The 57,671-nt window shown below is 35.0% G+C and carries 38 protein-coding genes and 1 pseudogene (1 of these 39 running past the window's edge); 23 read left to right on the top strand and 16 right to left on the bottom strand.

What is annotated here, in order from left to right; genetic code table 11:
• On the bottom strand, positions 1–505 hold the beginning of the coding sequence (locus ABEB23_RS15430; protein ID WP_348813518.1) for a DUF3810 domain-containing protein. 557 nt of this gene lie to the left of the window's left edge; 505 of the gene's 1,062 nt are visible here — the first part of the coding sequence; it begins with the start codon at positions 503–505; the stop codon falls past the left edge of the window.
• A 109-nt stretch (positions 506–614) separates the two neighbouring features.
• Between ABEB23_RS15430 and ABEB23_RS15425 the strand changes: the two genes are divergently transcribed.
• A complete protein-coding gene (locus ABEB23_RS15425) occupies positions 615–2,078 on the top strand; it encodes an aminoacyl-histidine dipeptidase (RefSeq protein ID WP_348813517.1) in 1,464 nt (487 codons plus the stop codon).
• Between the two features lie 360 nt (positions 2,079–2,438).
• Here ABEB23_RS15425 and ABEB23_RS15420 read toward each other — a convergent pair whose 3' ends face one another.
• From ABEB23_RS15420 to ABEB23_RS15410, 3 genes are all read right to left on the bottom strand, one after another.
• A complete protein-coding gene (locus tag ABEB23_RS15420) occupies positions 2,439–3,209 on the bottom strand; it encodes a carboxypeptidase-like regulatory domain-containing protein (protein WP_348813516.1) in 771 nt (256 codons plus the stop codon).
• An 88-nt stretch (positions 3,210–3,297) separates the two neighbouring features.
• On the bottom strand, positions 3,298–5,223 hold the full coding sequence (locus tag ABEB23_RS15415; protein ID WP_348813515.1) for a DEAD/DEAH box helicase: 1,926 nt from the start codon (positions 5,221–5,223) through the stop codon (positions 3,298–3,300).
• Positions 5,224–5,427: 204 nt separating this feature from the next.
• On the bottom strand, positions 5,428–6,006 hold the full coding sequence (locus ABEB23_RS15410; RefSeq protein ID WP_348813514.1) for a non-canonical purine NTP diphosphatase: 579 nt from the start codon (positions 6,004–6,006) through the stop codon (positions 5,428–5,430).
• Positions 6,007–6,227: 221 nt separating this feature from the next.
• On the opposite strand from ABEB23_RS15410, the gene ABEB23_RS15405 reads away from it, so the two are divergent.
• Positions 6,228–6,677, top strand: a complete 450-nt coding sequence (locus tag ABEB23_RS15405; RefSeq protein ID WP_348813513.1) for a lipocalin family protein — start codon at positions 6,228–6,230, stop codon at positions 6,675–6,677.
• A 720-nt stretch (positions 6,678–7,397) separates the two neighbouring features.
• Here the strand turns inward: ABEB23_RS15405 and ABEB23_RS15400 are convergent.
• A complete protein-coding gene (locus ABEB23_RS15400; protein ID WP_348813512.1) occupies positions 7,398–8,171 on the bottom strand; it encodes an NYN domain-containing protein in 774 nt (257 codons plus the stop codon).
• A 353-nt stretch (positions 8,172–8,524) separates the two neighbouring features.
• Between ABEB23_RS15400 and capB the strand changes: the two genes are divergently transcribed.
• A complete protein-coding gene (capB, locus tag ABEB23_RS15395; RefSeq protein ID WP_348813510.1) occupies positions 8,525–9,787 on the top strand; it encodes a cysteate-C-fatty acyltransferase in 1,263 nt (420 codons plus the stop codon).
• Positions 9,788–9,868: 81 nt separating this feature from the next.
• Here capB and ABEB23_RS15390 read toward each other — a convergent pair whose 3' ends face one another.
• Together ABEB23_RS15390 and ABEB23_RS15385 are read right to left on the bottom strand one after the other, a co-directional pair.
• Positions 9,869–10,987: a GTP cyclohydrolase gene (locus ABEB23_RS15390; RefSeq protein WP_348813509.1), complete on the bottom strand. Its 1,119-nt coding sequence runs from the start codon at positions 10,985–10,987 to the stop codon at positions 9,869–9,871.
• A gap of 157 nt (positions 10,988–11,144) precedes the next feature.
• Complete coding sequence (locus ABEB23_RS15385; protein WP_348813508.1) at positions 11,145–12,092, bottom strand: transporter; 948 nt, start codon at positions 12,090–12,092, stop codon at positions 11,145–11,147.
• 121 nt (positions 12,093–12,213) lie between these two features.
• Here ABEB23_RS15385 and ABEB23_RS15380 point away from each other — a divergent pair, with 121 nt between their 5' ends.
• The 5 genes from ABEB23_RS15380 to ABEB23_RS15360 all read left to right on the top strand — a co-directional run bounded on the left by ABEB23_RS15380 (position 12,214) and on the right by ABEB23_RS15360 (position 18,521).
• Entirely contained in the window at positions 12,214–12,498 is a 285-nt protein-coding gene (locus ABEB23_RS15380) for a DUF4834 family protein (protein ID WP_348813507.1), read from the top strand.
• Between the two features lie 50 nt (positions 12,499–12,548).
• A complete protein-coding gene (locus ABEB23_RS15375) occupies positions 12,549–14,969 on the top strand; it encodes a YfhO family protein (protein ID WP_348813506.1) in 2,421 nt (806 codons plus the stop codon).
• A 67-nt stretch (positions 14,970–15,036) separates the two neighbouring features.
• On the top strand, positions 15,037–16,323 hold the full coding sequence (locus tag ABEB23_RS15370) for a glycosyltransferase family 4 protein (protein ID WP_348813505.1): 1,287 nt from the start codon (positions 15,037–15,039) through the stop codon (positions 16,321–16,323).
• Between the two features lie 48 nt (positions 16,324–16,371).
• Positions 16,372–17,841, top strand: coding sequence for an oligosaccharide flippase family protein (locus tag ABEB23_RS15365; RefSeq protein WP_348813504.1), 1,470 nt, complete (start codon positions 16,372–16,374; stop codon positions 17,839–17,841).
• Positions 17,842–18,224: 383 nt separating this feature from the next.
• Positions 18,225–18,521 (top strand): hypothetical protein, encoded by a 297-nt coding sequence (locus ABEB23_RS15360; protein WP_348813502.1) that lies wholly within the window; start codon positions 18,225–18,227, stop codon positions 18,519–18,521.
• A 4-nt stretch (positions 18,522–18,525) separates the two neighbouring features.
• On the opposite strand, the gene uvrA is transcribed toward ABEB23_RS15360, so the two are convergent.
• Positions 18,526–21,312 (bottom strand): excinuclease ABC subunit UvrA, encoded by a 2,787-nt coding sequence (gene uvrA, locus ABEB23_RS15355; RefSeq protein ID WP_348813501.1) that lies wholly within the window; start codon positions 21,310–21,312, stop codon positions 18,526–18,528.
• Between the two features lie 809 nt (positions 21,313–22,121).
• On the opposite strand from uvrA, the gene ABEB23_RS15350 reads away from it, so the two are divergent.
• From ABEB23_RS15350 to ABEB23_RS15300, 11 genes are all read left to right on the top strand, one after another.
• Positions 22,122–28,496: a putative Ig domain-containing protein gene (locus ABEB23_RS15350; RefSeq protein WP_348813500.1), complete on the top strand. Its 6,375-nt coding sequence runs from the start codon at positions 22,122–22,124 to the stop codon at positions 28,494–28,496.
• Between the two features lie 2 nt (positions 28,497–28,498).
• Positions 28,499–29,185: a glycoside hydrolase family 78 protein gene (locus ABEB23_RS15345; protein WP_348813499.1), complete on the top strand. Its 687-nt coding sequence runs from the start codon at positions 28,499–28,501 to the stop codon at positions 29,183–29,185.
• Between the two features lie 247 nt (positions 29,186–29,432).
• The gene (locus ABEB23_RS15340) at positions 29,433–32,234 is read left to right on the top strand and encodes a helix-turn-helix and ligand-binding sensor domain-containing protein (protein WP_348813498.1); all 2,802 of its coding nucleotides are present in this window, start codon (positions 29,433–29,435) and stop codon (positions 32,232–32,234) included.
• Positions 32,235–32,484: 250 nt separating this feature from the next.
• Positions 32,485–35,529, top strand: coding sequence for a SusC/RagA family TonB-linked outer membrane protein (locus ABEB23_RS15335; protein WP_348813497.1), 3,045 nt, complete (start codon positions 32,485–32,487; stop codon positions 35,527–35,529).
• A gap of 10 nt (positions 35,530–35,539) precedes the next feature.
• Complete coding sequence (locus tag ABEB23_RS15330) at positions 35,540–37,018, top strand: RagB/SusD family nutrient uptake outer membrane protein (protein WP_348813496.1); 1,479 nt, start codon at positions 35,540–35,542, stop codon at positions 37,016–37,018.
• 10 nt (positions 37,019–37,028) lie between these two features.
• On the top strand, positions 37,029–38,654 hold the full coding sequence (locus ABEB23_RS15325; protein WP_348813495.1) for a hypothetical protein: 1,626 nt from the start codon (positions 37,029–37,031) through the stop codon (positions 38,652–38,654).
• Positions 38,655–38,665: 11 nt separating this feature from the next.
• On the top strand, positions 38,666–40,309 hold the full coding sequence (locus ABEB23_RS15320) for a family 16 glycosylhydrolase (RefSeq protein WP_348813494.1): 1,644 nt from the start codon (positions 38,666–38,668) through the stop codon (positions 40,307–40,309).
• Positions 40,310–40,389: 80 nt separating this feature from the next.
• Positions 40,390–42,690: a beta-glucosidase BglX gene (gene bglX / locus ABEB23_RS15315; protein WP_348813492.1), complete on the top strand. Its 2,301-nt coding sequence runs from the start codon at positions 40,390–40,392 to the stop codon at positions 42,688–42,690.
• 6 nt (positions 42,691–42,696) lie between these two features.
• Entirely contained in the window at positions 42,697–43,455 is a 759-nt protein-coding gene (locus ABEB23_RS15310; protein ID WP_348813491.1) for a glycoside hydrolase family 16 protein, read from the top strand.
• A gap of 351 nt (positions 43,456–43,806) precedes the next feature.
• The gene (locus tag ABEB23_RS15305; RefSeq protein WP_348813490.1) at positions 43,807–44,391 is read left to right on the top strand and encodes an RNA polymerase sigma factor; all 585 of its coding nucleotides are present in this window, start codon (positions 43,807–43,809) and stop codon (positions 44,389–44,391) included.
• 51 nt (positions 44,392–44,442) lie between these two features.
• A complete protein-coding gene (locus ABEB23_RS15300; RefSeq protein WP_348813488.1) occupies positions 44,443–44,586 on the top strand; it encodes a hypothetical protein in 144 nt (47 codons plus the stop codon).
• A gap of 124 nt (positions 44,587–44,710) precedes the next feature.
• Here ABEB23_RS15300 and ABEB23_RS15295 read toward each other — a convergent pair whose 3' ends face one another.
• Positions 44,711–45,361: an endonuclease III domain-containing protein gene (locus tag ABEB23_RS15295; protein ID WP_348813487.1), complete on the bottom strand. Its 651-nt coding sequence runs from the start codon at positions 45,359–45,361 to the stop codon at positions 44,711–44,713.
• A 237-nt stretch (positions 45,362–45,598) separates the two neighbouring features.
• Between ABEB23_RS15295 and bcp the strand changes: the two genes are divergently transcribed.
• Positions 45,599–46,051 carry a thioredoxin-dependent thiol peroxidase gene (gene bcp / locus ABEB23_RS15290; protein WP_348813486.1) on the top strand — a complete coding sequence of 151 codons (453 nt, stop codon included), beginning with the start codon at positions 45,599–45,601 and terminating at the stop codon, positions 46,049–46,051.
• A gap of 258 nt (positions 46,052–46,309) precedes the next feature.
• On the opposite strand, the pseudogene ABEB23_RS15285 reads toward bcp, so the two are convergent.
• Positions 46,310–47,769 (bottom strand): annotated as a pseudogene (locus ABEB23_RS15285) (TonB-dependent receptor).
• A 96-nt stretch (positions 47,770–47,865) separates the two neighbouring features.
• On the opposite strand from ABEB23_RS15285, the gene ABEB23_RS15280 reads away from it, so the two are divergent.
• On the top strand, positions 47,866–48,630 hold the full coding sequence (locus tag ABEB23_RS15280) for an MBL fold metallo-hydrolase (protein ID WP_348813485.1): 765 nt from the start codon (positions 47,866–47,868) through the stop codon (positions 48,628–48,630).
• Positions 48,631–48,640: 10 nt separating this feature from the next.
• Complete coding sequence (locus tag ABEB23_RS15275; RefSeq protein ID WP_348813484.1) at positions 48,641–49,141, top strand: hypothetical protein; 501 nt, start codon at positions 48,641–48,643, stop codon at positions 49,139–49,141.
• Positions 49,142–49,208: 67 nt separating this feature from the next.
• Here the strand turns inward: ABEB23_RS15275 and ABEB23_RS15270 are convergent, their stop codons facing one another.
• From ABEB23_RS15270 to ABEB23_RS15255, 4 genes are read right to left on the bottom strand one after another with little or no spacing between them, the layout of a single operon-like run.
• Entirely contained in the window at positions 49,209–49,856 is a 648-nt protein-coding gene (locus ABEB23_RS15270) for an alpha/beta hydrolase (protein ID WP_348813483.1), read from the bottom strand.
• An 8-nt stretch (positions 49,857–49,864) separates the two neighbouring features.
• Positions 49,865–50,188, bottom strand: a complete 324-nt coding sequence (locus ABEB23_RS15265; protein WP_348813482.1) for a DUF4870 domain-containing protein — start codon at positions 50,186–50,188, stop codon at positions 49,865–49,867.
• 3 nt (positions 50,189–50,191) lie between these two features.
• Positions 50,192–51,448, bottom strand: coding sequence for a dihydroorotase (locus ABEB23_RS15260; RefSeq protein WP_348813481.1), 1,257 nt, complete (start codon positions 51,446–51,448; stop codon positions 50,192–50,194).
• A gap of 29 nt (positions 51,449–51,477) precedes the next feature.
• Positions 51,478–53,406 carry a vWA domain-containing protein gene (locus ABEB23_RS15255; protein ID WP_348813480.1) on the bottom strand — a complete coding sequence of 643 codons (1,929 nt, stop codon included), beginning with the start codon at positions 53,404–53,406 and terminating at the stop codon, positions 51,478–51,480.
• A 183-nt stretch (positions 53,407–53,589) separates the two neighbouring features.
• On the opposite strand from ABEB23_RS15255, the gene ABEB23_RS15250 reads away from it, so the two are divergent.
• A complete protein-coding gene (locus ABEB23_RS15250) occupies positions 53,590–54,705 on the top strand; it encodes a lactonase family protein (protein ID WP_348813479.1) in 1,116 nt (371 codons plus the stop codon).
• Between the two features lie 94 nt (positions 54,706–54,799).
• On the opposite strand, the gene ABEB23_RS15245 is transcribed toward ABEB23_RS15250, so the two are convergent.
• A complete protein-coding gene (locus tag ABEB23_RS15245; protein WP_348813478.1) occupies positions 54,800–56,152 on the bottom strand; it encodes a DEAD/DEAH box helicase in 1,353 nt (450 codons plus the stop codon).
• A gap of 236 nt (positions 56,153–56,388) precedes the next feature.
• Entirely contained in the window at positions 56,389–57,603 is a 1,215-nt protein-coding gene (locus tag ABEB23_RS15240) for an efflux RND transporter periplasmic adaptor subunit (protein WP_348813476.1), read from the bottom strand.
• Positions 57,604–57,671: the final 68 nt, after the last annotated feature.

Here is a 57,671-nt window from a genome sequence, read left to right as displayed (position 1 = left end):
TCAAATTCATCTCAAAAACTTGTTCCTGCGAGTAGGGAAATACTATTTTTAAACTGTCATTTTGTGTAATCTGATATTGTATAGCATTGGTTTTTGCAATTAGTCTTTTGGTAAAAATCAATAAATCGGCATCTGTATAGTCTCTTTGAATTTCCATTTTCTCAAAAAGCGGTTGACGGTAATAATTGAATCCCCAAAGAAGGTGAAACAAAAAATAAAAAACGGAAACAAAACTCATAATGCTCAGTACATTATTTTTCCATTCCAGCTTCCAGGATTTTCGTTTGTTCCAAAACCAAATCAAAACAGCAATGATGACAATGAAATAAATGCAATCTCCGACAGAAAAAGGAATTTTACCCAATACAATCCTTGAAAATCGGGAAATGATCGGATATAGACCGTTACTATACATCTGTTCTGTAAATTCTGGAAAAAACGGAATAATCTGCAGAACAAGTATTTGGACTATTAGAAAGGAAGGAAGAAAATATTTTGATTGCACTTGATAAATTTTGATACTGTAAATATAATTACAATATCAATTAGTGCCGAAAAGAATATAAACTTTGTAACTTTGAAGCTTAGAAATGTTAAACTTCAAACAAATATAAATGAGCCAAGAAATAAGAAATCTGGAGCCTAAAGCACTTTGGAATAAGTTCGCCGATTTAAATGCAGTACCTCGTCCTTCAAAAAAAGAAGAACGTGTAATTGAGTTTATGAAAAATTTTGGAAACAGTCTGGGATTGGAAACTTTTGAAGATGAAATTCGCAACGTAATTATCCGTAAGCCGGCAACTGTAGGAATGGAGAACCGTAAAGCGATTGTGCTTCAAGGGCATTTGGATATGGTGCATCAAAAAAATGCGGATACTGTATTTGATTTTGATACGCAAGGAATCGAAATGTATGTTGATGGAGATTGGGTACGTGCCAGAGGAACTACACTTGGTGCTGATAATGGACTTGGCGTCGCTGCTATTATGGCTATTCTGGAAAGTACAGAGATACCGCATCCAGCTATTGAAGCTTTATTTACTATCGATGAAGAGACTGGTATGACTGGTGCTTTGAATTTAAAAGGAGGGATTCTTCAAGGTCAGATTCTTTTGAATTTAGATACTGAGGAAGATGATGAAATTGATATTGGTTGCGCCGGAGGAATTGATGTTACCGCAACTGCCGAGTATGATGAAGAGGAAACTCCTGAAGGTTCGGTAGGATATACTATTACCGTAAAAGGATTGAAAGGTGGGCATTCGGGAATGGATATTCATAAAGGTTTGGGTAATGCCAATAAAATCATGAACCGATTATTGTTTGATGGTTTTGATAATTTTGGTTTGCAGATTGCCGAAATAAAAGGAGGAAGTTTGCGAAATGCGATTCCTAGAGAAAGTGTTGCAAAAGTAATCATTGCAGAAGTATATGATGAAGCTTTCGTTTTTGATATGCAACAGATTGTAAATGAAATCAAAACCGAGTTTAAAACGACAGAGCCTAGTTTAGAGGTTATTTTTGAAAAAATGGATGTAACTCCAGCAAAAGTAATGCCTTCTATCGCTCAGTTTTATTTCGTTAGAGCCATGTATACCGCTCATAATGGAGTGTACAGAATGAGTGCTGATTTTGATAATTTGGTAGAAACCTCTAATAATATTGCTAAAGTAGTATTGGGTGAAGGGCAACTTTCTGTTCAATGTTTAACACGTTCTTCTGTTGAAACATCCAAATTTGATTTGGCTAACGCTTTACGTTCTGCTTTTGAATTAATGGGTTGTGAAGTGGAATTTTCAGGATCATATCCTGGATGGACACCCAATTCAAAATCAGAGATATTGGATGTTTTAGTTGGGATTTATGAAAAACAACATAATGAGAAGCCTAAAGTTGTGGCTTGTCATGCCGGACTGGAATGTGGGATTCTGGGAACAAACTATCCGGATATGGATATGATTTCTTTTGGACCAACCATTCACGGAGCACATTCACCAGACGAAAGAGCAAGTATTTCTTCTGCTCAGAAATTCTGGAAATTTGTAGTGGAAATTTTAGCGAACATTCCTGCTAAATAGAATTCAGTTTATAGTTACAGTTTTCAGTCGCAACTTTATTAAAGGTACGACTGGAAACTGAGACTGAAACTGATTTTTTTTAATCCCTTTTTGGACTATTTTTCTTTTCTCTTTTTTCTTCTTTCTTTTCCTTAGCGGTTTTAAGGGGTTCTTTTTTTACGGTTTTTTTTGCGTCTTGACTTTTTGCCATGGTGGTATGTTTTAAATGTTAATCTTCAATTATTTAAGTAAATATAGATGATTTCTTTGTGCAAAACAGATTTTTCTTCCAAATAAAAAATCCTCAATTACGAACTAACATAATCAAGGATTGATTTATTTTTTAATTAAAAGAGTAACAGAACAGCGAAGGCAAAAATCTTATTTTTTCTTCAAAATCTTATATTCTTCATAACAGGAACTGATTGCATCCATTATTTGTAAATCGTTTGCTGTTTGTATAAAGGATTCTGAGTAGTTGCAACGTTGCAATATTTCGGATATTTCCTTTACTTCAATTCCCAGAAGAACAGCAATAGTTTCTCTGTCGTATTTTGATTCCAGAAGCTTTCGGACCGTGTCGTCTTTCTTCATTTCTTTAAGTTTCTTGAGTTCTTTTGGATTTTTACCAAAGAAATTATAGAGGACATCGGCGGGATTAAATATGGAACCCAAAACTTTTCCGAATGCATCGGGCGAATATTCACCTGCTTCATATCCTTGTGTTAAACCAGAAATACTGTATCGGTAATTTTCTTTTGTGGGGATTAATTTAGAATCGACTTCCAGATAACCAGTTAAGTTAAAAGGCCTGATGACAACTTCTTCGAGTGCAATTGCTTTTTCGGTAAGACGAATTCGTGTTGTTTTATTTTTTATCCAGTCGTTTGTAACTCTGACTCTCAATGATTGAAAACCTAAAATGGTAAAATGTAAAGTATCACCTTGTTGAACGTTTATTTCAAAGTATCCATTTATGTCAGAAGTAGCTCCTCTAACTTTATTGATGTTGATGACGTTTACATTAGGTAAAGGAAGGTTTGTGTCGTCGTTTATTATCGTTCCGGATACTCTTTGAGAAAGTTCAATTTCTTGCGCAATAGTGGTGGTTGCAGATAATAGTAGAAAAAAGAAAACTACAAAATATTTCATAAGCTAATTTAAAACTTTAAAAGTAGTAAATCAGGATTAAATATTTTGTAGTTTCCGAATATAATTATAAGAAAATTAACAGTAAATGTTAGTCTCTTCTTGGTCTTCTTGGTCTTGGTGAATCACCAAAGCTTTCAGAACGTCTTGGGGCTCTTTCAGAAGAACCTTCTCTTGGAGCTCTTTCAGAAAAACCACCTTCTCTTCTTGGAGCAGATCCTCTGTCGCTTCTGAAACCACCTTCTCTTGGAGCAGCGTTTCTGTCGCTTCTAAAACCACCACCAGAACCTTCTCTTCTTGGAGCGAAATTACCTTCTCTTCTTGGAGCTGAACTTCTTCCGCCGAAACCACCACCAGAATTTCTTCCGTTATGGTCACGTCTTCCACCACCGTCATTTTTAGAAATTTCAACATTGATTCTACGTCCTTCTAATTGTACGTTGTTCAATACTTCCATTACTTTATCAGTGTGTTCCGGATCAGTGTTAAAGAAAGAGAAACCTTCTTTTACATCTACTTTGAAAACGTCATCACGACCTAGGTCTAATGTTTCTTTCAAGTAATCTTTTAATGACATCCAGTCAAAATTATCTCTCGAACCAATGTTCACGAAATATCTGGTAGCACCACCATTATTATTTTCTCTTGGAGCACCCTCTCTACCATCACGTTCACGTCTGTCTGAACCTGAAGATTGAGCAGAAATGTCTCTGTTTTTCTTGTAATAATTGATAAAACGGTTGAACTCTACAGAAACCATTTTCTTGATTAATTCTTCTTTCGTTAATCCTTCAAGAACATTGTTGATTGCAGGAAGGTAGTTGTCAATTTCGTGATCAACTTCAGTATCTTTAATCTTATTGGCTAAGTGCAATAATTGGATTTCGCAGATTTCAATTCCAGAAGGGATTGTTTTTTCTTCGAATTTTTGTTTGATGATTCTTTCGATAGAAGAAATCTTGCGCAATTCACTTTTAGTTACAATCACAATAGAAGTACCTAATTTACCTGCACGACCTGTACGACCAGAACGGTGGTTATAGGTTTCGATTTCGTCAGGTAATTGGTAATTTACTACGTGAGTTACATTGTCAACGTCAATTCCACGAGCAGCAACATCAGTAGCTACAAGCATTTGGATTTGTCTTCCTCTAAAAGATTTCATTACACCATCACGTTGTGCTTGAGATAAATCTCCGTGCAAAGCGGCAGCGCTGTAACCATCTTCAATTAATTTTTCGGCAACAGCTTGTGTATCACGTTTTGTTCTACAGAAAACTACTGAGAAAATGTCTGGATTAGCATCGGCTAAACGTTTCAAAGCTTCGTAACGGTCACGTGCATTTACAAGGTAAAATTCGTGAGAAACCGTTGCTGAACCTGAGTTTTTAGCACCAACTGTAATTTCTAAAGGCTCATGCATGAATTGTTTTGCAATTCTTGCAACCTCTTGTGGCATTGTTGCAGAGAACAACCATGTGCTTTTTTCGTCTGGAGATGTAGAAAGGATGTTTACGATGTCTTCGTAGAATCCCATGTTCAACATTTCATCAGCTTCATCAAGAACACAATAGTTGATTTGAGAAATGTTTACCAATCCTCTGTTAATCATATCTTGCATTCTACCCGGAGTAGCCACAATAATTTGTGCTCCTCTCTTAATGTCTCTAGCTTGCTCTGTAATACTTGCTCCACCGTAAACTGCTACTACATTAATACCTTTTTCGTATTTAGAGTAGTTTTTAATTTCGTTGGTAATCTGCAAACAAAGTTCGCGAGTTGGAGATAAAATTAATGCTTGTGTATTTCTGTTGTTGGCATCAATTTTCTGAATTAGCGGAAAACCAAAAGCTGCCGTTTTCCCTGTCCCTGTCTGAGCCAACGCAACCATATCTGTGTCTTTTTCCAATAATAGGGGAATCGCTTTCTCCTGTACTTCGGTCGGATTTTCAAATCCTAGATCTAAAATCGCCTTCAGTAACGATTCACTTAATCCTAATTGTTCAAATTTATTCATATGTATTTTTAAAATAGGGTGCAAAATTACTGTTAATAATTCATATAAACTAATGCTATTTTAAGATTTAGTGTTTTATTATGATTTGATTATCAGAAAGTTATATTTTTGTTGCCCGATTTGCAATTTCGAAAATAAGAATTTGGCTTAAAATAATACCTATAAATTTAAAATTTAGAATAAAATATGTTGTATTTTAAACAATTAATTCTGTTCTTTTAAAAAGTGGATTAATTGCTGTGTGGCTTTGCCTCTGTGACTTATTTTATTTTTAATTTCTAATGCTAATTGGGCAAAGGTTTCCTCGTACTCTTCGGGTTGAAAAATAGGGTCGTAACCAAAGCCTTGGTTTCCTGCTTTTTCTAAAGTGATTGTACCAGATGCAATACCTGTAAAAAGATGTTGTTTACCATTAATGTTCAATGCTATAACGGTTTTGAATTGTGCTTTTCGGTTTGTTTGGTCAGATAATGCCTCCAGTAATTTATTCATATTATCCTCAGCATTACGTTGTTCTCCTGCGTATCGTGCGGAATAAACTCCTGGCTCCCCGTTCAAAGATTCTACTTCAAGGCCAGTATCATCTGCAAAACAGTCATAACCATACTTGTCGGTTACGTAATTGGCTTTTAAAATAGCATTTCCTTCTAAAGTTGCTGCAGTTTCCGGAATGTCTTCTATGCAGCCAATATCTTCTAAACTTAGAATTTTGATGGTTTCAGGTAGCATACTTTGTATTTCCAAGATTTTATTCTTGTTATTGGAAGCGAAGACGAGTTGCATGTTTGTTTTTATTTGTGATTTTGTGCAAAGGTAGCAAATTTTTAAGCTGGAATGAGTCGAATGAAAAGATGTAATTGGATTGATAATTTGAGATCGATTCTTTTTGAAAGACTGAAAATCCTTAGAGAGTATTTTTGTTAATCTATTTATCTATAGGTATTTATGTTGTAAATTAGATGGGGTTTTTCAAAATGGCAGTTTTAACTTAAAACAATAAGATTATGAAAAAAGTAAGTGTTTTATTCGTGTTGGTTTTAGCTTTTGCTATGACTTTTGTTTCTTCCTGCGGTAATGATGACAATGATTCTCCAAATCCTGTGACAGCTACTGTTGAAGGGAAATGGAATTTCTCTAAAATGTCTACTGTACTTAATGGAGTGCCCTCTGCGGAAGAAGATTATGATGATAATGAACCAGGATGCCCAAAAGATTTTATAGAACTAAAATCTGGAGGTGTTTATAATGACGGTGATTACTATAATTCGGAGTGTCAATTGGAAACTTCTACTGGTACATGGTCAAAAAGTGGTTCTATTATAACCATTACGGGAGATGGGATTTCAATTCCTTTAGAAGTGGTAAGTGTGTCAAGTACTGTTTTAAAAGTAAAATATTCAGAAACATTTGAAGGGGATACTTATGTGGTATTTATAACTTTAACGAAAGCATAATTTCAGATGTAGGGTTTGTTCTGATTTTGAGCTTATAGGGCGCAACCTCGGAAAATGTTATTTTTGAACATAGAATTGTGAATGTAAATTGTATTATAAAATTGCGTGAAAGGAAAAATTAACTCTTTTTTAAAGATTGCAAAGTAGCAAGTTAATTGTGAGTTAAAGTGTTTATTTTTAATTAATTAGTTGTTATTTGTCGTATCTTTGAGTGTGGTTTTGATTAATTACTTGAGTTGTCTGTATTATAGTGATATATGATAATTCATAATCGACCCTACTAGTAACAGTATGAGTTAATATTGGTAAATCAAAACCACAACAATCGGAGGCCCTTCAAAAAGGCCTCCTTTTTTTGTGTCATATCTTGACCTATTATAGTTTTATTTGTAAAGTTTGGGGGTCATCAGACTACCATAAATGGAGTAAAAAGCTATTCAGAAATCGGTGTGGTCAGTATTGGAAATCAAGGTGTTAAATGTTGGTTAAAACCTTGTTTTACAATTGTTTTGGCGAAAGTAAATCGTATCTTTGAGTGTGATTTTGATTAATTACTTGAGTATATCGATCTTACAATAAGATATGATAATTCAATAGTCAGCTATACAATTATAGTATGAGTTGATAATGGTAAATCAGAATCAACAACTGGAGGACTCAAAAGGTCCTCCTTTTTTGTTGTCAATTTTGGGATGTTAACTAATTGTATTTTTGATGGTTCTAACTAAAGCGTAATCGCACATATACATGTTTAATTCCTTTTTTATCAGATTCTCTTTCGTCTATTTCAAGAATATCAGTTAGGGATTTCAGCATTGGGGTTAGTTTTGAAAAACCATAATTTCGGGGATCAAATTCCGGTTTTTTCTTTACAATAAGATTACCCACATCTCCAAGGAATGCCCAGCCATCATCATCACATATGTCTTCTATTGTTGCTTCAATCAGTTCGATGGTATGTAAATCTATTTTACTAAGGGATTTTTCAACGGGTTTCTCAACGGGTTTTTTAGTGTCGGTAGATCGTTTTGGTAATTTCTTTTTAATGGCTCCATCCAAGACTTCAATGTAAACGAATCGGTCACAGGCCACAATAAATGAATTTGGGGTTTTTTGTTCACCAATACCAATGACTTTCATGCCCGATTCTCTGAGTCGGATGGCTAAACGTGTAAAATCGGAATCACTGGAAACAATACAAAAACCATCGACTTTATCCGAATATAATAAATCCATGGCGTCGATGATCATGGCAGAATCCGAAGAATTTTTTCCTACCGTATAACTGTATTGTTGAATAGGTGTAATGGCATGTTCTAATAAAACACTTTTCCAGCCTCCGGCATTGGGCTTTGTCCAATCGGCATAAATACGTTTGGTGGTTGGAGTTCCGAACTTGGCGATTTCCTCCATCATCCCTTTTACATTGCTGTAAGGAACATTGTCAGCATCAATGAGTACGGCAAGTTTTAATTCTTTTTCGTCTTGTGACATAATTTATTGTATTGATTTTTTACAATTGACATAAGGTTTGCAATTGCGTCTCAAATATACGAAGTTTCTCGTTTGTAAGCTCCTGAAGTTTCGTGATTAGCCCTGATCGGAATAAAAAGCCTTGACGCAAGAAAACCTATTTTTTCTTGTGCTGTCTGAGCGACCATAGGAAGCTCCTGACAGCGCATTAGAAAAAAAGGTTTTTCAAGGAGAGCTTGTCATGGAGAGCAGGAAAAAGCTCCTGATAGTCATTAGAATAAACCTCTGAAAATAATTTTGCTTTCGACACCGTAATAAATTATAAATAATTATTTTTGCAACTTCTTAAAAAAATATAATACTTCAAATATATTATGGTAAAAGATTTATTCGAAAGAATTCAAAACAATAAAGGACCATTAGGAAAATGGGCCTCGCAAGCAGAGGGTTATTTTGTTTTTCCAAAATTGGAAGGAGAATTGGGACCGAGAATGAAATTTCAAGGAAAAGAGGTTTTGAACTGGAGTTTGAATGACTATTTGGGTCTTGCAAATCATCCAGAAGTTCGTAAAGCAGATGCGGATGCAGCTATTGAATATGGTGCTGCTGCCCCAATGGGTGCGCGTATGATGAGTGGACATACTAAATATCATGAGCAATTAGAGAATGAATTGGCTGCTTTTGTAATGAAAGAATCAGCTTATTTATTGAATTTTGGTTACCAAGGAATGGTGTCCATCATTGATGCCTTAGTTACCAGAAATGACGTAATTGTTTACGATGTTGATGGTCACGCTTGTATTATTGACGGTGTTCGTTTACACAGTGGAAAACGTTTTACTTACAAGCACAACGACATTGAAAGTATGGAGAAAAACCTGCAACGTGCCACGAAATTAGCCGAAGAAACTGGAGGAGGAATTCTTTTTATTACCGAAGGTGTTTTTGGAATGCGTGGTCAGCAAGGAAAGTTGAAAGAGATTGTTGAAATGAAAAAGAAATACAATTTCCGTCTTTTAGTAGATGATGCACACGGTTTTGGAACACTTGGTAAAACAGGTGCCGGAGCAGGCGAGGAGCAAGGCTGTCAAGATGGAATTGATGTTTACTTCTCTACATTTGCCAAATCAATGGCTAACATTGGTGCTTTTGTGGCCGCCGATAAAGATATTATCGATTACTTGAAATACAATTTGCGTTCTCAAATGTTTGCCAAAGCTTTACCAATGATCCAAACGATTGGTTCTTTGAAACGTTTGCAATTGTTGCGTGAGAACCCAGGATTGAAAAACAAATTATGGGAAAATGTAAATGCTTTGCAAAATGGTTTGAGAAGCAAAGGATTTAATATTGGCGATACCAATACTTGCGTGACACCAGTTTACTTGGAAGGAAGTGTGCCGGAAGCGATGGTAATGGTGAATGACTTAAGAGAAAATTACGGTATTTTCTTGTCGATAGTAATTTATCCGGTTATTCCAAAAGGAATGATTTTATTGCGTGTAATTCCTACTGCTTCGCATACATTGGAAGATATTGATGAAACACTTACTGCTTTTGAAGCTATCCGTGAAAAATTAGAAAACGGTACATATAAAGAAATTGCAAGTAGAACTACAGTTGATTTGGACGCGTAGTTTAATCCCAAAAGGACAAACTGTTTTAGTTTTAAAAAAAAATCCTGAGTATTAACTCAGGATTTTTTTATGTTTGAAAATTTACAAATTCTTTATAAAAGTACATCTGCGTTTGTTTACAACCGGATCAAAATGTTTCCACAAATTAATACTGGCAGCGTTATCCGCTAATTCAGGAGTTCTGAAACAATTTACAATACCCTTTTCTTTAAAAGTTTCGTAGTATTCCTTGAAAATGATAGCTGTTACTGCCTTATTTTGGTATTCAGGAAGAACGCCAATAAGATAAAAGAGTACATCCTTACTTTGTTTTTTTGCTTTAAGCAAATGAAGGAATCCAAAAGGGAATAATTTTCCCTTTGTTTTTTGAAGCGCTTCAGAAAATGAAGGCATTACAATACTGAAAGCAACAATATTGTGATCTTTGTCTTCTACGAATTTGATAAATTCCGGATTGATGAAACTGATGTATTTTTTCTTGAAATATTCTTTTTGCGTATCAGAAATGGCTACAAATGAAGACAAGGAAGCATAGGACGCGTTGAATAAATCGAACATTTTGTCCACATGGGGCATCACTTCTTTGGTGCTTTTGAAATTAAGAGGAGATAATTGGTACCTTTTCTTAACCAGCTCGTTTGCCTTTTCGAAAAATTCAGGTCTAACATTTGAAAAAGGGAATTTACTTTCGATGTATTCTTTCTCTTTAACATAACCTAATTGCTCGAAGTGAGTCGCATAATAAGGATGATTGTACCAGGTAACCATAGTTCCCATTTCATTAAAACCTTCGGTGAGAACACCTACTTTATCCAGATTGGAGAATCCCATTGGGCCTTCTACATGTTCTAAATTATTTTTTCGGCCTAATTCGTAGACTTTTTCTAAAAGTGCCTTTGTTACTTCAATGTCGTCAATTACTTCAAACCAGCCAAATCGTACTTTCTTTTTTTGTTGGTCATTCACCTCGCTCCAATTGATAATAGCTGCAATTCGACCCACCATTTGATTGTTTTTGTGAGCGGTATAAAAATAGGCTTCCGCATTTTCAAAAGAAGGATTTTTTGTTTTATCAAAGCTTTCCAGTTCATCAGCGATGATTGGCGGAACCCAGTATTTATTGTCTTTGTATAGAGAAAAAGGGAATTTTATAAATTCGGTTAATTCTTTTTTTGTTTTAGCTTCTTGTATGGTAATCATTGAGAAAATGTTTTATTTTGAGCAAGGCCACGAATATAACTAACTTATTGCTGAATAAAAAAAAATCTAACTAAAAAGCCCTATTTTAAAGCTTTTTAGTTAGATTTTTAAAAGGGAATTCCTCTAAAATAGTTAGCGATCGAATCTTCTATAGAGATTAATCAAAATTTGTTTTTCGTTTTCTTTCTTGCTCTTGGTAATTTTTCTCTTTGGATGATTTTTCTTTTGGTTTGTCAATTCGGACTTCCTTGTATTTGGCATCATAGCGCCAAGAAAAACCGAATCCGCCATAAATCATCGATGGTGTATCTTTCAGACTGGTGCTTATGGATGCATCTATTTGTATGTTCTTGTTTATCAGGTAAGCTGCCCCGCCTCTAAGAATGGCGTCGCTGTAAAAATCACTGCTGAAGCCTTGGTTTTCAATAAAACTAGACCATTTATCATTGATTCCTTTGGTTAAGGTTAGTATATAGCCATAACTCGGATAGTCAGTTGTGATGTAATCGCCGATAATGTTGGTTACAAAAACCCAGCTTCCGTCACCAAAATGATTTTGTGTAATCAACATGATTTTTGGAGAAATACTGGATTCAGGAGAAAATGAATATGGATTGTCGTCGAATACAAAATTAGCTCCCGCAAACACAGAAACGGCAGGAATTAATTGATGCCAGTCGAAAGCATGATTCCCTTTCCAACTGTAGATATTAACCTCTCTTTTATAGTTTTTAAAGGGATCGTAAATCAAATATTTTGCTCCTAAATTGGTTTGCTTGAAATCGTTTTTATCGACTTTGCTGTACAAAGTGGTTACTTCTTCGTTTTGGTATTGTATGTCGGCAATCAATTCTAATTTTTCCTTAAACAAGCCCCATCTTAGAGTAGCATCCAGTCCAAAACCATTGGCATCATAATTCAATAAACTATGATTTTCAGTAATGGCATAAACCCCAGTCTCTACTTGAATAACGGATTTTCCCACTGCAAATGCCGACATGGTTTCACCAGGTCTGTTGGAGTTAATTTGGTCGGTGTACTGTCCGTAATGAATAAACGGAATCATGAAAAGAGCGATAAAAAGTATTTTTTTTATTTTGAACATATAAAATTTTATTTGAAAAAGAATAACGCATTTCAAATGTACTTTATTTTATTATTTATTTAAGAATGATATTTTAATTTTGAACGTTTGATTTATTAATTTTGGAAAAAATTATTTGATTATGCAAACAGCGTCTTTTACTGGTTTTATAAAAGCATTATTTTGGATGCTTGCTTTCTATTACATTTTTAAATTTTTGGCTAAATTATTTTTGCCTCTATTAGTTAAAAAAGTAGTGGAAAAAGCCGGGCAAAATTTTCAACAGCAACAGCAACAATATTCACAGGATAATTCATGGCAGACAACTGCAAGTAAAGATGAAATTATCTATAATACCACTAATGCTAAAAATCCTCGTGAAACCAAAAAAGTGGGAGATTACGTTGATTACGAAGAAATAGATTAAATTTGCCGTAAAATAGCAAGCTTTATACTATTAATCCAAATCTTTTTAAATTGAAAATACTTAATAAGTTCTACCCACACGCTTTAGCCATACTTGGTTTTGTTCTCATTTCTCTTATTTATTTTTATCCTGTATTGCAAGGAAAACAAATTTCCCAATCGGATATTGCCCAATATACCGGGATGGCCAAAGAGCAAAACGATTTTAGAGCCACAGAGCATGTAGAACCTTATTGGACCAATTCTGCTTTTGGAGGAATGCCAACCTATCAATTAGGAGCTAAATACCCTCACGATTATATCGGTGCTGTTGATGATGTTTTACGATTTTTACCTCGTCCGGCTGACTATTTATTTTTGTACTTTATTGGGTTTTACGGACTTCTATTGGTTTTAAAAATTGATCCTCTCAAAGCCTTTTTCGGAGCTATAGCCTTTGGATTCTCAACATATTTAATTATAATTTTGGGTGTTGGCCATAATGCCAAAGCGCATGCTATTGCTTATATGCCACTGGTTATCGCCGGTTTTATTTTGGTCTTTCAGAAGAAATATATTTTGGGTGGATTAATTACCTTATTTGCTACTGCATTGGAAATTAATGCCAATCACTTTCAAATGACGTATTACCTTTTGATTTTCTTATTGATACTTACCGCTTATTTTATTTATAAAGCTGTAAAGGATAAGGAATACAAATCGCTGTTGTATTCGTTTGGAGTTCTGGCGGTAGCCGGAATTTTTGCTGTTGGTGCCAATGCCACTAATTTATTGGCAACAGCCGAATATGCGAATTTCAGTACACGTGGAAAAAGCGAATTGACTTTTAATCCTGACGGTTCTAAAATAGAAGGGAACAGTGCTTTGTCCAGAGAATATATTACAGAATACAGTTACGGAATCACCGAAAGTTTTAATTTGATTGCTCCAAGACTTTTTGGAGGTTCTAATAATGAAGCTGTAGGGACAGACAGTAAAATGTATGAATTCATGATTGGACAAGGAGTGCCGGAAGCACAAGCAGCTGATTTTGTTTCGGGAATGCCTACGTATTGGGGAGATCAACCAATCGTTGCGGCACCGGCTTATATTGGAGTTGTCGTTTTCTTTTTGGCAATCTTGGCTTTATTTATCGATAAGAGAAAAATTAAATATGTTTTTTTCGGGGGAGCAATGGTTGCATTGGTACTGTCCTGGGGAAAAAATTTCGCGCTACTGACAGACTTTTTTATTGATTATGTTCCCATGTACAATAAGTTTAGAGCGGTTTCCTCAATTCAGGTAATTCTGGAATTGTGTTTTCCTGTTCTGGCCATTATGGGATTACAATCCTTTTTTAAATTAGAAAAAGAGCAACAAACAAAAGGTTTGTTACAAGCAGGAACCTTCGGTTTAGGAGTTATCGTGATTCTGTTTTTGAGCAAAAGTATGTTCAGTTTTGCAGGAAGCAGTGACAGTTATTTTCTGGAAAGTTACGGTCCTGGATTTGTAGATGCACTTAAGGCAGACAGAATGAGTTTGTACAGTGCCGACTTGTTACGTTCTGCTTTCTTTATTGTTATTGCTGTTGGTGTTTTATGGCTATTTACAAAAAACAGACTGGCCCAAAACACTACAATAATTTTAGTGGGGCTTTTGATGATTTTTGACTTGTTTTTTGTGGATAAAAAGTATGTTTCGGGTAAAGATTTTGTGAGTGGAAGGGAAGTTGAAGTTCCTTTTCAGGAATCTCCTTCGGATGTAGAAATATTGAAAGATAAGTCACACTATAGAGTTTTTGAAGTAAACGGTAATTTAACAAGTGCCAGAGCATCCTATTTTCATAAATCATTAGGAGGCTATCATGCGGCAAAACCTAGACGAGTACAACAATTGTTTGATTACCAAATTTCTAAAAATAATATGGAAATTCTAAACATGCTTAATGTCAAGTATGTGATTCAAACTGATAAAGAAGGTAACGAATTTCCAACCTCGAATCCAAATGTAAACGGAAATGCATGGTTTGTTAGTCAAATAAAATTTGTTCAAACAGCAGATGAAGAAATGAAAGCTTTGGATAGTTTAGATTCTAAAAATGTTGCGGTATTAAATCAGTCTGAATTTGGTTCTATTTTTAAAAATGATGATACGGCTTTCGCCAAAGACAGTTCGGCTACGATAAAACTAGATGTTTATAAACCTAATTATTTAAAATATACCTCAGTAAATTCAAATAAAGGTTTAGCTGTTTTTTCTGAAATATATTATGAAAAAGGATGGAATGCCTTCATTGACGGAAAGGAAGTTTCTCATTTTAGAGTGGATTATGTTTTAAGAGCCTTGACTATTCCAGCTGGAAAACACACTATTGAATTCAAGTTTGAACCTCAAGTGGTAAAAACAGGAAGTACCATAACCTTGATTAGTTCAATTGGAATGTTGTTACTTTTAGCAGGTGGAATTTATTTCGAAAGAAAAAAAAATCTGTAGAGACGCACGTTAGAGACGCACTGCAGTAGAGATGTACTGCAGTGCGTCTTTACATAAAAATAAAAAATTGGCAGAACAAAAGAAACTTTTAATAATAACCTATTATTGGCCGCCGGCAGGAGGACCGGGCGTACAACGGTGGCTGAAATTTGTCAAATATTTACCTGATTTTGGTATTCAGCCGATTGTTTATATTCCGGAGAACCCGACTTATCCAATCGTTGATGAAAAATTGGTTAAAGATGTTTCAGAAAGTGCTATTATATTGAAGCAAAAGATTTTTGAACCCTACCAATTGGCTTCGTTTCTTTCGAAAAATAAAACAAAAAAGATCAGTTCAGGAATTATTCCGAATCAAAAAAAACAATCTTTTTTAGATAAAACCTTTCTTTGGATTCGGGGTAATCTTTTTATTCCGGATGCACGTGTGTTCTGGGTAAAACCTTCGGTTGCTTATTTGGAGAAATACATTCGGGAACATAATATTGATACCATTGTTACTTCGGGACCACCGCATAGTTTGCACCTGATTGGATTAGAATTAAAAGAAAAATTAAATGTAAAATGGTTCGCTGATTTTCGTGATCCATGGACAACCATTGGATATCATAAATCATTGCGACTGTCTGATTATGCAGCTAAGAAACACAAAGCATTAGAGCATCAGGTTTTGAATACTGCCGATACGATTATCGTAACCAGTAAAACTACCAAAACAGAATTTCAAGCAATTACAAAGAAACCTATTGCTGTTATAACCAATGGTTATGATACTGAAAATGTAGAGAAACAGACTTTGGATACAAAATTCAGTTTGGCACATATTGGTTCTTTTCTTTCTGAAAGAAATCCTTTGATTCTATGGGAAAGTCTGGTAGAATTGATCAATGAGGTTCCTAACTTCGGATCAAATTTAGAGATAAAGTTGATAGGAGCAGTGAGTCAGGAAGTACTGGAAACCATCTCGCAGTTTGGGTTGAATCCGCACTTGAATAATTTGGGCTATGTATCCCATAAGGAAGCGATCGCACATCAAAGAAAATCGCAGGTTTTGCTGCTTATCGAAATCAATTCAGAAGATACCAAAAGTATAATTCCAGGAAAATTATTTGAATATATGGTTTCCGGGAGACCGATTATTGCTATTGGACCTAAAGATTCTGATTTTGCAGAAATTATAACGACTACCAATACGGGCGTATTCTTTGAATATTCGGAGAAAATGAAACTAAAAAGTGTAATTTTGGACTTTTATAATCAGTTTTTGGAAGGGAAATTACAATCAAATGGAGTAGGTTTGCAGCATTATTCCAGAAAAAATCTAACCAAAGAGTTGGCTCAATTGATCCAATAGATAGTCTGAGTTCTTGCAACCTTAAACCTTAAAATTCAAAGTCCTAAAATGGGAATAGTATTAAATCAATCTTTAAAGAATACAATAATAACCTATTTTGGTTTTGGAATTGGAGCAATCAATACCATTTATTTATACCCTGTTTTTTTAGGTGCTACATATTATGCCCTGACCAATTATATTGTTTCTTCCGCTAATGTAATCATGCCTTTGTTTGCTATCGGTATGCAAAATACCTTAGTGAAATACTATTCACAATACGAATCCGAACAGGAACGTTCTCAGTTTTTATCCTTTACGGTTTTGTTTCCATTACTGCTATGTATCCCGTTACTGTTGATTTCGTTGTTTTTTTATGACGATATTAGAGTCTTTTTATCTAAAGAAAATCCGGTTGTAAAGGAGTTTATCTGGTTGATACCTTTCATAGGATTGTGTATGGCTTATTTTGAAATTTTCTATGCCTGGGCGAGAGTTCACATGCATTCTGTTTTTGGGAATTTCATCAAAGAAGTGCTCTTGCGATTGTTTAGCCTATTTGCTTTGATAGCGGTATATTATAAATTGTTGACAGTAGTACAGTTTGTGTACGTTACGGCTGGGATTTATTTTTTAGCTTTTGTGGTTACTATGGGGTATGCATTTTATATAAAGAAACCCAATTTTCAGTTTAATATTCCGGACAATGTAAAAAGTATAATGGAGTATTCTTTTTATATTATTTTATCTGGTAGCGTGGCTAATTTATTGTTAGACGGGGATAAAATGATTTTGAATCAATACATGAAAATTGAAAATATTGCCTACTATTCGGTGGCAACTTATATTGCTTTGGTGATTTCTGTTCCGAGTCGTGCGATGCACCAAATTGTGTATCCCATTACTGCTAAATTGATGCATGAAAATAAGCACGATGAATTAAATGATTTGTATAAAAAGACCTCTATCAATCTTCAGATGGTGGGTGGTTATGTGATGTTATGTATTTTTGTGAATATAAATCAGTTGTATGAATTGGTTCCAAAAGAATATGCTGGCGGAATTATGGTCGTTTTTATGATTGGACTTTCTAAGTATTTCGATCTGATTTTAGGAAATAATAATGCCATTATATTTAACTCCAAATATTACAGAATGGTTTTGTTCCTGGGGTTAATGTTGGTGTTTTTGACCGTAGTTTTAAACATGATTTTCATTCCAATTTATGGGATTATAGGTTCTGCATTTGCCACATTACTATCGATAACTTTATATAGTATTGCAAAATTGCTTTTTGTAGTGAAACGAATGCATTTGTATCCTTTTACAAATCAAACGCTGTATTCTTTGGGGATTACTTTGGTTTTGTTTCTGTTGTTTTATTTTTGGGAATTTCCTTTTCATCCCATTATTGCTATGGGAGTAAAGTCGGTTGTGATTACTATTTTGTATGTATATATCAATTATAAATTTGTTATTTCTCCCGAAATTAACCAAGCTTTAGATACTGTACTTAAAAAGCTGAAGATTAAATTGTAACAAAGTTTTTTTTCGAATTAAAATCATGTCTCTACATTATAAAGTAATCCGTGACTGAGATAGAACCACTATTCCAGAAAATTATTTAGGTAAGGATTATGAAGTACCTGTTTTTAATATTAAAAATAAAGAATAGTTGGTTTTTAGAATCGGTTTTTTTGGTAATATGCAATTATTCAGTAGTTTATGAATATTTGTGACTTCTGAGAATTAATTTGGATATATTTGAGGGCTTTTTGAATAAGAATTAAGTATTATTTATGATGAAAAATCACTAAAAGTGGGTATAGGGTTAATGTTTCTTATAGTATATTTTTGTAAACGGATTTATAAATAGTATTTTAAAAATCTAAGCCCCCCAAAAAATCTAAATTTTAGTGATTATGAAAGGAAGCCAATTAATAAATGATGAGAATTTTCAAAATTTCTCAAATTCAATTGCCAATAAACTTCATAGTGGTTTTGTTCTTGTTGAAAGGAATGATAAATTGCCTTTTGCTATTTTATCAAAAGAAGGAAAAGAAGTCGATCACAGTTTTAATTTTTTAATTTGTTGCATTACCCTCGGACTTTGGTCGGTTGCTTGGATTTACTTAAGTTACGTTTCTAAATCAAAAAAAATATTAGTGGCTTTAGACGAGGACGGTAACGTTTTTCAAGAAAATTGCTATGCAGGATAAATTTTTATAGTTTATCCCTTAAATATTTTCCAGTGATTGACTGTTTTATTTTTACAATTTCTTCTGGTGTTCCTTTCGCTAATAATTGACCTCCATTTTCTCCGCCTTCCGGACCAAGGTCAATAATCCAATCAGCACATTTTATAAGATCAAGGTTGTGTTCAATTACTATTATCGAATGCCCTTTTTCGATCAAGGCATCGAATGAAGTCAGTAATTTGTTGATATCGTGAAAATGTAAACCTGTGGTAGGCTCGTCAAATACAAAGAGCGCTTTTTCTTTTGTGGCTCCTTTTACTAAAAAAGAAGCTAATTTAATACGTTGCGCTTCTCCGCCAGATAAGGTTGAAGAAGATTGTCCTAATTGAACATAACCCAATCCAACATCTTGTAGCGGCTGTAATTTTTGGGTAACCTTATGCTGTTTATTGTTTGCAAAAAATACAATAGCATCATCAATGGTCATGGTAAGGATATCGTTTATGTTTTTGTTGTCAAACGTGATTTCGAGAACTTCTTTTTTAAATCGTTTTCCATTACAGGTTTCGCAAGGCAATTGCACATCCGCCATGAAAACCATTTCGACATTTATAGATCCTTCGCCTTTACAGGTCTCGCATCTCCCTCCATCTACATTAAAAGAAAAATGTTTGGCCTGATAGCCTCTTATTTTTGATAGTTTTTCTTTGGCATACAATTCCCGAATATCATCATAAGCCTTGATGTAGGTTACCGGATTCGAACGGGAGCTTCTGCCAATAGGGTTTTGGTCAACGTACTCAATATGCTTTATCTGCGAGAAAGAGCCTGTAAGCTCGTTAAATTGACCCGCTTTTTCTCCAACGTTTTCCAGCTTTTTCTGCATAGCAGGAAATAAAATTTTCTTGACAAGCGTACTTTTTCCACTTCCCGAAACACCAGTGATTACTGTTAATACATCCAATGGAAAAACAACATCTATATTTTGGAGATTGTTTTCTCGGGCTCCTTTTATTTCGATAAAATTCTTGAAAGGTCTACGTTTTTTTGGAACTGAAATTTCTAAATCGCCATTCAGATATCTTGCTGTTAATGAAGTCGATTTTAAGATTTCTTCAAATGTCCCCTGAGCTACCAGATTACCTCCAAATGTTCCCGCTTCCGGACCGATATCGATAATCATATCAGCAGCTTTCATAATATCCTCATCGTGCTCTACTACAATAACAGTATTACCCAAATCTCTTAGTGACAGCAATACTTTTATCAAACGTTCGGTGTCTTTTGGGTGTAGACCAATACTGGGCTCGTCCAGAATATACATTGATCCCACTAAACTGCTTCCTAATGAGGTTGCTAAATTGATACGTTGCGATTCACCTCCTGAAAGGGTTGATGAATTTCGGTTTAAAGTAAGATAATCCAATCCCACTTCTGTCAAAAAGGATAATCGGTTGTTGATTTCAATCAATAATCGTTTGGCGATTTGTTTTTCATATATGTCTAAATCGATGTTTTTGAAAAATTCTACCAAATGTTTGATTGGTAAATCAACTAAATCTGAAACGGTTTTAGAATTAATTTTGACGTATGAGGCTTCTACCCGTAAGCGTTTGCCTTTACAGGAATGGCATTTGGTTTTTCCTCTGTAACGGGAAAGCATCACTCGGTTTTGGATTTTATAATTCTTTTCTTCTAATTCTTTGAAAAAATCATTTAATCCCTGAAAATATTTATTTCCTTTCCAAATCAATTCTTTTTGTTCATCTGTTAATTGATAGAAAGGTTTGTGGATTGGGAAATCAAATTTGTAGGCATTGTTGACCAATTCGTCACGATACCAGCTCATGCTTTCGCCACGCCAAGGAAAGATAGCGTTTTCAAAAACAGATAAAGTGGTGTTAGGGACAACCAGTTCGGCATCAATTCCGATGATATTTCCATAGCCTTCACAAACGGGACAAGCACCATAAGGATTGTTGAAACTAAATAAATGGACATTTGGTTCTAAAAAAGTAATACCATCCAATTCAAAATTATTGGAATAAGAATATGTTGTATCCGAATTCAATTCCTGTAGGTAGCAAATTCCTTTTCCTTCAAAGAAAGCAGTTTGTACTGCATCGGCAAGTCGATTGTAAAATTCGTCTTCTTCTTTGACTACAATTCGGTCAATAATTAGTTTGATGTCTTTATTCTCTAAAGAATGTTGATCAGTTTCGTCTAAACGGACCATTTCCTTACCAACTAAAATTCTGGCGAAACCTTGTTGTAAAAGAACTTTTAATTTGTCTTCCAGTTTTCTGCCTTCTTCCAGATGAATAGGAGCAAGGAGCAGCCATTTGCTGTCTGTTTTAAAACTTTTTACATCGTTGACAACATCAGTAACCGTATTCTTTTTAACTTCTTGCCCGGAAATTGGTGAAAATGTTCTTCCGATTCGGGCATATAATAATTTTATATAATCGTAAATTTCAGTTGAAGTCCCTACTGTAGAACGGGCATTGGTAGTGTTTACTTTTTGTTCAATCGCAATCGCGGGAGCAATACCTTTGATGTATTCTACTTTTGGTTTATCCAGTCTTCCAAGAAATTGTCGGGCATAAGAGGATAGACTTTCGACGTAACGTCGTTGCCCTTCGGCATATAAAGTATCGAAAGCCAGACTTGATTTTCCGGAACCCGAAAGGCCTGTGATAACCACAAGTCTATTTCTTGGGATAGCAACATCCACATTTTTTAAGTTGTGTACTTGTGCACCCTTAATAATGATGTTTTTCTTAGGATCTAGCTTGGAAATGTCAACTTGCATACGATAATTAATTTTCACAAAAGTAATTAATTTTACTATGGGAATGGCTAAAGAATGGAATGCAATTATTGGTTTTTAGAATGATTTTGTTATGTGATTTTTACGTTGAACACCGTACTGTTTTTATTAATATTAAAATAGTATTATTCACTTCTTATTTCTAGATTTTCACTGCATTTGATTTTACGTTTAACGCTTTATTTAAAACCATTTTGTTTGCGAGAAAGCCTCTTTGAGAGACAAAGTTTTATGAAATATTTAATTTTATTGGTATTCAAGTCGGGTTTTGCTCTCCCATTTTTTATTTGGCTAAAAAAAGCTAAAAAAAGTGGTGCTCTATGTTATATTGGTGAGATTCTATACAAATTATGTAATCCTGATGTCATGTAGCAGACGACGAACAAAATTCATCTATAGCTTATGTTTTGAAATTCTTGTAGTAAGCATGATTTATTATCTAATTCTTATTAAAAATAAATTGTAAACTATTATATGTTTTTTTCGATTCTATAGTTTAATGTTGGATTTATTGCTTTTACTGTTTTAATTATGGTGTAATTGTACATAATTGGTAATACAACGTTTTCGTAATTACCTATATATTACCACAACATTTGTCAATTATTTACTAAATACTTCATTTTAAGATCTTTCTAAATAGGTGCTTTATAATCGCTTTAATCGTTTGATTATATGGTGTTTTTCCCTTTATCACATTTTTTATAAGTTGGTATAGTTTTTACATACCAGCTTTTTGGAAGGGTTTTTCATTTCAGACCTAAATTTGAGAAACTTAAAAACTAAACCATATGAAAAAATTTACCTTGTTGATTTTCTTAATGTTTTGTGCATTTGGATTTTCACAAAATTCGCCTATAACCTTCGAATCGGGAGGGTATGGATCTAGCTGGACTTTTTCCAGTTTTGAAAATTCTACCGGAATTGGATATGAAAAAGCAGCAAATCCGTTTGTTACAGGAATTAATACCTCTGCTACCGTAGGTAAATATACCGCAGTTGTTGCGGGACAGCCATGGGCAGGATGCGAAACCGCACACGCTTCAGGTGCTAACGGTATAGGAGCTTTTACTTTTAGTCTTAGCAATTGCATCGTGAAAGTAATGGTCTATAAATCGGTCATAAGCGATGTGGGATTAAAATTCGCAGAAGCAAATGGTGAAGCGCAGCCAGAAGTAAAAGTGGCAAATACCAAGATAAATGAGTGGGAAGAATTAACATTTGATATGTCTGGTTCTATTGGTAAAGGAGCAACTGGAATTATTGATCAAATGATAATCTTTCCGGATTTCCAAGCAAGAAGCACTGAAAATGTTTGTTATTTTGATAATATTACATTTTCTGCGAAAACGACAACGATACCGCCGGGTACTGGTCCAACTGCTGCTGCACAAGCACCTCCTGCAAGGAGCGCTGTAGATGTGAAATCAGTTTTTAGTAATGCTTATAGTGATATTGCAGGGACAAGCTGGACGCCTAATTGGGGACAATCTACTATTTCTGAAGAGGTTTCTGTTTCAGGTGATGCTGTAAAAAAATTATTGAATCTTAATTACCAAGGAGTTGTACCTGCTGCGGCTATTGATGCTTCGGCTATGACCAAATTGCATCTTGATGTTTGGACAGCAGATTGTACAGCATTAGATGTTTATTTGATTAATCCAGGGCCTACCGAGCAAAAAGTAACGTTAACACCTACATTGTCAGGTTGGAACAGTTTTGATATTAACTTGTCTGATTACACAAACATTGCTTTGAATAACGTTTTTCAATTTAAGTTTGTATCTCCTAATCAAAACAGTACAGTTTATCTTGATAATATGTATTTTTATAAGTCAGGTTCTGTTACTCCTCCTACTCCAACAGGACCAAATGCTCCTGTTACTTTCGAAACTGGAGAACAAGGATCTACTTGGGCTTTTACCAATTTTGAAAACGGTACAGACCTTTCAGTAGGTTACGAAAAAGTGGCAAATCCAAGCGCTACGGGTCCTAATTCTTCAGCAACGGTTGGTAAGTTTACTGCTAAAGTGGCTGGTGCTACTTGGGCAGGATGTCAATCTGATGGTATTGGAAAGTTTACTCTTGACCCTACAAATAGTACCGTAAAAATGATGGTATATAAAACTGTTATTAGTGATGTTGCACTTAAGTTTGCTGTAGCAGGTGGTGGATCTCTAGGAGAGATTAAAGTTCCAAACACCAAAGTTAACGAATGGGAAGAATTGACTTTTGATTTCTATAATCAAATAGGAAAACTTGAATCTACTGATATTGTGACTATGATGGTTTCACCAGACTATCGTGTAAGAACGACTGATAATATTTCTTATTTTGATAATTTAACATTTTCAAAAACTTCGGTTGCATCACCAGTATTGGTTTGTGATGCGGTTTTAACAGAGGCACAGCAAGGTACTTTTGATATTGGATACAAAACGAGTTTTGTAACTACAGGTACTGATGTTTTAGTGACTTTTGAATTATTGGATGCTAAAGACGGTACGGTTGCTTACTTATGGAAAGAATCTCCTTTTGGAGAAACTGCAATGACCAATGTTCCTGGTACTAAAAAATTCACTTATAATCTTACTGGACAAACAGCTGGAAATATAATCACTTATGCTTGTAAATTCGGTTATGCTGGAGGACAGACTGTAACTAAATATATAAAATATGAGGTAGGAAGTAATTGTAGTGGTGTGACTCCACCACCAGTTGTTGGTACAGGACCAACGCTTCCATTAGATTTTGAATCAGGAACGTTTGCTTTTGTTGATTTTGATGGAGGTGTTGCTACTACAATTGCTAATCCAGATAAAACGGGTATCAACACTACTGCTACGGTTGCCAAAATGGTAAAAGGAGCAGGAGCACAATGGGCTGGAAGTAAATTAAAAATGGCTTCACCAGTTGATTTTTCGACTAAAAAAATGATCAAAGTAAAAGTTTGGTCACCAGTTGTAGGTAAAAAACTTTTATTAAAGTTTGAAGGAGCTGGAGCAGCATTCGAAAAAGAAGTAGCTACTACAGTTGCCAATACTTGGGAAGAATTAACTTTTGATTATACAGGAGTTGCAGGAGTAAACGACTTAAACGATAATATGGTTTTCATATTTGATTTAGGAACTGTAGGAGACGGAAGTGTCAATTCAACTTATTATTTTGACGAAATTACACAACCAGGAACTACGCCACCAGTGGTAACAGGACCAACGCTTCCATTAGATTTTGAAACAGGAACGTTTGCTTTTGTAGATTTTGACGGAGGTGCAGTTACTACAATTGCTAATCCAGATAAAACGGGTATCAACACTACTGCTACAGTTGCCAAAATGGTAAAAGGAGCAGGAGCACAATGGGCTGGAAGTAAATTAAAAATGGCTTCACCAGTTGATTTTTCGACTAAAAAAATGATCAAAGTGAAAGTTTGGTCGCCAGTTGTAGGTAAAAAACTTTTATTAAAGTTTGAAGGAGCTGGAGCAGCATTCGAAAAAGAAGTAGCTACTACAGTTGCCAATACTTGGGAAGAATTAACTTTTGATTATACAGGAGTTGCAGGAGTAAACGACTTAAACGATAATATGGTTTTCATATTTGATTTAGGAACTGCAGGAGACGGAAGTGTCAATTCAACTTATTATTTTGACGAAATTACACAACCAGGAACTACGCCACCAGTGGTAACAGGACCAACGCTTCCATTAGATTTTGAATCAGGAACGTTTGCTTTTGTAGATTTTGACGGAGGTGCAGTTACTACAATTGCTAATCCAGATAAAACGGGTATCAATACTACTGCTACAGTTGCCAAAATGGTAAAAGGAACGGGTCAACCATGGGGAGGAAGTAAACTTACGTTGGCTTCTCCAGTTGATTTTTCGGCTAAAAAAATATTCAAAGTAAAAGTTTGGTCACCAGTTGCTGGTAAAAAACTATTATTAAAGTTTGAAAGTCCAGATGGTAATTTTGAAAAAGAGTCTGTTGGAGTAACAGTTGCCAATACTTGGGAAGAACTTACGTTTGATTTTACGAATGTGAGCACAACTAATACGGCTTCTGATATGGTTTTCATCTTTGATTTGGGAACTGCAGGAGATGGAAGCGGCAATTCAACGTATCTTTTCGACGAAATCACACAATCAGCTGGTTCGGTTGCGGTAACGGGAGCAACTCTTCCGTTAGATTTTGAAGCCGCTACTTATACTTTTGTAGATTTTGATGGTGGTGTAAGTACTAAAATTGCTAACCCACAAATTAATGGTATCAATACGAGTGCCAATGTAGCCAAAATGGTGAAAGGGGCAGGAGCAATGTGGGCTGGCAGCAAAATTAAAATGGCTGCGCCAGTAGATTTTACAACAAACAAATTGTTTAAAGTAAAAGTTTGGTCGCCAGTTGCAGGTAAAAAGCTTCTATTAAAATTTGAAGGTACTGCTGGGAATTTTGAACAAGAATCCACAGGGGTTACTGCTGCAAATACTTGGGAAGAATTGACTTTTGATTTTACAAATGTTGCTACCAATAATGTTGCCGATTTTATGGTTTTTATATTTGATTTTGGAACAGTAGGAGACGGAAGTGCCAATTCTACTTATTTATTTGATGATGTTAAACAAGCTTCGATTCCTGTAGAGCCTTCTACAAATTATTTGGTTTCTTTTGAGACAGCTAGTGTAATTGGAACTTGGGATTCATTTGAAAATCCGGGTCAAACTGGATTTGAATTTGTAAACAATCCTTCAAAAACAGGAATTAATACTTCAGACAAAGTGGGTAAATTTACTGCAGTACCAACAGGACAGCGTTGGGCTGGATGTGAAACTGCTGGTGGAAGTATAGGGACATGGGAACTAGATGCTACATCTACAACGGTAACCATGATGGTGTACAAGTCAGTTATTAGCCCAGTGGGGATTAAAATGGCTACGAAGTACAACGGTACAACTTTTGAAATCAAAAAGAATAATACGAAAATTAATGAATGGGAGTTAATGACTTTTGATATTTCTCCATTTATTAAAAGTGGTGATGCAACAATGATTAACAAGTTTGTTGTTTTTCCAGATTTTAGGTCAGATACAGATCCAGTTAGAAACTCTGATGTAGTTTTGTATTTTGACGATATTAAGTTTTCGGCCAAAAAACTATTTGAGCCTGACTATGTTGCTCCTCCAGTAGAAAATCCTATTGTTGCAGCTACAAAACCTCCTGTACGCAATGCTGCAGATGTAAAATCTATTTTCAGTGATGCTTATGCTGTTTACAAAGCAGGAAACTGGTGCCAATGTTGGGGACAATCGACTGTTGTTTCGGATGTAGTCATTGTTACAGACGATAATGCACGATTGTTAAAGGACTTTACTTATCAAGGGGTAACACTTCCTGATGGAGAGGTTTTTGATGTATCGGATATGAATAAAGTACATATTGATTTATGGTTTAATGATGCAAAATCAGTTAGTCTTGCTCTTGTACAACAAACGCCTGGTGGAAGTGTAGAAGCAGCACTCAAATTTACTCCTACAACAATAGGATGGAATAGTTTTGATCTGGATTTAAATTCAACTATTATACCGGGTGTTGATTTGTCTAAAGTGTTTCAAATGAAGTTAACTTCTGAAGAACAAGGATCGAATGTATTCTTAGATAATTTTTACTTCTGGAAAGATGCGTCTACTGTGTTAGCACAAATGGATTTACCAGTTACTTTTGATGATGCTACTGTGGATTATTCATTAATTGGATTTGGTGGTGCAGAAGGATCTACAATTGTAACAGATCCAACATTGGTAACAAATAAAGTTGCCAAAATATTGAAACCTGCTGTATCAGAGACTTGGGCTGGAACAACTATTACTGCTGCTTCTGGTTTAGGATTTAAAAATAAAATTCCTTTTTCTTCAAGTGTAACCAAAATGAGTGTTCGTATTTGGTCTCCAGATGCTGGAACAATAGTAAGATTAAAAGTAGAAGATCATGCTGATAAAAACCATACTGTAGAAACTGAAAGTTCTGTTACTGCTGCAAAAGGCTGGGAAACAGTAGAGTTTGATTTTGCAAAACCGGTGTCGGGGACTGCAGCTTTGAATTTAGCTTACAATTATGATAAAGCTACTATTTTCTTTGGATTTGGTACTACTGGTGCAGAAAAAACATATTATTTTGATGATGTTAAAATGGTTGAAGTGGCTTTGGAACCTGTATTAAGTTATGGTGTAGCGAGCCAAACCTATCTACTAGGGAAAGCAATCTATCCATTGACTATCAATAATAGTGGAGGATTAGTACCAGCAAGTGGGTATAGCATAAGCCCAGCTTTACCAACCGGACTAAGTTTTAATACTGCAACTGCAGTTATTAGTGGTACTCCATCGGCATTGAGTCAAGCGACTATGTATACAGTAACTGGTACAAATAGTTCTGGAAGTGCCAATACAACAATAAGTATAGATGTTGTCCGTGAGTTGAAGTCAAATAATTTTACCATTAAAACAATTGGTGAAACGTGTTTGGGTGAAAACAATGGAGAAATTAGAATTGCTGCTTCAGAAACGAATATTTATGTTGCTGTTATAAATAATAAAAGCTATGAGTTTACTACTAACAGTTTGAGAGTGTTTAATTTAACTCCAGGAACATACACGATTTCAATTTCGGTTAAAGGAGAAACAACTTCACAAAGCTTTATAGTCGTAATCCCTAAGGGGTCAACTACAACTGGACAAACGAGCAAACATTCTTATAATAAATTTACGGTTGTTATGACAGAAGGTACAGCTCCTTACAAAGTGTATTTGGATGGAGTAGAACAATTTGAAACTCCTTTTTCTACTTTTACAGTAGATGTGAACAAGGATAGTCTTTTAGAAGTAGTATCAGCCAAAAATTGTGAGGGTACATATACCAAAAACATCGATGGTTTATTAGATGCCTCGGCTGCATTCCCAAATCCAACTTCAGGAAGTTTTGAAATTGCAATTCCAAGCAACAGAAAAGAGGTTGTTATAGATTTATACTCTTTGAATTCTATGTTTATTTCAAGTAAATCATATCCTTTAGAAAATGGAACTGTAAAATTGAGTCTTGAAGGTCAAAGGGATGGAATTTATATTGCAAAAGTGTATTTAGACACTCCATCATATTTAAAAATCATAAAAAAATAAAGATGAAAAAGTTTTTATATCTATCTATCGTTAGCGCCTTTCTAATCTCTTGTGGAAATGACGATGCGCCTGCAGAGTCTACAAATGTAGCGCCTACAACGCCAACATTAGTTTCTCCAGTAAACAATAAATTGTGTACCAATAACGCCGTAAGTTTTCAATGGAATGCTGCTGTGGATTCTAATAATGATCCTATAATCTATCAAATTCAAGTGTCGAAAGATAAAGATTTTTCGCATATTGTAATGACGGCAGAGAGTTCGGCTATTTATCAAAATTTTACTTTAGAAAAAGCTACAGCTTACTATTGGAGAGTAAAATCAATGGATAATGAAGATCTATCAAGTACCTATTCAACTGTTTTTAGTTTTTACACATCTGGAGATGGTGTGGTGAATTATTTGCCTTTCTCGCCAGATCTTGTATCACCAGAATTAAATTCTGTTTTAAGTACAAAAACAGCGCAATTACAATGGACTGCAAAGGATGTTGACATAAAAGATAAACTTGTTTATGATGTTTATTTTGGAACAACAAATCCACCAACAGAAAAAGTAGGTGTAAATCAAGATGCTTCAACTCTTGATGTTACAATTGTTGCTTCTAAAGAATATTTTTGGAAAGTTGTTGTTAAAGATGACAAAGGAGGAGAAACGATTGGTCAAATTTGGAGGTTTAGAACAAATTAGTGTTTTTTTATAATTAATTCTTGTATTGTAAAAAGCGTCTCGGAAAATCCGGGGCGCTTTTATATTTTTAATGGTGAACTAAACTTACTCTATTAAATACCATGAATTATATTTAATTTTTGGTTTTTTAAGCTATTTTTGTATACTGCTTTATACTTTTTAAAATAATATTTGAGTTAGTGCCAAATTATTATTTAAACTTATCTTAATTCAATAAGTAGTCTCTAATCTAAATACCACATCTTCTTTGAAAACAAAATATACTTTACTGTTACTTTTTATATTCACAATAGCTTTTTCTCAAGAATTACCTCCAATTGTGAAATATGCATCAACAGTTTACCACGCCGGAAATCAAAATTGGATGATTTCTCAGGATCAAAATCAGTATGTTTATTTTGCTAATAATGAAGGTTTGTTAGAATTTAACGGATCGGATTGGGAACTTTATCCTTCTCCAAATGAAACAATCATTCGTTCAGTAAAAGTGATTGATAATAAAATTTATACCGGTTGTTATATGGAATTTGGTTTTTGGGTCAGACAGGCCAATGGAAAACTAAAATATACTTCCCTCAGTAAAACCATAAAAAAAAAAATTCTGGATGATGAACAGTTTTGGAACGTTTTAAAATATGATCAATTTGTCATTTTTCAATCATTAAACAGGATTTATATTTATGATACTAAAACGAAAAAGTTTAGAATAATAGATCCGGGAAACAGTATCATTAAATCCTTTCGAACCAATAATTCTATTTATTTTCAGACTTTAAATGAAGGACTTTACGAAATAGAAAGTGGCAAAGGCAGGCTGATTTCAAATAATCCTATTTTGAAAAGTAGTAGAATTGTTAATATTTTTTCTATTGATGAAGGCTTATTAATACAGACCCAGTTGAATGGGTTTTATAAACTGGTTGGAACTAATTTATCTAAATTTTCCACTGAGGCCGATTCTGATTTCGCGGCCAGCAGTGTTTACAGTTGCCAATTACTTTCGGATGGTAGTTTTGCCATTGGAACTGTTTCTAACGGGATTTTTATTTTGACCAAAGAAGGAAGAATTAAATATCATATCACTCAAAATAAAGGACTGAGTAACAATACAGCGCTGTCACTTTTTGAGGACGTGGATAAAAATCTATGGGTCGGTTTGGATAATGGAATCAATTGTATCAATTTGCAATCTCCTGTTCAGAGCTTTGTTGATGATACTGGGATTTTGGGAACAGTTTACACGTCAAAATTATACAATGGTAAATTATATATAGGGACTAATCAGGGTTTGTTCTATAAGAATTACAAAACGAATGAAGAGTTTAAATTTGTTAGCGGTACCAAAGGGCAGGTGTGGTCATTGTTTCAATATGATGGAACCCTATTTTGCGGACATGATTCAGGAACTTTTATCATAGATAATGGCACGGCCAAAAATATTTTTCCAAAGTCAGGAACCTGGAAATTTGAGACTGTTCCAAATCATAAGAACTTATTACTTCAGGGGAATTATTACGGAGTTTCTGTTTTGTCAAAAGTTAATAATCAGTGGGTTTTTAGAAATAAAATTTCAGGATTCGATTATTCGTCAAGATATTTAGAAATCACAAATACGAATCAGGTGTATGTAAGTCATGAATACAAGGGAATATTCAGATTACAATTGGATGACAAATTCTCGAAAGTAAAATCTTTTACGACGTATTCGTCACCAACAAAAGGGAAGAATGCAAGTTTAACCAAGTTTAATAATTCTATTTATTATGCCTATAAAGAGGGGATTTTTAGATTGAATTCTAAAACAAACCAATTTGAAAAAGACAAACTCCTGAGTTCTGTTTTTGAAAAGGATGAATATACATCAGGGAAATTGATTGATGATAATTCGAATAAAATCTGGCTGTTTTCAAAAAATTATATTCACTATTTTTCACTGAGTAAGTTGAGCAATCAACTCAAACAAAATCTAATTCCGATTCCGGCTTCTTTGACCAATTCGATGTCAGGCTTTGAAAATGTTACTCAGATATCCAATTCCGATTATTTGATTGGCACAACGGATGGTTATTATATTTTGAATATAAATGATTTAAGCTTTAAGAATTACAAGGTTTCGATTTCTGATATTATCACCAATAAACTGAATGAAAGTTTTAAAAACAACGCTATTAAAGAGGAAGGCTGTTTTAAATATGATGAAAATAATATTACTTTCAATTATACGGTACCGGAATACAATAAATATATAAATGCAGAATATCAATATTTGTTAGAAGGATTTCAAGACGAATGGAGTGAATGGAGTGCAAGGTCATCAGTAAGTTTTAAAAATTTACCCGCAGGAGAATATGTATTTAAGGTTCGCGCGAAATTTGCCAATTCTACTTTAGAAAATACCGAGGTGTATTCCTTTACAGTTATGAAGCCGTGGTACAAAACTACCTTCGCTCTAATTATATATTTAATTATGTTGCTTGTAGCGGCTCGTTTTATTCATAGGGCTTATAAGAAATATTACCAAAAAAAGGAAGAAAAACTGATAGAGGAAAATAACCTTTTATTAGAAATAAAAGAACTGGAGAACGAGCAGGAATTGATGCGCATAAGAAATGAACAACTTTCTCAAGATGTCGATGCCAAAAGCCGAGAATTAGCAGTTTCTACCATGAGTTTGAACAGTAAAAATGAATTACTGGCTTTTATCAAGGAAGACCTTAAAAAGACTTCGCAAGATGGAGACAAAAGTATAAAATCGGTCATTTCTACAATCAATAAAAACATAACCGAAGAAGATTCCTGGAATGTTTTTAAAGAAGCTTTCGATAATGCCGATAAAGACTTTTTGAAAAAAATGAAATTGGCACATCCTTCATTAACTCCAAATGATTTGAGACTTTGTGCCTACCTCAGATTGAACCTTTCTTCCAAAGAAGTGGCTCCTTTGTTAAACATTTCGGTACGAAGCGTAGAGATAAAAAGGTATCGTTTGCGAAAGAAAATGGACTTATCACACGAACAAGGACTTGTTGAGTATATTATGGCTGTATAGTATTGGCGCAGCTTGCCATAATTTGTAGTGACATACCTATACATTACCACAACATTAACGTTATTGTTGTGGTTTTTTTATTTTCTGTGTTGAAAATACGTTTCTTAATTTCTTCTTAATTTCCAGTCTTTTTTTGAAGTATTAAAAATTAAAGGCAGTTTTTTTTGGTTTGTATATTTTTTGTAGAGGTTGTTTTTAATTTATTATTAAGCCATCCAGCTAATTTTAGATTTCACAAAAAACATAAATTATGAAATCAAAATTATTATTAATCTCGTTCATTCTATTTTCATCTTTGGGTTATTCCCAAACCAGAGAAATTAAAGGAACGGTGGTGGATGCCACAACAGGGGAATTGCTTCCTGGGGTAAATATTAAAGTTAAAAATGCAGATGAAAGTACAATTTCAGATTTTGACGGTACTTTTAAATTTGCAAAAGTTTCTCAAAATACAATACTGGTATTTAGTTATGTAGGTTATAACAATCAAGAAGTTAAAACAGCTTCAGTCACAAACGGATTTATAGTTAAAATGCTAAGCGAATCTAAAACTTTAAATGAGGTTGTTGTAATTGGTTACGGTAGTCAAAAAAAGAGGCAGGTAACAGGAGCAGTATCGGTTCTGGACAGTAAAACCTTAGATGTTTTAAAACCGGTTAAAATAGAACAGGCTTTGCAGGGAACCGTTTCCGGTGTAAATGTGACTACACAATCTGGTTCACCGGGAGCTGCCTTAGACATTCGCATCCGTGGAATTGCTACTAATGGTCAAAATGGACCTACAGCTATTATCGATGGTTATGTTGGTGAGTTGGGATTATTAAATCCGAATGACATTGAATCGATTACTGTTTTGAAAGATGCTCAAGCTGCTATCTATGGTACCATAGGTGCAAACGGGATTATCTTGGTAACCACCAAAACAGGTAAAAAGAATTCGAAAACAAAAGTTTCTATCAACAGTTATACAGGTATTCAGGAAACCTCAAGAAAGCTTCCTACATTAACTGCTACAGAATATGCATTATTATTAAATGAAAGTTATGCAAATGGAGGGAATCCTGTTCCTTATCCTAATGTGTCGGGCTTAGGTGAAGGAACCAACTGGCAAGATGAAGTTTTTAACAGCGTGCCAATAATCAATCATGATATATCCATTTCCGGCGGTTCAGATAAAGTTACGTATGCTGCCAGTGGTTCTCATTTAGACCAAGAGGGAATTGTTGGAGGAAGTAAATCCGGCTTCTTAAGAAATACTGCCAGATTAGCCTTAGGAGCTGATTTAAGTGATAAATGGAAATTAAAAAGCAATGTTATCTATACTTATTTTAATCGAAAAACATTAAATGAAAATGGACTGGGTTCTGTATTGTTTAATGCGCTTAACGCTCCGCCAACATTGAAGCCTTACGATGCTAATGGTGATTTTACTTTAGTGCCAAGCACAACAGGTTTAGGAACTGAAATTATCAATCCTTTAGCTCAGATTGCCAATACTCATAATGATTATAATTTCAAAAAACTCAATGGAAATTTTGGTTTGGATTATAAAATTTTTGATGGTTTTGTTCTTTCAAGTTCTATTGGTTTCAATACTTCTAACAGTGAATCTAGAAGTTTTTCAAAACAAATTAGCTACGGAGGAAAAGTATTTGATGTTCAAAGAAGTTCGGTTACTCAAGGTGCAGTGAATGATAATGATTACTCATTTGATCTTTTTGCAACATATACCAAAAGAATAGCGGATGATCATAATATAACTGCCACTCTTGGGAATACTACTTATAAACAATGGGGGAATGGTCTGTTTGCCACAGGTTATGATGTGCCAAACAATTCTTGGGAATATGCAGATATTTCATTAGCGAATGGTGTATTGGAAGCTAAAACGAATAGTTCTTATGCATATGACGAAAGAAGGCTTTCCTATTTTGGCAGAATGCAATACGATTACAAAGGGAAATATTTATTATCTGCGATGTTGCGTCGTGATTCTTCTTCAAAATTTGGTCCCAATAATCAAGTAGGGTATTTTCCATCTTTTACCGCTGGTTGGGTGATTTCTGACGAAGGATTTTATGGAGAACCAAAAACAGTAAACTTCATGAAGTTAAGAGCGAGTTACGGTACTTTAGGAAATGATCAGATTCCAAATAACGGTTATATTTCGCTATTGTCCGGTGAAGCTACTTATGTTTTTGATGGTGCTTTAGTAAACGGAACAGCTTCAGGTCAGGTTCCGAATCCAAATGTGAAATGGGAAGAAGCCAAAAAGTTTGACGTTGGTTTAGATTTAAAATTATTTGATAATAAAGTATCTGTTGTGACCGATTATTTTATTGATACCAGAGCCGATTTATTAATACCAAACATACCTGTTTCAGGAATTTTAGGAACAGGTGCTCCGGGAGCAAGCTCTCCAACTGTAAATGCAGGAACGGTTAGGAACTCAGGAGTTGAATTTTCTATAGATTACAAAAATCAGTTTTCTGAGAATTTTTCAATGAGTGTAGGATACAATGTTACTTTCCTTAAAAATGAAGTATTGGAAGTAAATAACGGAACTGGATTTATTGAAGGCGGTGCATTTGGCGTAGGCCAACCAGCTCCTTCACGAATGGCAGTGGGTGAGTCAATAGGATATTTTTACGGATACAAAACGGATGGCGTTTTCCAAAGTCAAGCCGAAATTGATGCGCATCCATCGCAAGTTGCTTTAGGAGCCAATGCTGCTCCGGGAGACATTCGTTACGTAGACGTAAATGGAGATGGTGTTCTTAATACAAATGACCGAACAAATATTGGGGATCCTATACCGGATGCCACAATGGGATTCAATTTACAAATGAATTATAAAAATCTTGATTTTGCCGTATACACCTTTGCTTCTGTTGGGAATGATATGGTTAGAAATTACGAGAGAACCCTTTCTGATGCGAACCGTTTAGACTATGTTTTGGATAGATGGACTGGTGCCGGAACAAGCAGCTCAACACCAAGAGTAACAACTGGTGCGACAGCCAACAATGTTTTCTCTGATTATTTTGTGGAAGATGCTTCTTATTTAAGAATTCAAAACATTCAACTGGGATACACCCTTAATCCACAAATTTCTGAAAAATCAGGAATCACTAAGTTGAGAATATATACAGGGGTAAACAACCTGTACACTTTCACTAAATATATGGGCTTTGACCCTGGAGCATCTAATGGAGCCCCAATTGGTGGTGGAATCGATTATGGTTTTTACCCTATTCCAAGAACCTATATGTTAGGTTTAAACATTAATTTTTAATTCGTCTAAAATGAAAAAGTATATATTTATTACCCTTGCCTCGGTAGCAATTTTCTCGATAACAACTGTTTCCTGTTCCGATGAATTTGTGAGTCGTGACCCTGTTTACTCGATCGATTCTGAGAATTATTTTAATTCTAAAACGGATTATGATAACGCATTAATTGCTGCTTATGATTTGTTGCAATCTTCTTATGTGAATGTCATGTTGGGAGAAATTGCATCCGACAATACTTTGGCAGGAGGGGAGAGTCAGACAGATGTTATCGGTTTTCAGCAAATCGATGATATGATCCATACTCCGGTAAACAGTAACTTAAGAGATATTTGGAATTGGATGTTTGCAGGTGTAAACAGAGCCAATTATATATTGGAATTCAAAGACAAAACTGACTTTGAAGGTAAAAATCAGGTGATTGCAGAAGCTCGTTTTCTAAGAGCATATTATCATTTTGAATTAGTGAAATGGTTTGGAGGTATTCCAATGAAAGAAGATGCACGTTTTAAAATTGGGGACGAAAAATCAATACCTCGTTCTTCAGTTCAAGACGTGTATGCTTCAATCGAAGCCGATTTAATCTTTGCTTCTGAAAACTTAGCGGCTACACCATCGCAAAAAGGAAGAGCCACCAAAGGGGCTGCCATTGCCCTTTTAGGTAAAGCATATTTATATCAGGATAAATTTACACAGGCCGCAAGTACTTTCGATAAGATAATTACAAACTCACCATATTCATTGGTTACAGATTATAATTCAATGTTTGAAGAAGAAGGAGAAAATGGATCAGAGTCTGTTTTTGAAGTCCAATACACCGATAAAGAAGGTGCAGGTTTTGGATGTCTCCAATGTAGTGAAGGTAACGTTGCCATAGGTTTTAGCGGGCCAAGAAATTATTCTGGCGATTTGTTTACGTCAGGTTTCAGTTTCAATGTTCCTACCCAAGAAGTAGTGAATGCATTTGAAATTGGAGATAACAGAGAGGCGGTAGCTATTTTAGATATCGAGGCTTGGGCGGCTGCTACAGGCGCGACTTATGGCGAAGGATACGAACACACTGGTTTTTTTAACAGAAAATACATTCCACGAAAAAGAAGTACTGATGCTCAAGGTGATTTAAACTTAACCAATCCGGGGAATTACAGAGCGATTCGTTATGCTGATGTTCTTTTGATGGCCGCCGAAGCATACAACCGAAGCGGATTGGATGACAACAAAGCCAGAGTATATCTAAACGAAGTACGCAGACGTGCCTTTGGAGATAATAACCATGATATTTCTGCTTCTGGAGCTGCCTTAACTGATTTTATTTGGGCAGAAAGAAGAGTGGAATTGGTTGGTGAAGGGCATCGTTTCTTTGATTTGGTGAGAACAGGTAAAGCTGCTCAGGAAATTGATGGATTTATCGCTGGCAAAAATGAATTATTCCCTATTCCAATCGAAGAAATTCAATTCGCAAATGGAAATTGGGCGCAAAACCCTGGATATTAAAAAAACAGTTATGAAAAAATTAAAATTAATAATAAGTCTTTTTGTTTTAACAATCTTTATTGGTTGTTCAGATGAGAATAGTGACATCAATTTGGATGCGATAGGTGCTCCAACAAACATTTCCGCCTTGACTACGGTTACCCAGGATAATTCTGGGAATGTTACCTTTTTGCCCCGAGGCGAAGGAGTTACCCGATATGAAATTTATTTTGGAGACGGAACTACAGAACCGGCTTATGTAAATCCCGGAGATACGACTTCACATGTGTATGCGGAAGGTGTTTATCAGGCAAAAATTGTAGGGACAACATTGAACGGAAAAAGAACAGAAGTTACTCAAGAAGTAGTTGTTTCTTTTAGAGCACCAGAAAATTTAGAAGTAGTCATTACAAATGATTTGGCTGTATCCAAAAAAGTAACAGTTACCGCAACTGCTGATTTTGCTTTATTTTACGATGTGTATTTTGGAGAAGCAGCTAATCCGGATCCTATTTCAGTAAACAATGGGGAATCGGTGTCATACGTTTATCAAGAGGCAGGAGTCTATACCATTCGAGTGGTTTCAAAAAGTGCTGCCATTAAAACAACGGAATACACAGAGGATTTTACGGTAACTCTTGTTAATAAACCGAATACATCAGCTCCAACACCACCAAATAGACAGGCAGCAGATGTGATTTCAATTTATAGTTCAAAGTACATAGATGTTCCAGGTACCAATTACTTCCCTGATTGGGGGCAAGCAGGTCAAGGTAGCAGCTGGGCTGAATTTGATTTGAATGGTGATAAAATGTTGAATTATATCAACTTGAGTTACCAAGGAATTGCATTGGCAGACGGTACTTCGGTAGATGTTTCTAATATGGAGTATCTTCATATGGATGTTTGGACAGCTGATTTAGCTAAAATTGAAACTTCTCTAATCAGTTTAACCAATGGCGAAAAACCGGTTGTGAAAGATCTTGTTGGCAACCAATGGACAAGTCTTGACATTCCGATTTCAGCATTTACCAGTCAAGGATTAACAGTTGCCGATATTTTTCAACTGAAATTGGTTGGAACTCCTTGGGCAGGTGGAAGTGCTTTTGTAGATAATATTTATTTTTATAAAGCGCCTTCGCAATTAATCCAATTGCCTATTGATTTTGAATCCAGTACTTTGACCTATACATGGAATGGTTTTGGGGATGCCAGTTTTGGGCCTATACCAGCCGCTGTTGTTGCAAATCCAGATAAGTCCGGAGCCAATGTATCTAATACTGTAGTTAAAATCGAAAAACCATCAGGAGCGCAAGTATGGGCTGGGGCCAGTTTGAATTTAGATGCTGCCGTTGATTTCACAAAAGGAACAAAAGTAAATGTTACTGTTTGGTCTCCAAAAGTAGGTGCCAAAATATTATACAAAATGGAAGTTTCAACTTCTCCAAAAGACGGAAATGGGAATCCAACTGTTTTTGTAGAAGTCGAAGGAACTACAACAGTTGCCAACGCATGGCAAGTAGTAACATTTGATCTTACCAGTTCGGCTGCTTTTAATACAGCTAATTTGTATGATAGAGTGATTCTATTTCCAGATTTCGGAGTAAATGGTACAGGATCGACCTATTACTTTGATGATATTAAACAATCCAACTAAAAAAAAGGAACATGAAAAAAATAATTATAAATATAGTATCCATTTTTGTCCTTCTTTTGATGGTCAACTGTCAGGAAGATAATTTTTCTTTTGGATCAATAGACGCACCAACAAACCTTGAAGTGACAACAGAAATCGTTGGTCAATCAACAGATTTTCCTGACGGAGATGGCTCAGGGAAAATTAAATTCACGAGTACGGCGGATAATGCCATTTCATACAAGTATATTTTTTCCGATGGTACTTCTGAGAACGCACCAAATGGGAGTGTTGAAAAACGTTTTACTAAACCGGGATTAAATACTTATACGGTAACGGTTATCGCTTCCGGAAAAGGAGGTGTGACAACAAATACAACTTTAGAAGTTACCGTCTTGAGTAATTTTGAGGATGCTGAAGCAGTTGAATTTTTAACTGGAGGTTCTTCTAAAAAATGGTATTGGGCAGCATCAGAACCAGGTCATCTAGGTGTTGGTCCGAATAGTGCCGATGCCAGTCAGAATTATTTTGGATTTTGGTACCAGGCAGTTCCTTTCGAAAAAGCAGGATCACCAAGTAGCAGTTGTTTGTATGATAATGTATTGACTTTTACATTAAGTGGCGGACAACTAAAATATGAATTGGATAACGGCGGACGAACATTCTTTAATGCTGCTTTTCTAAGTGTTGGAGGAGGTTCCGGTAGTGATGATTCTTGTCTGGATTATAGTACTTCAGGTCAAAAAACAGTTACATTAAGTCCTTCTGAGTCCGTAGTAATGGCTAATCCAGAGCATTTAACTCAAACAAGAGGAACAATGATCAATATAGCTGATGGTGGTTTTATGGGGTATTACATAGGGCAAAGCTCTTATGAAATATTATCTATTACCGAGAACAGAATGGTTGTTAGGGCAGTTATGGGTGGAAACCCTGCATTGGCTTGGTACCATATTTTTACGACAACACCTCCAAATCAAACTCCAGATACAGATTACACTAATTTAGTTTGGGCTGATGAGTTTAATACCGATGGTGCTCCTGATGCTGCTAAATGGGGATATGACCTTGGTGCAGGGGGTTGGGGTAATAGCGAAGCGCAAACCTACACCAACAGTGCTAACAATGTAATCGTAGAAGGTGGAAGTCTAAAGATCACCGCCAAAAAAGACGGTTCCAGTTATACTTCTGCCAGATTAAAAACAGAGGGTAAATATGAATTCACATATGGTAAAATTGAAGTGAAAGCCAAATTACCATCCGGCGGTGGAACATGGCCAGCGATATGGTCTTTGGGCGCTGATTATAATACGAATGTTTGGCCCGCTTGCGGAGAAATTGATTTCATGGAACACAAAGGAAATGATCCAAATGTTATTCATGGAACTCTGCATTATCCAGGTCATTCAGGTGGGAATCCTAGTACTGGAACTACCACTATCGCTAATGCATCTTCCGAATTCCATGTGTATAAAACGGTTTGGAGTCCTGCTTCAGTAAAGTTTTATGTGGATGATAATTTGTTTCATTCTTTTGCCAATGATAACACTGTACCATTTAATAAAGATTTTTTCTTGATTTTAAATGTGGCAATGGGAGGAACTTTCGGCGGAACAATTGATCCTGCTTTTACACAATCTTCTATGGAGATTGATTATGTAAGGGTTTATCAATAATACTATTTATAAATTCAACTAGAATTAGAAGGTCGGTTCTTTTACCGGCCTTTTAATTTAAAGTATAAAAAATGAGACAAATGAGAAATAAGTTCCTGTTTACATCATTCGCCATAACTGCTTTTGTATTTGTTGCCTGCAGTAGCAAAATTATAAATCCATCTGTTTCTGCTGTCCAAAGAAATCCTTTGGAAACAAGAGTAGATTCGGTTTTTAAGCTAATGACTTTAGAAGAAAAAGTTGGACAACTTAACCAATACAACGGATTTTGGGATATCACTGGGCCGACACCAAAAGAAGGTCAGGCGGCCAAAAAATATGAGGATCTGAAAAAAGGATTGGTAGGATCAATGCTCAACGTAAAAGGGGTGAAAGACGTGAAGGCATTACAAAAAATTGCAGTTGAAGAAACGCGATTGGGCATTCCCTTAATTTTCGGTTTTGATGTCATACATGGCTATAAGACAATTAGTCCTATTCCACTGGCTGAGGCGGCGAGCTGGGATTTGGAGGCAATAAAAAAATCAGCCGCAATTGCTGCAGAAGAAGCGTCGGCGGTTGGGCTCAATTGGACTTTTGCTCCCATGGTTGATGTTTCGCGAGATGCCCGTTGGGGACGTGTCATGGAAGGCGCCGGTGAGGATCCTTTTTTAGGAAGTAAAATTGCTGTTGCCCGTGTACAAGGTTTTCAGGGGGATGATTTAGCCGCTAATAATACTATTTTGGCCTGCGCCAAACATTTTGCAGGATACGCTTTTGCTGAATCAGGCAGGGATTATAATACAGTGGATATGAGTGAAACCACTTTGCAAAACACCATTTTTCCTCCTTTCAAAGCAGCTGTTGACGCTGGCGTGAGAACGTTTATGAATTCCTTTAATGAACTGAACGGAGTTCCTGCAACCGGAAATCCTTATTTGCAAAGGCAAATATTAAAAGGCGAATGGAAGTTTGACGGTTTTGTGGTTTCGGATTGGGGGTCTATCAATGAAATGATTGCACACGGTTATGCGAAAGACAGCAAGCATGCTGCCGAGATAGCAATTAATGCCGGCTCTGATATGGATATGGAATCTAGTGCTTATGTAGAACATCTGGTTGCATTGGTCAAAGAAGGCAAAGTAAAAGAAAGTGATATAGATGATGCTGCGAAAAGGATTTTGAAAGTAAAATTTGAATTGGGTTTATTTGACGATCCTTATAGATATTGCGATGAAAATAGAGAAAGAGAAACTGTCGGAAAAACTGAGTTTCAAGAAGGTGTTTTGGATGTAGCCAAAAAATCAATTGTGCTGCTGAAAAATGAAAAGGAGATATTGCCTCTTAAAAAATCAGGTCAAAAAATTGCAATAATTGGAGCATTGGCAAATGATAAAACGAGTCCGTTAGGAAGTTGGCGAATCGCTGCAGATGATAATTCTGCCATTTCAGTTCTCGAAGGAATGCAAAACTACAAAGGTAATCAGATTACTTATGCAAAAGGGGCTGATGTAGCTGTGGGAAGAACACAGTTTATTTGGGAGACTAAAATTAATACGACAGATAAATCAGAATTTGCAGAAGCTATTGCTGTGGCAAAAAAGGCAGATGTCGTTATAATGGTTTTAGGGGAGCACGGTTTGCAATCGGGAGAGGGAAGAAGCAGATCTGATATCGGTTTGCCGGGTGTTCAACAAGAATTATTGGAAGAAATATTTAAAGTCAATGGGAATCTTGTTTTGGTTTTAAACAATGGACGCCCTCTAGCCATTCCTTGGGCGGATGAACATATTCCTGCCATCGTGGAAGCCTGGCAATTAGGAACACAAAGCGGTAATGCTATTGCGCAAGTCTTGTACGGGGATTACAATCCAAGCGGGAAATTGCCTATGACTTTTCCAAGAAATGTAGGCCAATTACCGATGTATTACAATTATAAAAATACGGGTCGGCCAGTTATGACCGAAGCTGAAAGTGTGTTCTGGTCTCATTATATCGATGAGAAAAATACTCCCTTGTATCCATTTGGACATGGATTGAGTTACTCTAAATTTGAGTATTCGGATTTACAATTGTCGTCAAAATCTTTTGCTAAAGAAGGAAAAATAGAAGTCTCCGTACAGATAAAAAACACTGGAAAAGTAACTGGAAAAGAGGTTGTTCAAATGTATATCAGAGATTTAATCGGAAGCATAACAAGACCTGTCAAAGAATTGAAAGGGTTTGAGATGATCGAATTGCAGCCTGATGAAACTAAAAAGATTACTTTTACAATTGATGAAAAAACAATTCAATATTTCACCGCCAATGCCAAATGGGAAGCAGAATCGGGAGATTTCAAAGTTTTTATCGGAGGAAGTTCAGCCACCACTTTAGAAGATAATTTTCAATTTATTAATTAATTCAAAATGAAGAAACTTTTAATTCTATTATGTATCGGAAACCTTTGTTTGGCACAACAAACCAAACGAAAATTGGTTTGGGAAGAAAATTTTAATAAACCAACCTTGGACGAATCGGTTTGGAACTTCGAGCTGGGTGATGGTTGCCCTAATCTATGTGGTTGGGGGAATAATGAGCGACAGATTTATACTAGGAATAACCATGAAATTAAAGATGGAAATCTGGTTATTCATGCAAAGAAAGAAGGGAGTGTCTATACTTCCGCCAAAATAACGACCAAAGATAAAAAAGTATTTCAATATGGTCGATTGGAAGCAAGAGCAAAACTACCCATTGGTCATGGAATTTGGCCGGCATTTTGGATGTTAGGTCAAAATATTAGTCAGGTAGGTTGGCCAAAATGTGGTGAAATAGATATTTTAGAATATATAGGAAAAGAGCCTCATACAGTATTTACGACTTTACATACACAAGATAGTCATGGAAATACTACTAATACGAAAAAAACCAATTTTCCAAATATTGAAGAAGGTTTCCATGTTTATGCCGTCGATTGGACAAAAGATAAAATGGATTTTTTTGTGGACGATGTATTAGTATACACTTTTCAACCTGAGATTAAAAATGAGAATACATGGCCATTTGATAAGCCATTCTATTTTATTTTAAATGTGGCAATCGGAGGGAATTTTGGAGGTCCCGCCGTTGATGACAGCGTTTTTCCTCAAGACTTTACTGTAGATTATATTAAAGTCTATCAATAAGAGTATAAATGTACTTCTCCGAGTACACACTAAAAGAAGTGGCAGCAATTTTGTTGCAAGGAAAATTAATGTCGCTTCTTTTTTCTAAAACCCACCGAATATTTGTTTTTCAGATCTTTATGCTGGATTTTGGCCTTTTTTTGTCAATATTTTATTTTGTTAAAATAACTTAATTTAAATGTTTTTTTTGTCGAAGTTGTCAAATTTTATTGATTTTATTTGCTTCCTTTAATAATTATTTGTTAAATTTGAAATCTTAATTAACCTATAAAGCGAACTGCCTATATCCAAAAACTACTTTTTTAGAAAAAATTGCCCCCCAAATTTTGAACTAAACTAAAAAGTATTATTATGGCTACTATTGAACTTACAGATGATTTGTTGGTTAAAGATTATATTGCAGGAAATGAAAATGCCTTAGCTTTATTAATCAAAAAACACGAATCAAAAATTTTCGGATTTATTTACTCTAAGATTTCTGATAGAGATATTTCAAATGACATTTTTCAAGACACTTTTATTAAAGTTATTAAAACTTTAAAGTCTAACGCGTACAACGAAGAAGGTAAATTTTTGCCGTGGGTCATGAGAATTTCCCACAATCTGATTGTTGACCATTACAGAAAAACTAAAAAAATGCCGATGTTCAGAGAAACAGAGGAGTTTTCTATTTTTTCAATAATGACCGATAGTACCCTTACCATTGAGAATAAAATTATTTCGGAGCAAGTTGAAAAAGATTTGAAAAGACTCATAGAAGAACTTCCTGCTGATCAAAAAGAAGTTTTGGTTATGAGAATGTATCAGGATATGAGTTTTAAGGAAATTTCAGAGTTAACAGGAGTAAGCATCAATACAGCCTTAGGTAGAATGCGTTACGCATTGATGAATATGAGAAAAGTTATCGATAAACATCAAATTATTTTAACGAATTAATAATATTTGGTTGATAACTACGTTATATTATAAATCTTAACTGATTATAATATGGCAAAAACTTACTCCAAAAAATCATTAGTTACTAAGAAAATGAAACCAAAAAAGGAAGTTGTCTCTTTTTTATTAAATTATTCTAAAGCTTTAAAAGTCATTAAAACTGAGAATAACAGTTTCGAAATTATTGCTAATTAAAACAGCCCACTCCAATTGTCGGATGTTTTTGAACCAAAAACTCGCTTTTGGTTTATGATTTAAAAATGCTAAATTTCACTAATTCATCCTAAAGATTAGTGAAATTTAGTGTTTTTTAAAGAACCTATTTGTTATTAAAGGTTTCTAAAACTGCTTTTCGTCCAATTGTTCTGGTAATGATATCTTTTTCTAAATCCCAACCTCGCGCTGGGGAATATTCTCTTCCATACCAGATAATTTGAAGATGTAAATCGTTCCATATTTCTTCAGGGAAAAGTCGTTTAGCATCTTTTTCCGTTTGCACCACATTTTTTCCATTAGTCAAATTCCAACGATACATCAATCGATGAATATGCGTATCCACAGGAAAGGCGGGAACTCCAAAAGCTTGTGACATCACAACGCTTGCCGTTTTATGGCCAACAGCCGGTAGTTCTTCCAGACTCTCAAAACTTTGAGGCACTTTTCCTCCGTGTTTATCAATTAAAATTTGTGATAAACCATGAATGCCTTTCGACTTCATCGGTGATAAGCCACAAGGTTTGATGATTTCCCGTATTTCTTCCACAGACATTTTTACCATATCATATGGATTGTCGGCCTTCGCAAATAAGATTGGAGTGATCTGATTCACGCGAACATCAGTACATTGAGCCGAAAGTAAAACCGCAATCAATAAAGTATAAGGATCTTTATGGTCAAGCGGAATAGGAATTGTCGGATATAATTCTTTTAACGTATTTATAACAAATGTTACACGTTCCTGTTTATTCATTTTTGTATTTTTATAAAGAGTAAAAATAGTATAATTTCTATTATGTGCCTAATCCAGCTTTTCGTTGCAACTCCTCATTTTTAGTACCTTTTTTTCTAAGTAATTACAAGAGCTTCCTTTGGTCGCTTTGTCCTTACAAGAAAAAATAGCCATAAAAATTCCGGGGTTTTCACTTTAATCTGGGGCATTAAGGAATACTAATAATCGAGTAATCAAACAGTCTAAATAATCAAAATAATGACACCATTAAAAATAGGAGACCAGGCGCCCAATTTTTCAAGCCCTGATCAAGACGGAAAAGTACATCAATTAACTGATTATAAAGGAAAAAAATTAGTTGTTTTCTTTTATCCAAAAGCAAATACACCCGGATGCACCGCCGAGGCATGTGATTTGAGGGATAATTTTGAACGCTTTCAGGCTAATAATTATGAGCTTTTAGGTGTAAGTGCCGATAGTCAAAAAGCACAAGCTAAGTTCAAAGACAAGTACGAATTCCCTTTTCCATTATTGGCTGATGAAGATAAATCCGTAATTAATGCTTTTGGAGTTTGGGGACCTAAAAAATTCATGGGAAAAGAATACGATGGTATTCACAGAACGACATTTGTAATCAATGAAAACGGAATTATTGACAACGTAATCACTGACGTGAAAACCAAAGAACACGCTGATCAAATATTAAAATAAAAATTCAGTAATCAGTTCCAGTTTTAGTGCTCTCATTTTTAGGATTAGCTAGCACAATATAGTCCAATCTTGTTTTTGTCACATCGAGCTTAGTCAAGAGGTACGAATGATTCTCGACTCGCTCAAACTGATAAAATGGACTATTTTATAAAATTATTGGGATAAATTGTAAAAAAGAAAAAAGCCTAAAAAGAATATACATTCTTTTTAGGCTTTTTTCTTTCTGAGCACTGTGACTGAACACAGAATACTAAAATATTATTTACTTAGTTTCATAAAATTGCTTGGTTCGTAACCAAAAAGGCGGTGCTCTTTAATGATTTCTGCTACACCGGAAGGAAGCATTTCTTCCCAACCTGGTTTTCCTTTGCTAATCATTTTTAGGACTTCACGAGAGAATACCTTCAAGATTTCCGGATTATAGTCAACGATGTCAACCACTTTTCCATTGAATTTGAAGAATTTATATAATTCTTTCATTCTTGGATGCACTTTTAGATTATCAGAAGTGATAATTTCACCATTATCTCCTAACATCGGGTATAAAAATACTTTCATGTCACGATAGAATAACTTTCCAAAAGCTTCCAAAATACCACCACTCAAATGGCGGTAATATTTCTCATCGAAGATGTCTACCAAGTTGTTGACACCCATGGCTAATCCCATACGTGCTTTAGTATAGTTGGCAAAATATTCAACCACTTTATAATATTCCTGGAAGTTCGAGATCATTACTGTTTGTCCTAATGAACAAAGTAATTCGGCTCGATCCATAAAATCTCTTTCGTCAATTTCTCCATCAGAACGCAAATTCGAAAGTGTGATTTCAAATACCACAAGTGTATTATCAACTTCTACTTTATTTTCGTTCAAAAACATTTTTAAGGACTTCTCATACATGTCCATATTTACTTTTGTAACGGGACGGAAGCTACCTCTAAAGGCAAGAATGTTCTTTTTGTATAAAATCGATGCAGGAAGAATGTTTTTGCCTTCAGGATTAAACATTACGGCATCGGTCATTCCGTTTTTCACGAGTTGTAAACTCATCAAACGGTTGTCAACATCGGCAAAACGTGGACCTGAGAAATTGATGGTGTCAATCTCCAGTTGATCTTTCTCTAAATGATCATATAAATAACGCAATAATTTCTTTGCATCGTTGTATTTGTAGAAAGCACCATAAATCAAATTCACACCAAGAATACCAAGAGTCTCTTGTTGCAATTTCGAATCTGTTTCCTTGAATCGAATGTGGATGATGATTTCGTTGTAATCTTCGTCAGGTTCTATTTGAAAACGAATACCAACCCAACCATGGCCTTTAAACTGTTTGGCAAAATCGATTGTGGCAACCGTATTGGCATAACTAAGAACATTTTATTCGGGTGTTTTTCCCTGTTTAAACGCTGTTCCATTATGTCAACTTCGTGAGAAAGCATTTTCTTTAATCTGCTTTCAGTTACATAGCGGCCGTCTTCTTCAACACCATAAATGGCATCACTAAAGTCTTTGTCGTAGGCAGACATTGCTTTTGCAATAGTACCAGAAGAACCTCCTGCTCTGAAGAAATGTCTAACCGTTTCTTGTCCAGCACCGATTTCAGCAAACGTACCATAGATATTTTCATTCAAATTGATACGGAGCGCCTTATCTTTTATAGAAGGAATTTGTGCGATGACTTTGTCACCTTTTAGTTTTATTTCAGTACCCATTTTGTTTTAAATATGGCTAATTATGTTACAAAGTTAACTAAATAGGCTTCTCATGAAAGATATTTAACCCTATTTTTGTAAAAAAAACAGAAGCAATTGAACGTATATTTTTTAGGTACTGGTACGTCGCAAGGAATTCCTATTATAGGGAGCGATCATCCAGTTTGTAAAAGTACTGATAATAAGGATAAAAGACTCCGAGTATCAGTTTGGGTTTATTGGGAAAATCATTCTTTCGTAATCGATTGCGGTCCCGATTTCAGGCAACAAATGTTGACTGCCGATTGTAAAAAAGTGGAAGGAATTCTATTTACACATGAACATGCAGATCATACTGCCGGATTAGATGATATTCGACCATTTAATTTCAGGCAAGGAGAGATGCCAATCTTTGCTCATCAAAGGGTAATTGATAATTTAAAACGACGTTTCGATTATGTTTTTGAAACAGTTAATCGCTATCCGGGAGCTCCATCTGTAAAAACAATCGAAGTAGTCAACGATCAACCTTTTCCGCTAGGGAATAAAATAGCTATTCCTATTAATGTTATGCATGGTGATTTACAGGTTTTTGGTTATAGAATTGATGATTTTGCCTATTTAACAGATGTGAAAACCATTGAGGAAAAAGAAATTGGTAAATTGAAAAACCTAAAAGTATTGGTTATAAATGCTTTAAGGGAGGAATGTCATGCCACCCATTTTAATTTGGAAGAAGCATTAGATTTTATAAATTTGGTGCGCCCAGAAAAGGCTTATCTGACTCATATCAGTCATCATTTTGGTTTTCACGAAGAGATACAAAAAAAGCTTCCCGAAAATGTTTATGTGGCCTATGATAATCTAGAAATTACAATTTAAATCAACAAAAATGAAAAAATCGTTACTGCTCTATCTTTTTATTCTTTCCATACTGATGACTATTTTTACTTATATGTTCTTGAGTAAAGAGGTGACTTTTGAGCAAGACAGATATAAAAAAGTAACCACTAAACTTAAAGACAGTTTGAATTCAGTTACTGCTAAATTAGCCGATGCCAATTATTTTTCTTTGGAACGAAATGAAAATGCCCAAAATTATTTTGAGTCTGGGGGTTCTGAAAAAATAATTCAATATGAAAAATTAATTCCATACGTTACAGAAAAACTGATGGATTATAATAACAATCCTAAAGGGAATCCTTATGTAGGGCAAGATCAAATAGGAGCCAATAAATTTATCATCAATAAGGTGAAAATTCTTAACCACAGATGGATTATTGCCGATTATAGTGATGGTGAAATCTGGGGAGAAGTTTTATTGAAATACTTCGTTAATGAGGATGAAAGTATTTCTTTTGAAGTCAATCAGTCTTTATTGTATCAAAAATAAAGTATTTGTTTTCAGTCGCAGTTTTCAAATCATAATTTGATTGTATACTGCGACTGAATACGGAATACTAATTTTCAATAAGCCAGTTTTTAAAATCATAGAAATTTTGTGGTGCAACACCATGGCCTACGGGATATTCTTTATAAGTAGACTCGATACCTAAGTTGTCCAGGAAAGGTTTTGTTTTTCTGGCCCATTCTACCGGGATTACCTGATCTACAGTTCCGTGAGAAGCGAAAATACCCAGATTTGAAAAATCATTATTTCTATAATTTTCTTCTAAAATAGGTTCACTCACATAGCCGCTTAATGCAATGACTCTTTTGATTTTTTCAGGATGTGAAAGCGCTACGGCATAACTTAGAATCGAACCTTGACTGAAACCAAGTAAAGTGATGTCGTCTGTATCAATAGGGTATGTTTCGATTAATTCATCAATAAACTGAGCAATCAGATCCCGTGAAATTTTAGCTTGTTCGTGATCTGAAAATTTGTTCTGATCGGCATCAAAATTAATAGCATACCACGCATAGCTTCCGTATTGTAAGTCATAAGGGGCACGGGCTGAAATGATATAATATTCATCCGGAAGTTCAGACGCAAACGAAAACAAATCAGCTTCGTTGCTGCCATAACCGTGAAGTAAAAGTAAAAGAGGGTTTTTGTCTTGTTTTATTTTTGGTTCTCTGATGAGGTATTCTAAGGATAAATTCATGTTTGCTATTAGATATTTTTAAATATTTTTTGAAATTGCTCTCCTAATAATGGAATCAGTTTCATCTCTCCTTGCAAGGCTCCTAAAAAGCCATAAATCCAAAGAATAAAATAGAAAACATAAAAGGCTGAAGAAATCATCCAACTGTCAAAGTAACCTATAAAGTATCCAATCAGAAAAAAGGAAACAAATATGCCTAAGGCCTGACGAATATGAAATGCAGCAAAAGTGTTTTTCTTTTCTAAATTCATAAATATCGCAATAATGGCTCCAATGATGGTCAGATAGCTTATGATTGCGGTAGTTTTTCCGGTTTCCATAGTGTTGTTCATGTTTTATTTTTTTAGAATCAGTTGATCTTGATTCACAATTCCATATACTTTTCCTTTCATTTCCACCCCTAGAAAAGCAGAGTTTTTTGATTTTGACAAAATCGATGCATTCGAGAAAATACTGCTGTCTTCAGGATTAAATAAGGTAATATTTGCTTTGGCACCTTCCTCAATTATTTGGGCTTCGATACCAAAAGTTGCTTTACCGGCAGTCAGTTTTTCGACTATAGTTTCTGTTGGCAATACACTCATTAAAGCTCCAAAAGCACTTTCCAGTCCTATGGTTCCATTTTTGGCGGTATCAAATTCCATTTTTTTATGTTCGATATCTATCGGATTATGGTCAGTGGTAATCATATCGATAGTGCCATTTAAAACACCTTCAATCAATGCCTGTCTGTCTGCTTCTGTTCGTAATGGAGGAGAAACTTTATAGCGGGTGTCAAATCCTTCTAATGTTGAATCTGTTAATACCAAATGATGTACGGCAACACTGCAACTTACGTTTAGCCCTTTTGCTTTAGCTTCTTTGATTAGTTGTACTGATTTTGCAGTAGAAATTGTAGGAATGTGCAATTTGCCTCCAGTATATTCCAGTAAAAACAGGTTTCTTGCTATTTGTAATTCCTCGGCCAGATTCGGAATTCCTTTTAAACCTAATCTTGTGGAGACGATACCTTCATTGGCAACTCCATTTCCTTTTATTTTATCATCTTGTGCAAACGCAATGACTAAGCCGTCAAAATCCTGAACGTATTGCAAGGCTATTTTTAGCAAATTGGCATTGTCAAGACTTTTATTGTAATCTCCAAAAGCTACCGCACCAGCTTTTTTCATATCGTATAATTCAGCCATATCTTTTCCTTCGCTTTCTTTTGTCAAAGCGCCTATTGGGAAAAGTTGAGTAGCAAATCCATTGGCTTTGTTTACAACAAAATTTACTTGGGACTGATTGTCGATAACTGGGAAGGAGTTGGGCTGTAAAGCGATGGCAGTAAAACCACTTTTTGCTGCTACATCCAGTCCGTTTGCAATGGTTTCTCGGTCTTCAAAACCTGGTTCTCCAAGCGAAACGCTGCTGTCAAACCATCCTTGGGAAACATGAAGATTTGGGAGTTTTACTTCTTCAGCATTTTCAGTATTTGGAAGTGTTGTTCCTATTTTTTTTATAAAACCATCTACAATTAAAATATCAGCAGTCTTGTTGTGAAAAGGACTTTTAGGATCGATAATTTTTGCTTCTCGGATGATTATTTTCATGATGTGTTTTTAATTATTGGACTTTCGTTCTATTTTACGAATCGTATAATTGCCATTTCTGTTACCAAAAATAACAGTGCAAAGATAAGAAACCATTTCCAAATTTGATTGTCAGTTCTGTTGGTTTGTAAGGTATCAAATACGGCCGATACAGATTCGATTGTTTTATAATCGGAAACGGCATCTTCATTGGCTAAAGCCAAATTACTTTCACTTCGGTTGTAATTGAAACTGATGTTTTCTAATCGTTCTTTTTTATTGTAAATACTGTAATTACCAGCTTGTTCCGGATAATCATTGAAAACCATTTTTACTTTATTGTTCAAAATTTGCTGTACCGGGATAAATTGTTCTTCTGCGCCTTTAATGGTCAAGATGTCGTCTTTTGATAGCAAGGCGTCTATGAAAAAGGGATTGTTGTTCCCAATTGTTATGGCCTTTATTCCTGTATTTTGATTTATTACTGCCAATTTAAAAAAAACAGGAACGATCAAAGGCGATTGTTGAAAGTTTGAATTAGCGATATTAACTGGTCCCGAAAAAACAGCAACAGACGAATTCAAACTTCGTATTGACGTCAGGAAAATGCTCTGGTCCTCGTAGGATAAAATGGCGGGACTGGAGCTGGCTAGCGTAAATGAATTTTTTGTTTTCGGGTATTGGAAATTGGTGATTTTATTTTCGAAAACACCATTAAAAAGCGGGTGATTAAAGTTAATTTTGGTAATAAGCTTTTCTTTGTTTTCCAATGATTTGAATTGGATATTTCCAAAATTCGCGAGAAAAGAATTCATATCGGAAATGGAAGTTTTTAAGGAAGGAATAATAACTAAATTTCCGCCTTTTGCCACAAATGATTTTAAGGTCGTTTGCAATGCCAGAGGAATTTCGTCTAATTCATTCAATAATATGGCATCTTGTGTTTCCAGACTGTTGTAGTCTAATGCGCTTAGGGTAAAGTTGTTGAAGTTGAATTCGTCATGGGTGTAAATTCGGGAAAGGAAATTGCTTTTCTCGGGTTCACCAATACTCAGGACATTAATCTTTTTTGTTTTAGAAATGCTGAAATATAAGTTGTTGTCGTATCCTAAGCCATTGTCAACAATAGAAACATAACCGTGAAATGTTTGTTTTGGAATCGTGAAATTGATACTTTTTTTCTTGCTTTCGATAGGTACAATTGTCTTGGCAATAAGTTTTTCTTCGTTATATAAGGCTACAGGTACCGGTTTTAAATCATCACCATAACCGGATAAGTCAACGGTTATTTCATAGAAATTATCGAGAGTCTGGTGAATAAAAACACTGTCAATTGAAATATTGTTTTTTTGTTCCGCTTTCGGAATGATAAAATACGTTAGGTTTTCCGGATGGATGCTTTTTAATTGTTTTTGGTCAAGTCCTACTGCATCAGTAATAATTACAATGTCTTTTTTGAAAGGGGATTTATGTGCATTTATTTTAGCCATTATGTGGTCTAGCTGAAAAGGTGTTGCACTGTATTTTAGATTTTGCAGCGAGTTTTGAACCGATTTTATATCGGTATTCCAATAGTTTTCTGAGTTGGTCAATAATGAAAAAGTGGTGTTTTCAGGAGTTTCTTCAAGTAGTTCCTGAACCGCACGTTTTAGTAATTCTCCTTTTTTGCCTTTGGCTTGCATACTAAAGGAATTGTCTAGAACAATGTACATTTCGTTAGAGGCGTTTTTACTGTCTTTGGCATCAAAAAAAGGCTGGGCAAAGGCAATAATAATGCAAGCCAGCAACAATAAACGACAGGCAAGCAGCAACCATTTTTTGATTTTGGAGCTCTTTCTGGTTTGAATAGAAAGCTGTTTTAGGAAACGAACATTGGTGAAATATTCTTTTTTGAAACGACGTAATTGAAATAAATGAACCAAAATTGGAACAATCAATAAGAACAGAAAGTATAAAATTTCGGGATGTTTAAAATGCATTCGAATGTATAGTTTACTTCACCAGATTTTAATTTCAACGAAGTTCAGTGAATTTTAGCATTCAAAAATACAAATTTGCTGACAGTTTCTGAGGAAGTTGTTATAAATTTTCGACGGTAAAAACAATTGAGTCTCTTTATAAATATATTATGTATTTTAGCTTTCCTAGAAAAATACAGCATTATGAAAAACAGAATTTTAATTCTTCTTTTAATTTCAATCTTCCCAAGCGTGCAAGCACAAACCGAAAAATTCAATTTACTTATTGGAACCTACACCAACAGTTGTGACAGTAAAGGAATTTATGTCTATGATTTTGATACGAATACAGCTGATTTTAATTTTAAAAACGCGACTGAAAAAAGCATAAACCCAAGTTATTTAACGCTTTCAACGGATAATAAAATTGTTTATTCTGTAAATGAAAATGGTGCCGAAAGTACGGTAAGTTCTTTTGGATTTGATGCCACAAGTGGAAAACTGGACTTCATTAATAAACAAAGTGCCAAAGGAGCGGATCCTTGTTATATTATCAATGATGACAAAAATGTAATTGTTGCGAATTATTCAGGAGGAAATATATCCGTTTTTGGTAAAAATAGTGATGGTAGTCTTACCGAAGCGAAACAGGTAGTTCAACATTATGGAAAAGGAATTAATGCTCAAAGACAAGAAGGGCCACATGTTCATATGGTTCATTTTTCGCCAGACAGAAAATTTATTTTGTCGAATGATTTAGGCAATGACAAAGTATACTCTTACGAATACAATCCAAATTCGGCGAATGAAATATTAAAGCCTAAAGACAGTGTAGCCGTAAAATCAGGAAGCGGGCCCAGACATCTTGCCTTTAGCAAAGACGGGAAATTTGTATATGTATTGCAGGAATTAGACGGTACCTTGACTGTTTTTAAGTATTCAAAAGGAATATTGAAAAAGATTGATGAAACCACCATCTTAGCCAAAGATTTTAAAGGAACTTTAAGTTCTGCGGATATTCATATTTCACCTGACGGTAAATTTTTATATGCAACAAATAGAGGTGAAGCCAATGATATTTCGATTTTTAAAATTCTAAAAAACGGAAAATTAGAAGCCAAAGGGCGAACAAGTACTTTGGGGAAAGGGCCTAGAAATTTTGTGATTGATCCAACAGGTAATTTTCTTTTGGTAGCGCATCAATATACAAACGATGTGGTGATTTTTAAAAGAGATAAAACTACTGGAGGGCTTACAGATACTGGGAAAAGAATCGCTTTGTGCTCACCGGTTTGTTTGGTCTTCGCTCCAAATAAATAATACCCTCCAATCCGATAAATTAAAAAAGGCTAAAAACGAAATTTCATTTTTAGCCTTTTTAATATTTATTCATTTTTAAAACGGAGACTGAATACTATTTATTCTTGTCCTTTCTCTTTTTGTCTCTGGTTTTTAGCATGTTTCGATTGACAGAACCGTGTGTTTTCTTTTTTGTCTTGGAAGGACCTCCCAAATTGATTTTTTTGTTCTTTTTATCTTTTTCATGAAAAGCACCATCGCCATCTAATTTGACTTTCTTCATCAGGAATTTAATCGGCTGTCTGTCTTTTTCAGGTTCGATTAATTTTGCGGAAATTTCAACATTTTCTGGGAAAGGTTCGGTATCTAGCTCCAAATTCATTAAAACTTCTACTTCTACTTTAGACTCTTCTTCACGAGGAGCGATAAAGCTTATGGCAGTTCCTGTTGCATCAGCACGACCGGTTCTACCAATTCTATGCATGTACAATTCCGGTAATTCCGGCATTTCAAAGTTGATAACGTGGGTAATATTTGAAATATCCAATCCTCTCGCCATAATATCTGTCGTGATCAAACCACGTAAGTTTCCTTCTTGGAACTCAGCCATGGTACTCAAACGATAGTTTTGGGATTTATTAGAGTGGATTACCCCAAACTGACCTTCAAAATCCTCTTCTATGCGGGTGTGAAGCATATCAGAGATCTTCTTGTTGTTTACAAAAACCAAAACGCGACTCATGTCTTCGTTAGTTTCTAATAAATGTTTTAACAGATTAACTTTGGTGTTAAAATTAGGAACGTTGTAAGTAATTTGTTTGATGTTTTCCAAAGGTGTTCCTGAATTGGCTAAAGTTACTTCTTCCGGATAATCAAAAAAGTCATTTAAAACGGCATCCACTTCATCAGTCATGGTGGCTGAAAAAAGAATATTTTGACGCTTGGTTTTCATCATGGCCAAAAGTGCCGTTAATTGAGTTCGGAATCCTAAATTGAGCATTTCATCAAACTCATCAATAACCAGTTTTTGTGTTTCATCAAAACGAACTACAGCATCCAAAGCCAAATCCATAGTTCGGCCAGGTGTTCCTACCAAGATGTCAACACCTTCATAGACTGCTTTTTTTTGAGTGTTTATATTCACGCCACCATAAATCCCAAGTGTTTTAACCGACATGTATTTTGTCAGTTTTTCCACTTCCTCCACTACTTGAACTACTAATTCACGGGTAGGGACAAGAACAACAATTTTTGGTGTATTGGTATTAGTGAATTTATATAACTTTAATAAAGGTAATAGGTAGGCAAATGTTTTACCGGTTCCGGTTTGAGCGATTCCCATCATGTCACGTCCCGACATGATTACAGCAAAAGATTTTTCTTGTATAGGAGTAGGCGTTACAAACCCTAATTCGTCGATTGCTTTTTGTACAGATTTAGGAAGATTGAATTGCTCGAAAGTTGTCATTTGCATTTAAATTTTTTGCAAAGGTACATTAAATTGACGGTTAGATTGTTAGATTGTTTGACGATTCGAGAAATCTATTACTATAAAAATCTAAAAATCAGTGCTAAAGCACCTAGAATACCCTAGTTCAAACAAAGTGAAATCATGCTGGACAAGAATATTAAAAGCTATTTAACGTAGTTTTTAAACCGTTTTGGTTTTTATTTTTAGTTTTTTATTATAAAGTTTTTAAAGTATTACATATCGTGTCCTTCCATAGGATTTGTTCCTTTGCGAAGTTTGTATTCGCTATTTATGGCATAAGCCCCAGTGATGACCACTTTTTTAGTTGCATCTAGTTCCGATTTAATTTCGACCATGTTGTTGACTTCAATTCCTGTTTCGACCATTTGGTTTTCAAATACACCTTGTCTTTTTTCAATCCATATATAAGTGGCATGTTGTTCTCTGATAACAGCATCGGTTGGAATAAATAATCCTTTCACATTAGGTTGGGATAATTTTGCGATTGCCTGCATACCTGGTTTTAGGAGTAAGTTCGGATTAGGTACTTCCATCCGAATTAAAAGCAGTCTGGTGTCTGGATTTATTTCCGGATTAATAAATGCAACTTTGGCATTTATTGTTTTATCGGGATAGTCTGTAAATGAAATTTTTGCATTTTGTCCAATTTTTAAGCTTTTTGCATAATTTACATTTACTTGTGCTTCAAGCCAAAGACTATTTAAATCTGCCAATTTAAGTATTCCCAAACCTTCCATGATATAGCTACCTTCTGTGGCTGCTATTTCGGTAACATACCCACTGGAACTACTGTAGAAAGTAGTGTAAGGAGAAACTTCGCTACTCGCTTTTATGTTTTCAATTTGGTTGTTCGATAAGCCAAAGAAAAGCAGTTTCTGTTTGGCCGCATGCAGCATAGTCTTAGCATTTTTTCCAAAATCACCGGGCATTGCGACCTGTTTATAGGCTGTGAAATAATCTTGTTTGGCTATGGCGATATCTTCGCTGTATAATTGATAAACCGCCTCGTTTTTATTAATATAATCCCCTATAGTTTTAAAATATAGCTTTTCGATTCTTCCCATCGCCCTTGAGGATATAGTTTTAACTTTTTCCTGGTTAATCGTTAAAACGCCTGTATAGGTTTCTTCTAAATTATTTCCTGATTCTGCTATAGCTTGCGTAGTGATGTTTCCCAGTATTATTTGTTGTTCGCTCAGGGCTATTTCGTTAGCCGCTGATTCGTCATTTTTTATTGGCGTTAACTCCATGTGGCAAATTGGGCATTTTCCCGGTTTATTTTCCTTTATCTGCGGATCCATAGCGCACGTATAGTAAACACTTTCTTTTGTAGCATGTTTGCTATGATCTTCCTTGTTTTTAGTATTACATGCTATTAATGTTGCAAATACTATAAATAGGATACTAATTTTTTTTATCAGTTTCATCAGCTATTCTGTTTTAATAAAGCTTTCGCTATCAATTAAATATTGTGCATTTTTAGCAATTGTATCTT

Origin of the sequence: Flavobacterium maritimum (assembly GCF_040049085.1) — a bacterium.
Classification (GTDB): Bacteria; Bacteroidota; Bacteroidia; order Flavobacteriales; family Flavobacteriaceae; genus Flavobacterium; species Flavobacterium maritimum.
Note: the sequence above shows the minus strand (reverse complement) of the source record. Positions and strands in the feature narration are given on the sequence as shown.

Bases quoted from the DNA above. Each gene is read 5' to 3' on its own strand.
- ABEB23_RS15425 (WP_348813517.1), top strand. From the start codon at position 615: ATGAGCCAAGAAATAAGAAATCTGGAGCCTAAAGCACTTTGGAATAAG.
- ABEB23_RS15420 (WP_348813516.1), bottom strand. From the start codon at position 3,209: ATGAAATATTTTGTAGTTTTCTTTTTTCTACTATTATCTGCAACCACC.
- ABEB23_RS15415 (WP_348813515.1), bottom strand. From the start codon at position 5,223: ATGAATAAATTTGAACAATTAGGATTAAGTGAATCGTTACTGAAGGCG.
- ABEB23_RS15410 (WP_348813514.1), bottom strand. From the start codon at position 6,006: ATGCAACTCGTCTTCGCTTCCAATAACAAGAATAAAATCTTGGAAATA.
- ABEB23_RS15405 (WP_348813513.1), top strand. From the start codon at position 6,228: ATGAAAAAAGTAAGTGTTTTATTCGTGTTGGTTTTAGCTTTTGCTATG.
- ABEB23_RS15400 (WP_348813512.1), bottom strand. From the start codon at position 8,171: ATGTCACAAGACGAAAAAGAATTAAAACTTGCCGTACTCATTGATGCT.
- capB (WP_348813510.1), top strand. From the start codon at position 8,525: ATGGTAAAAGATTTATTCGAAAGAATTCAAAACAATAAAGGACCATTA.
- ABEB23_RS15390 (WP_348813509.1), bottom strand. From the start codon at position 10,987: ATGATTACCATACAAGAAGCTAAAACAAAAAAAGAATTAACCGAATTT.
- ABEB23_RS15385 (WP_348813508.1), bottom strand. From the start codon at position 12,092: ATGTTCAAAATAAAAAAAATACTTTTTATCGCTCTTTTCATGATTCCG.
- ABEB23_RS15380 (WP_348813507.1), top strand. From the start codon at position 12,214: ATGCAAACAGCGTCTTTTACTGGTTTTATAAAAGCATTATTTTGGATG.
- ABEB23_RS15365 (WP_348813504.1), top strand. From the start codon at position 16,372: ATGGGAATAGTATTAAATCAATCTTTAAAGAATACAATAATAACCTAT.
- ABEB23_RS15360 (WP_348813502.1), top strand. From the start codon at position 18,225: ATGAAAGGAAGCCAATTAATAAATGATGAGAATTTTCAAAATTTCTCA.
- uvrA (WP_348813501.1), bottom strand. From the start codon at position 21,312: ATGCAAGTTGACATTTCCAAGCTAGATCCTAAGAAAAACATCATTATT.
- ABEB23_RS15350 (WP_348813500.1), top strand. From the start codon at position 22,122: ATGAAAAAATTTACCTTGTTGATTTTCTTAATGTTTTGTGCATTTGGA.
- ABEB23_RS15345 (WP_348813499.1), top strand. From the start codon at position 28,499: ATGAAAAAGTTTTTATATCTATCTATCGTTAGCGCCTTTCTAATCTCT.
- ABEB23_RS15335 (WP_348813497.1), top strand. From the start codon at position 32,485: ATGAAATCAAAATTATTATTAATCTCGTTCATTCTATTTTCATCTTTG.
- ABEB23_RS15330 (WP_348813496.1), top strand. From the start codon at position 35,540: ATGAAAAAGTATATATTTATTACCCTTGCCTCGGTAGCAATTTTCTCG.
- ABEB23_RS15325 (WP_348813495.1), top strand. From the start codon at position 37,029: ATGAAAAAATTAAAATTAATAATAAGTCTTTTTGTTTTAACAATCTTT.
- ABEB23_RS15320 (WP_348813494.1), top strand. From the start codon at position 38,666: ATGAAAAAAATAATTATAAATATAGTATCCATTTTTGTCCTTCTTTTG.
- bglX (WP_348813492.1), top strand. From the start codon at position 40,390: ATGAGAAATAAGTTCCTGTTTACATCATTCGCCATAACTGCTTTTGTA.
- ABEB23_RS15310 (WP_348813491.1), top strand. From the start codon at position 42,697: ATGAAGAAACTTTTAATTCTATTATGTATCGGAAACCTTTGTTTGGCA.
- ABEB23_RS15305 (WP_348813490.1), top strand. From the start codon at position 43,807: ATGGCTACTATTGAACTTACAGATGATTTGTTGGTTAAAGATTATATT.
- ABEB23_RS15300 (WP_348813488.1), top strand. From the start codon at position 44,443: ATGGCAAAAACTTACTCCAAAAAATCATTAGTTACTAAGAAAATGAAA.
- ABEB23_RS15295 (WP_348813487.1), bottom strand. From the start codon at position 45,361: ATGAATAAACAGGAACGTGTAACATTTGTTATAAATACGTTAAAAGAA.
- bcp (WP_348813486.1), top strand. From the start codon at position 45,599: ATGACACCATTAAAAATAGGAGACCAGGCGCCCAATTTTTCAAGCCCT.
- ABEB23_RS15275 (WP_348813484.1), top strand. From the start codon at position 48,641: ATGAAAAAATCGTTACTGCTCTATCTTTTTATTCTTTCCATACTGATG.
- ABEB23_RS15270 (WP_348813483.1), bottom strand. From the start codon at position 49,856: ATGAATTTATCCTTAGAATACCTCATCAGAGAACCAAAAATAAAACAA.
- ABEB23_RS15265 (WP_348813482.1), bottom strand. From the start codon at position 50,188: ATGAACAACACTATGGAAACCGGAAAAACTACCGCAATCATAAGCTAT.
- ABEB23_RS15260 (WP_348813481.1), bottom strand. From the start codon at position 51,448: ATGAAAATAATCATCCGAGAAGCAAAAATTATCGATCCTAAAAGTCCT.
- ABEB23_RS15255 (WP_348813480.1), bottom strand. From the start codon at position 53,406: ATGCATTTTAAACATCCCGAAATTTTATACTTTCTGTTCTTATTGATT.
- ABEB23_RS15250 (WP_348813479.1), top strand. From the start codon at position 53,590: ATGAAAAACAGAATTTTAATTCTTCTTTTAATTTCAATCTTCCCAAGC.
- ABEB23_RS15245 (WP_348813478.1), bottom strand. From the start codon at position 56,152: ATGACAACTTTCGAGCAATTCAATCTTCCTAAATCTGTACAAAAAGCA.
- ABEB23_RS15240 (WP_348813476.1), bottom strand. From the start codon at position 57,603: ATGAAACTGATAAAAAAAATTAGTATCCTATTTATAGTATTTGCAACA.